Raw genomic sequence first — 56563 nt, 5'->3', positions numbered from 1 at the left:
GATCCCTTCGACCGAAGCCGTCGGCAGGTCACAGACCATGCCGCGGCACAGGAACACTTGCGGGGCACCGTCCGGGCCCGCGCCCCGGCCCCTCAGCAGCGGCACTGGCCGGGCGGCGTCGTCGTCCTGGACCGCCACCACCAGCCCGGGGCTGGCCGAGAGCAGCAGCTCCCGGTGCAGCGCTGCCCGTTCCGGCGTGTCCGGCCCGGCGACGGCGGCCTCGACCGGACCGGCGAGGGCGGCCTGGCCGGTAGCAAGCAGCCAACCGGCCGCGCGGGGTGCCCGGACCGCGAGCGGAGGCAGCAGCAGGGCGAGGATGTTCGCCGCCAGGGTCCGGTGATCGGAGGAGCCGGACAGGGCCGAGTGGGTCACCAGGGCGCCGGCCAGGGCGGCGGCGCCGCTGGGAGTGGCACTGTCGAACAGCTCCAGGCCGTCCCGGCCGCCCTGGGCGGCCGTGACCTGCACCGACTCCCCCGCCGCGTCCTTCAGGCCGCCGTCGGCTGCAAACCGGCCGCAGGCGGCGTCCAGGATGGCCTCGGCCAGCTCATACCAGCGGGTGCGACCGGTCACCGTGTAGAGCGCGAACAGCCCCTCGGCGCAGAAGGCGTAGTCCTCCAGCAAGCCGCCGATTCCGCGCGCCGCTCCGTCGTGGGAGACGCGCATGAGCCTCCCGGGGCCATCCTCCGGCCGCCAGTGCACGCGCTCAAGGTAGGCCGCGATCCGTTCCGCGGCGTCCACGAGCTCGGGACGCCCCAGCACGGCACCGGCGTCGGCGAGGGCCGCGACGGCCAGCCCGTTCCAGCCCGCCACCACCTTGTCATCCCGGCCGGGCTGGGGCCGCCTGTTGCGGGCCTGCGCCAATTGCGGGCGCACCCGCTGCCACAGCACCGCATCCCCGCCGGTTATCTCCCGGCCCGGATGCAGCGGCGAACCGTCGCCGCCCACGCTCCCGGGCGTGCGGACGTTCATGAGGTCCGCCACGGCGGCACCGTCGGCCGGGCCAAGGAGTGACTCGAGCTCCCCGGGAGTCCACAGGTAGCTGGCGCCCTCGGCGTGCACGCCTTCGACGACCGTATCGGCGTCCAGCGACGACGCCAGGGCCACGACGCCGGTGTCGGGGCCTGCCGCGGGGCCAGCATCCGGACCCGCCGCAGGTCCCGTTGCGTGATCAGGCGTCAGCCCGAGGCGTGCCAGGAGCCAGTCGGCGGTGTGTCCGGCGATCTCTGCAGCCTCCGCCGCCGGATACTCGGGCGTGCCGCCCAGCCGGACCCAGTGCGCGTAGACGCGGAGCAATTGCGCGTTGTCGTAGAGCATCTTCTCGAAATGCGGAACGGACCAGTCACGGGTCACCGAATACCGGGCGAAGCCGCCGTCGAGCTGGTCGAACAACGCCGAGCGGGACATCGCCGCGAGGGTCCGCCCGGCCATGTCACGGGCCGCGGTGGCGGTGTCCGGGGCCGCGGCCGCCTGGGGTACGGCGGCGTGCCGGATCAAGAATTCAAGCACTGCCGCAGGCGGGAACTTCGGTGCGCCGCCGAAACCGCCGTGCGCCTCGTCCTCGGACTCGGACAGGGCGGCAACGGCTTTGCCAAGGAGCGCGGCGTCCAGAGGCTGGGGCTGTCCGTCGAGGCGCAGGGCGGCGGCTGGCTGGGAGGCGGCGATGCCTCGCGCCAGGGTGGCTGCATTGGCTTCGAGGGCGCCGCGGCGTTCCGTCCACGCCTCGTTCACGGCCTCAAGGACCTGCCGGAAGGACGGACGGCCCGGCATGGGGCGGGGCGGGAAGTAGGTTCCGGCGTGGAAGGCCCGGCCGTCCGGCAGGAGGAAGACGGACATCGGCCAGCCGCCTTCGCCGCTGATCGCCTGCGTGGCGGCCATATAGACGGCGTCGACGTCGGGGCGCTCCTCGCGGTCTACCTTGATGGAGACGAAGTGGGCGTTCAGGTAGCCGGCGGTGTCCTGGTCCTCGAAGGATTCGTGGGCCATGACGTGGCACCAGTGGCAGGCCGCGTAGCCGATTGAGAGGAACACCGGTACGTCCCGGGCGGTCGCGGCGGCGAAGGCCGCGTCACCGAACGGCTGCCAGTGGACGGGGTTGCCGGCGTGCTGGCGCAGGTACGCAGAGGGTTCCGCTGCCAGGGCATTCGAGGCCCCGGACAGCGGGTTGGGCGAACCGCCGTCAGCGGTTTCCGGGTCCCGCATCGCCGTTGACTTCCGGCCGGGCCACCCCGCTGTCGGCGGGCAATGCCGTGCCGTCAGCGCGGAAGGCGGCGCCGTCGGCGGGGAATACGCCGCCCGGGGACGCTGCCTCCTCGGAGGCTTCTTCGGCGGCCAAACGCTCGGCCTCCACCTGGGCACGGTAGCGGACCCTGCGGATTCGCCGCACCATGTCCACGATCAACACCGCGGTCAACACCACGATGAAGGCTGTCAGCAGGAAGCCCAGCAGGCCCGGGCTGACCTGGTCCTCGGACAGGCCCGGCCGCAGCGATGGCGTGGGTGGCGGCGCCGGGGTTGTTGCCAGAGCGATGAGCATGGAATGCACGGTGAATACCTTCTGTGGAAACTGGTGTCTTTTCTACGGCGTCTTGTCTACTGCGTCATTTCTGCAGTGTCTTGTCTGCAGTGACTATTTCTACGCCGGATAGAAGAGCCCTTTTGTCTCTATCTTAGCCCGGCGAAGAGGTCCGTTTCGGGCAGTTCCGCCGGGATCCTGGACTCGATCAGGGAGTAGTCCTCCCACGGCCAGACCTTGCGCTGCATGGCCGCGGAGACTGCGAAGAAGAAGCCTTCCGGGTCCACCTGGGTGCGGTGGGAACGGAGCGCGTCGTCGCGGGCTTCGAAGTAATCCCCGCATTCGATCTGGGTGGTGGTGGGGTGTGTCGGCGGCGGCGGGGTGTGCCCCTCGGCGTCCGCTTCCAGCCAGGCGGCCAGTCGCTGCGCATACGGCGACTGCAGGCCGGCCTCTTCCAGCGCAGAGTGGAGCGCGCGGAAGCGGTCCGGGCTGAAGGCGCGGTCGTAGTAAAGCTTGCTGGGCTCCCAGGGTCTCCCGATGCCAAGGTACCGGGCAGGATCCCCGGCGGCCGCGAAGGCCTCGACGGCCACGCGGTGCGCCATGATGTGGTCCGGGTGAGGGTAGCCGCCGTTCTCGTCATAGCTGAGAATCACGTGGGGCTTGAAGTCCCGCACCAGCCGGACCAGCGGCGCGGCTGCCCGCTCCAGCGGCTGCAGGGCGAAGCACCCGGGCGGAAGGGGCGGCAGGGGGTCGCCCTCCGGCAGGCCGGAATCGACGAAGCCGAGCCAGCGCTGCCGGATGCCGAGGACCTTCGCGGCAGCAGCCATCTCGAGCCGGCGCGCCCCTGCCATGTCGCGTTTGGGGTGCGGCAGTCCCTCCATCGCGGGGTTCTGGATGTCGCCACGGGACCCGTCGGTGCACGTGGCCACCAGGACGTCCGCACCGGACGCGGCGTACATCGCCATCGTGGCGGCACCCTTGCTGGATTCGTCGTCGGGATGAGCATGGACCGCCAGCAGGCGAAGCGGTGCTGACGGGCTGGGGGATGCTGTCATCGTGGGACGGCTCCTCTTTCTGCTGTTCTGCTCTGTTGGGGTGCGGCTTGATCTGTCCGGCCAGCCGCCGCGGAAACATCCCGGTCCGATCCACACTAAACTGGACTGGTGAGTTCCGAGGATCAGCCCGCCGCGCCGGCACCTACCAGCCTAACCAATCGTTACGGCGGCCAAAAGCGCGCGCTGACCCGCAAGGCCAAACGCAACATCCTGATCGCCGCCCTCGCGGTGGGCATTGCCTTTCTGGCCTGGGTATCGACGTCGGCGGCCACTAACAGTGTCAGCTTCAAGGACGTCGGATACAGCACCCGCGACGCCACGCTGACGGAACTCGACTTCCAGGTCACCAAGGACCCCGCTGCGGAGGCGAAATGCGCCGTCAAGGCCATGGACTCCAAGTTCGCGATTGTGGGCTGGAAGGTTGTGGACATCGGGCCGAACGCGGCCGACGTCGGCACGGAGGGCGGCCGGACCACCGCCCACCGCACCCAATTGCGCACGGAATCCCAGGCGGTCTCCGCCGTCGTGGACAGCTGCTGGATTCCCGCGGCACGACAATAATTGGACAATAGTCACGGAACGCGGGACTCCGTGACCGATGCGGTATCGGGCCGCCTGCTGCAGGCGTCAACACGAAAGCGGGATGCGGATGAACCCCGGAAAATCGAAGGGAACCATCGGCCGGGGCGTTGCCGGCCTGTTGGTTCTGGCAGCGGCAACAGCCCTGTCAGTTTCGGGCTGCCAGCCCCGGTCCGCCACGGATAATCAGGCGCCCGCGACGGGCGCCCGCGCGGACCGCCCGGGGCATGTGTTTGTGATAAATCTCGAGAATCAAGGATTCGACGCGGCCTGGGGCGCTGACTCGGACGCGCCCTACCTCTCCGAGACGCTTCGGTCCAAGGGCGTGTTGCTTTCCAAGTACTACGCAATCGCCCACCACTCCGCTCCCAATTACATCGCGCAGATCTCGGGGCAGGCCTCCAACCCCATGACCCGGAACGATTGCGCCACATATGTCCCGTTCGTGCCAGCGGGCACCGCCCCGCTGGGGCAGGTGAAAGGCACCGGCTGCATCTATCCAGCGTCAGTACCGACCGTCGCGGGGCAACTCAGCGCGGCCGGTAAGACGTGGAAGGGCTACATGGAAGGCATGAAGACTCCATGCCGGCACCCTGAGACCGGGGCCGAGGACCTTAACCAGGACGCCGCACCGGATGATGAATACGCGACCCGGCATAATCCCTTTGTCTACTTCGCGGCGATCACGTCCTCCCCGGATTGCCAGAAGAGCGTGGTCGACTTCACTGACCTTGCCGGCGACCTTAAATCCGCAGCAACCACTCCCAACCTTTCCTACATCAGCCCCAACTTATGCAATGACGGGCATGACAGTCCGTGCGCGGACGGCAGGGAGGGAGGCCTGGTCAGCGCCGACGTCTGGTTGCAGAAACAGATACCCGCGATTCTGGACTCCCCGGCCTACAAGCAGGACGGGATGCTTGTCATTACCTTTGACGAAGCTGACGGTGCCACCAGAGGCCCCCAGGGCGTTCCCGGAGGAACAGCCGGCGGCCGCGTCGGCGCCCTGGTGCTCTCTCCCTTCGTCCTGGGCGGTACAACGTCGGACAAGACGTACAGCCACTACAGCCTTCTGGCCACGATCGAGGACATTTTCTCGCTGCCACGCCTCGCATATGCCGGCGCGCCCGGTGTCGACAGTTTTGGGCCCGACGTCTTCAACTCGCGGCCATGACCAGCCCGGCGGCCCCGGGCGACGGTGGAGGATGGTACGGATTGCCCCCTGCCCTGCACTGGTCTGCACTGGTCTTCGCCGCGGACCCGTAGCACCGACCTGTAACACGGTGTGATGCACGCCGCAGTGCTCTTTGGTTTATCCACAGCATTGACTACAATGGATCAATACCTTTCCCCCGCTGAGCTGGTTACTGCGTCATTAAAGTGGCCACCGTGGCGGGGTCTTTGCTTGTATGACCACCCAAAGGAGAAGTCCGTGTCTACCACCAACAGCGCAACTGCGGCTTGGCTTACCCAGGAAGCTTTTGACCGCCTGAAGGCAGAGCTGGACAACCTTTCCGGCCCCGGCCGGGCAGAAATCGTCCAGAAGATCGAAGCCGCCCGCCAGGAAGGCGACCTCAAGGAGAACGGCGGCTACCACGCCGCCAAGGAGGAGCAGGGCAAGATCGAGGCCCGCATCCGCCAGCTCACGGCCCTTCTGCGCGACGCCCACGTCGGCGAGGCACCGGCCGACGACGGCATCGTCGAGCCCGGCATGATCGTCGTGGCCAAGATCGCAGGCGACGAGGAAACCTTCCTCCTTGGCTCCCGCGAGATCGCCGGCGACTCGGATCTGGATGTCTTCAGCGAGAAGTCCCCCCTCGGCGCGGCCATCGTCGGCCACAAGGAGGGCGACAAGCTCAGCTACACCGCCCCGAACGGCAAGGACATCACGGTCGAAATCATGTCCGCCAAGCCGTACGCCGGCTGACGCAGCAACACGTTCCGTTCCGGAACACCTGCACGAAACAGCGACGCCGGTCTCCCCTTCGAGGGGATACCGGCGTCGCGTTTTTGGCCTGTTTGCCGGGACAGTCTTGTGCAGAGCCCGCCGCAGGTCTTTCGGGGGTTGTCAGCGCCGGGCCTTTCCGCGGTTGTCAGCGCCCGGCGGGCAGTGCCCCCGGGCGCCGGGTGCTCAGCAGAAGCGCCGCTGCGACGCCGCCGATCGCGCCGCCGAGGTGGGCCTGCCACGAGATGAAACTGGCCGCGGTGGGCAGGACGCCGAACAGGATGCCGCCGTAGGCCATGAACAGCACCACGGACAGCACGATCTGCCACCAGTTCCGGTTGATGAAGCCGCGGACCAGCAGGAACGCGAAGAGTCCGAACACCAGGCCCGAGGCGCCCACCGTGATGCTGGCGCCGCCGATCAGCCACACCACAAGCCCTGATGCCAGCCAGCTGGCGGTCAGGGCGGTGATGAACACCCGCCGCCCGGACAGGAACACGAGGAACCCGAAGATGATCAGCGGGAGCGTGTTGGACATCAGGTGGGCCAGGCTGGAGTGCAGCAGCGGAAATGTCAGGATGTCCAGGACTCCGTCCAGGCTCCGCGGCCGTAGCCCGAAAGTTCGATTCAGGGAATGGAAGAGCGCGGTGTTGACGATCTCGATCAGATAGAGCAACACCACGAAGGAGCCGACCACCAGCAGACCCCGGCGGGCCCGTGCCGCGGTATTGTCCCCGGCTCCCGGAGGCCCTCCCTGGGACACGTCCGTCACCATGGCCCCTAGTGCACCACGATCGGCTGGAAACCCTCGGCGCGCAGCGCCGCGAGGACCTGGCTGCAGTGCTCGTGGCCCTTGGTTTCCAGGTTGACGGTGATGGAGACGTCGCCCATGCTGATGGAGCCGCCCACCCTGGTGTGGTCCAGTCCCGTGACGTTGGCGTCGTTTTCGGCGATGATGCGGGCGATGGTGGCCAGCGAGCCCGGACGGTCGTCCAGCATCATCCGCACGGTCATGTACCGGCCGGCGGCGGAGAGGCCGCGCTGGATGACCTTGAGCATCAGCATGGGGTCGATGTTGCCGCCGGAGAGGACCACCGCAACGGTTCCGGGGTTTTCGATCTTGCCTTCCATGAGCGCCGCGACGCCGACGGCCCCGGCCGGTTCCACTACCATCTTGGTGCGCTCCAGCAGGAAGATCAGCGCCCTGGCCAGGGCGTCTTCGCTGACGGTGACGACGTCGTCGACCAGCTCGCGGATGATGCTGAACGGCAGCTGGCCCGGCCGGCCCACGGCGATGCCGTCCGCCATGGTGGAGACCTTCTTGAGTGGGACGAGGGCGTCAGCGGCGAGCGAGGGAGGGTATGCGGCGGCGTTCTCGGCCTGGACGCCAATGATGCGGATGTCACGGCCGAGTTCCTTGGCGCGTGCCTTCACGGCGACTGCCACGCCCGCCAGGAGGCCGCCGCCGCCGACGCCCATGAGGATGGTGTCGACGTCGGGGACCTGTTCGAGGATTTCCAGCCCCACCGTCCCCTGGCCGGCTACGACGTCGACGTCGTCGAAGGGGTGGACAAAGACGGCGCCGCTTTCGTCGGCGTAGCGCTTGGCTTCGGCCAGTGCCTCGTCCACGTTGTGGCCGTGCAGCACCACCTCGGCGCCGTGGCTGCGGGTCGCGGCCAGCTTGGGCAGTGCGACGCCGAGCGGCATGTAAATCCGGGCCTTGATGCCGAGGCTCTTGGCTGCGACAGCCACGCCCTGGGCATGGTTTCCGGCGGAGGCCGCCACGACGCCGCGCTTCTTTTCGGCGTCGGAGAGCTTGGCCATCCGCACGTAGGCGCCGCGGACCTTGAAGGAGCCTGCGCGCTGCAGGTTTTCGCATTTGAGAAAGACCTCGCCGCCCACCGTGGCCCCGAGGGCCCGCGATGATTCCACCGGCGTCCGCGTAATAATCCCGTCGAGCAGCTTTTGCGCCTCTAGGACATCGTCCAGCGTGACGGGCAGGCTCTCAAGGGTATTCACGAACTGTTCTCCTTCTTCGGGTTAGGCGTCGGTGCCCCGTCCGGCATCGCTGCCCGGAGCACCGCTGTTGGGTGCGGCGCCCTCGCGGCCGGGGGTTCGGCCCGGCAGGTGGACGTCTGTGAAGGTGGTGTCGGCGCCGGCTTCGAGGGCAGGGCTGCCCTCTGGTCCCGCGGTTGCCAGCACTTCATCATGTTCCCACGTTCTGCCCGCAATGTAGCGAATCGACGAGTTTGCTACGGCAAGGATCGGAACGGAGAACAGAGCGCCGGGGATCCCGGCGAGGTAGGAACCCGCCGCGACGGACAGGATCACGGCCACGGGGTGGAGGGACACGGCCTTGCCCATGACGAGTGGCTGCAGGATGTGGCTTTCGAGCTGCTGGACGCCGAGCACGATCGCCAGCATGATGAGGGCGTTGACAGGCCCGTTGGCGACCAGCGCGAGCAACACGGCGATGGCACCCGTGAACAGCGCACCGACCACCGGGATGAAGGAACCGAGGAAGACCAGCACGCCCAGCGGCAGCGCGAGCGGCACGCCAATGATGGCGGCGCCGACGCCGATTCCCACGGCGTCCACGAACGCGACGAACATTTGGATGCGAACGTAACTGACCATGGAAGTCCAGCCGCGGCGGCCAGCGCCGTCCGTAGCGCGGCGCGCCTTCCGGGGCATCAGGTTGACGAGGAAGGCCCAAATCCTGTCGCCCTCGAGCAGGAAGAAGATCAGGATGAACAGCGCAAGGACCAGGCCGGCGGCGAAGTGCCCAGCCGTGCTTCCGAACGTTAGGGCACCGCTGAGGATGCTGCTGCTGTTGTTCTGCAGCGCGGCGGTGGCGTCCTCGATGTACTTGTCGATCTGTGCGGCCGTCAGGTGGAGCGGGCCTTCCGACAGCCAGGTCTGGACCTGCTGCACCCCGGTGAGCGCCTCGGCCCACAGCTCGCCGAATCCCTGCATGAGCTGGCGCCCCACCAGGGTCAGGGCACCGACGATGATGCCGATGAAGCCGAGCACGGTGATGGCGACGGCGAGCCCCTTGGGCACGCTGTTTTTGGCCATCCAGCGTACTGCGGGGCTGAGGAGCCCTGAGAGGAGGGCGGCGACCATGATGGGGATGATGAGGAAGCTGACGTGGCTGAGCAGCCACACCAGCCCCGCGAGCACGAGCAGGATCAGCCCGGCGCGCCACGCCCACGCGGCCGCGATCCGCACACCATAGGGAATATCTTGGTCGATCTCGCCGTCCGTCCGTGACCTGGCCCCGGTACGCACCCCCGTCGCGGCCGCCGAAGGGGAAGGGCTTGTGGCGGGTGCGGCGTCCTCAGCTGGCGTCATAGCCCCATGATTCCGTAGCAGCCGATGAATAGGAAACCAGCAGCCAGCAACGGCGCGCGGGCCAGCCGGTGGTGCCGGACCGCCGGCGTGTTGGTGAGCCGGGCAGCGAGGTCCGCGCGGGAGGTCAGCCTGCAGTGGCCGTCAGCGAGGCCGAGATTCCCCAGGTCATGGAGAACTGCTCCCCCGCCGCGAGCCAGCGCAGGCCCTCACCGCTGTTGAACGCGTTGGCCGGCCCGGTCATCGGCTCGATCGCGACCGCCTTTGACCGGCCCGGAAACTCGGTCGTCACGAAGACATGGACGTAGCCGCCGCCCGCGTCCTGCCACAGGCTGACGGTCCGCCCGTCGGGTGAGCTCAGCGTGTGCCGGGCAACGCCGCCGTCGAACTCCAGGTCCGTATAGGCCGAATCGAGGTCCAGGCTCCCCACCAGCCGCCCGCCGCGCAGATCGAAGTCGCCGCCGACCGGCTCGGTGCTGCGCGGGATGAGCCGGTCATCGGCCACCAGCCGGGTCCTGGCGTCCACGCTCACGGTGAGGTCCTCGCTGGGCACGTCGCCCAGCCGCAGGTACGGGTGCGCGCCAAGGACGAACGGCGCGGGGCCCTGGGAGTCATTGATAAGGGTTTGGCGCACCACGAGCCCCAGGTCCTCCGCCAGTTCATAGCGGACCCGGTGCCGGAGCAGGAACGGGTAACCGTGCTGCGGGAAGACCGCCGCTTCCAGGGTCACGGAGAACTCGTCCTCATCCATGAGTTCGTAGGAGGAGTTCCGCAGCAGCCCGTGGCTGGCGTTGTTGCGGGAGACTTCGGTGATGTCGAGCTGCAGCTTCTTGCCATTGAGGTACCAGACGCCGTCCTCCACCCGGTTGGCCCACGGCGCCAGGGTGATGCCGGTGGCGCCGGGCGGGATGTCGGCGTCGCCGTAGCTCTCCGTCAGCGCAGTTCCGCCGCGGCTGTAAAGCCGCAGCCCGGCGGCGAGTTCGGTGACGATGGCCAGGGCGTCGCCGCGCCGTAGCTCGTACTGCCGGCCGGTGGCGTACCGCCGCATGGTTTCATCGGGGCCGGCTGCCGGGGGCGTCGCTGAGAGATCCATGGTGACCACCGTACAGACCTGCCCGGCAACCCGTATACCTTGGTTCCATGACTTCCAGCAGCGCGGGCGCCAGGCCATGAATCCTCCCCTGGACAGCAGCGGGCTCGCCGCCCGTTTTGAGGCGGTCTTCGGTGCCCGGCCCGACGGCGTGTGGCGGGCACCGGGACGCGTCAACCTCATCGGCGAGCACACCGATTACAACGAGGGCTTCGTCCTGCCCTTCGCCATCGACCGGTCGGCCCGGGTGGCCATGAGGGTCCGGCCGGATTCCACCGTGCGGATGCTCTCCACGTTTGGGAACCAGGGGCTGACCACCGCGGACACCGGCTCGCTGGCCCGCGCCGGCGCCAAGGGCTGGACAAAGTACCCCCTCGGGGTCATCTGGGCCCTGCTACAACAGGGCCTACCGGTTCCCGGCGTGGACCTGCTCCTGGACTCCGATGTCCCCCGCGGCGCCGGTCTGTCGTCCTCCCACGCGATCGAATGCGCCGTGATTTCGGCACTGAATGAGCTCACGGGCGCCAACCTGTCCGCGCAGGACATGGTCCTGGCTACCCAGCGGGCGGAGAACGACTTCGTCGGCGCGCCCACCGGCATCATGGACCAGTCCGCCTCGCTCCGGGCCACGGCCGGGCACGCCGTCTTCCTCGACTGCCGGGACCAGAGTGTCCGGCTGGTGCCGTTCGACGCCGCCGCCGCGGGGCTGGTGCTGCTGGTCATCGACACCCGGGTTTCCCATTCCCACGCCGACGGCGGGTACGCCGCCCGGCGGGAATCGTGCGAACTCGCCGCCGAAGTCCTCGGCGTGCCGGCGTTGCGCGACGTCGGGTTCGAGGACCTCGAGGAGGCCAGCGGGCTTCTGGACCAGGAGACGTTCCGCCGCCTCCGGCATGTGGTCACCGAGAACGACCGCGTCCTGCAGACGGTGGAGCTGCTGGACACCCTGGGGCCGGCCGCTATTGGCCCCCTGCTGGACGCGTCCCATGCCTCGATGCGCGACGACTTCGAGATCTCCTGCGCCGAGCTGGACCTTGCCGTGGACACGGCGCGGTCCGCGGGCGCGGTCGGGGCCCGCATGACCGGCGGCGGCTTCGGCGGCTCCGCGATCGCGTTGACCCCGGCGGGATCGGCACAGCAGGTGCGTGCCGCCGTCGAACGGGCCTTCGCCCGGGCCGGGTACTCCGCACCCGAGATCTTCAGCGTCAGCCCCGCCGCAGGGGCCATGCGGCTGGCCTAGGCGGGGCGTAGTCTGGGCGCATGCCAGAAGCTGTCATTGTTTCCACCGCCCGGAGCCCCATCGGGCGGGCGTTCAAGGGGTCCCTGAAGGACGAGCGGCCGGACGATCTCGCCGCCGCCATGGTCACCGCGGCCCTCGCCCGGATTCCGGGGTTCGATGCCGCCGCCGGGCCGGGCCGCGGCCTGGACGACATCTATCTGGGGTGCGCCGAACCCAGCGGCGAGGCCGGCTCCAACATGGCCCGCGTGGTCAGCATCCTGGCGGGGCTGGACAACGTTCCGGCCGCCACCATCAACCGTTTTTGTGCCTCCAGCCTGCAGACCCTCCGGATGGCCTTCCACGCCATCAAAGCCGGCGAAGGCCAGGCGTTCGTGGCCGCTGGCGTGGAGGCAGTGTCCCGCTACCGGGAATGGGCCGGCGCCGGCGAGACCGACGCGAGCACGCACAACCCGCGCTTCGAGGCGGCCCGGAAACGCACCGAGGCCCGCGCGGCCTCGAACATACCGTGGACCGACCCGCGCCTGGGCGGCAGGATGCCGGACGTATACATCGCCATGGGCCAGACGGCAGAGAACGTCGCCACAAGCTACGGCATCACCCGCGCGGAGCAGGACGCCTGGGCGGTGCTCAGCCAGAACCGCGCCGAGGCGGCCATCGCCTCCGGGTTCTATGCCCGCGAAATCACGTCATACACCCGCGCCGACGGCACGGTGGTGGACCGCGACGATTCGCCGCGCCCCGGCGTCACCGCGGAGGCCGTCGGTGCGCTGCAGCCGGTCTTCCGCAGCGGCGGCACCGTGACGGCCGGGAACGCCTGTCCGCTCAATGACGGGGCCGCCGCGGTCGTCATCATGAGTGACGGGCGGGCCCGCGAGCTCGGCCTGGAGCCGCTTGCCAGGATCGTCTGCACTGGCGTCAGCGCCCTGTCCCCGGAGCTGATGGGCATGGGCCCGGTGGAAGCGACCCGCCGGGCGCTCACGATCGCCGGGCTGAGCATCCGCGACATCGACCTCGTGGAGCTCAACGAAGCGTTCGCGGTCCAGGTGGTGGCCAGCGCCCGGGAGCTTGCCATCGATGCGGAGAAGCTCAACGTCCACGGCGGCGCCATCGCCCTCGGCCACCCCTTCGGGATGACCGGCGCCCGCATGACCACCACGCTGATCAACGGGCTCCGCGCCCGCGACGCCTCCCTCGGCCTGGCGACGCTGTGCGTTGGCGGCGGCCAGGGCATGGCGGTGGTGCTGGAACGGCTCAGCTGACGGGGGGTAACTCACCCGGTGCCAGTTGCCGCAAACGCGAGGAGCCCCGCCGTTGGGCGGGGCTCCTCGTTGAAAGCAGGCCGAACAGGTGCGACCGTGGTTACTCGTCGCCGCGGAGGATGGCCAGCAGTCGGATGATCTCGACGTAGAGCCAGACCAGCGTGACCGTGAGGCCGAAGGCCGCGGTCCAGGAGAAGCGCTGCGGGGCTCCGGCGCTGATGGCCGCCTCGATGGACGTGAAGTCCATGATCAGGGAGAAGGCAGCCAGGCCGATCGCCAGGATGCCGATGAAGACGCCGAGCGGGATGCCCGCGATCTCCACGCTGGTGCTCAGGCCAAACGGCGAGTTGACGGCACCGGTCCACATCATGACGACGTTGACCAGCGCAAACACCGCGTAGCCGATCATGGCGATCAAGAAGAACCGCATGAGCTTGGGCGTCGCCCGGACCTTGCCGCTCTTGAACAGCACGAGCGTCACGGCGAAGACGGACAGGGTCCCGACGACGGCCTGGATACCCACACCCGGGTACAGGTTGTCAAGGATGCGGGTCAGCCCGCCGAGGAAGAATCCTTCAAGCAGGGCGTAGGCCAGGATCAGTCCGGGTGACGGCTGCTTCTTGAAGGTGTTGACCATCGCCAGGGCAAAGCCGCCCAGGGCTCCGAGGATCATCAGCATCGAGCCCGTGCCCTGCGGGACGGCGAGCGCCACTGCGGCACCGACCACGAGGATGCCGAGGCACCCGGCAGTCTTGACGATGACGTCGTCGTACGTCATCCGGCCGATGTCAGCCGGGCCGGCCGCCGGGCGGTTGTACAGTTCCTGCAGCTGGTCCTGGGTCATGCCCTGCTGCGCCGAATTCCACCCGCCCTGGCCCGGGGCCTGGCCGTAGGTGTTCTGCCCATAGGGGTTCTGGCCATACGGATTCTGGCCATACGGGGCCTGCGGGGCAGGCGGTGCCTGGGTGGCTTCGCGGAAATTCTTTCCGCTGAAGATCGGGTTTCCGCCAGTTGCCATTGCGGGTGTCCTCCAAAATAAGGGGGTGGGTGATGTTCCGGTGCGACCCGGACTATACGAAAGGGATTTGTATAGTCACGCTACCAATTCCCACGGCCGACGGGGAGGGATAGTTCCCCCGGGGAGCCGCCGCAACCGAACCGTGACCTTGTTCGGCGGGATCCTCAGGCCCAGGATTCCCGCGTGGGCGCCGGCCGCCCGGGACGCCCGGTGCGCCTCGCACCGGTGCCGGCTGCCAGCACGACGGCGGGTCCGTCACCACGGAAATCGTCGAGCCGCTGCGACGGGTCCCCCTTCGGCTCCGGCAGCGGGCCGGGGATCGGCGCCGGCGTTCCCGTGCCGCTGTTGACTATGACGTCGTCGATATAGATATCGGCCATTTGCTGATCGTGTTCGGAGCCGAGCTGGACCGTGTCGAGCGTCGTCGCCGGAATCCTGACAGTGCCCGCGTAGATGGAACGCCCGTCCCACCAGATTTGGACGGCGGTCTGCGGACCATTCGGAACCACGTGCATGACCAGCCGGTGCCAGGAGTCAGTGGGAACATCGCGCCGCAACGTGGTGTACGCGAAGCCTGCCGGTGACGCGGTCCGGAGCACCAACTCATGGGAGATGTTCTGCCGGAAAACATCCAGGACGCGGACGCCGCCGGAAAAGAACCGGAAGTAAGGAACATTGTTCCCTGCCATTCCCTCAGCGGCGATATTGAACCATCCGTCCGCATACGCCTCGGTGTTCCCGGGGGTCAGGCCTACGGTCAGCCTGGCCATGGAGCCGAGCCCGGCGGTGGTGTGCAGGCGGGCGGCGCAGCTACCGGAGTGCGACGCCCCGGTGGATACAGAGGCATTTCCCGTCCCCGCCGTGGTGACGCCGAATCCGTCCAAGGTGCCCGCTTCAAAGCTGGTGGCTGCCGACTGGATCCCCGGATAAGGGTCGGTGAGTGCCTCCGTGGAGGGAACGCAGGCCTGTGCCCCGGCGGTCTCGGGCCCGAGGCTCAGCGCCGGAATACCCAGGATCGCCAGCGCAAGCGAACCCGCGAGGCACAGCTTGACCACCCGGTTCATCAGTCGGCCCTCCACGATCGGCCCCTGCCTTCCACGCCGCGCCGTGTCCCGGGCCGAAAGATCCGGCCAGCGATCTCTGGACTTCGGTTCAGGGCTTCGGTTCAGGCGCTCTTCGCACCATAACGCGGGACGACTTGGAAAAAGCTTGGATTTGCCGGTTCCGCAGACCGGACGGGGCGTCCCCGGTGGTGGGTCCCTGCCCCGGGTCGGCCGGGCGGATCGGGGCCGGGCCGGCCACTGTTTAGGCATACTCGGAATCAACAAAAGTTTTCTTTAGCAGGGCTACAGCAAGGTGTCGCCCCGACTACACGGTTGTTACCCGATCGCGACGTTCTCCCTGCTCGCAGCGGCATTCATTGCCCCTCGCTGGCTGTAGCATAGGCCACACAGGGTGACGGACATCACAACGGAATGACAGTTTGCCAGGCGTTCGTCCCCTGACCGTTCGCAACGGTTGCAAAGGCGCAACCCACAGCACCCCCATGTGGAGGTTTTCAATTTGAGAAGCACAACGAGCGGCCTGTCGCAGAGACGGCGCGGCAGACGACTGAGGGCTGTGGGGGCAGTATTTGCCGCCATGGCTGCGCTACTGCTCATCGTGGCCCCGGCGTCCAGCGCCGCGACCCCGTCGCCGACACCATCCCCGTCGGCGACCCAGTTCACCAACAGCATCAGCGGCTTCCTGCGGGGCGACGACCGCGCACCGATCCCCGGGGTAACCATCACCGCCACAAGCGGCGATTTCACGGGAACCACGAAATCGGGAGCCAACGGCGCCTGGATCATCGGCGTCCCCACCCAGGGGACCTACGAGGTCAAACTCGACGAGTCCACGCTTCCGCAGGGCATCAAACTGGCCCAGGGCCAGGAGAACCCCCGCAAGGTTACCTTCAGCCAGACCTCAAACCTCTCGGTGATCTTCACCTTTGGCAAGGGAATCGTCGTCGCAGAGGAGAACTTCGGGCAGAACCTGCTCAACCGGCTGGTGGCCGGCCTCAGCTTCGGCCTGCTGCTCGCCCTTGCGGCCGTAGGCCTCTCACTGATCTTCGGCACCACCGGCCTGACGAACTTCGCCCACGGTGAGATGGTCACGCTGGGCGCGGTGCTGGTGTTCGCCTTCAACGCCATGCAGCTTCCGTTCTGGCTGGCCATCATCCTGGCGGTCATCGGCGGCGGTGTGTTCGGCTACGTCCAGGACGCGGGACTGTGGAAGCCACTGCGGCGCCGCGGAACCGGGCTTGTTCCGATGATGATCGTCAGCATCGGCCTCGCACTGGCGGTGCGGTACATCATCCAGTTCTACTTCGGCGGCGCTACCCAGCAGCTGCCGTTTGCCCAGAGCGCGGAAATCCTGATCGGCCCGATCTCGATCTCCCCCAACAACCTCCTGTCACTCCTCGTCAGCGCCGTGGTAATCGCCGCCCTCGGCGTCGTCCTGCTCAAGACCCGCCTCGGCAAGGCCACCCGCGCGGTGGCCGATAACCCGGCCCTGGCCGCGGCCTCCGGCATCGACGTCGACTCCGTTATCCGGATCGTCTGGGTGGTGGGCGGCATGCTCGCCGCCCTCGGCGGCATCCTCTGGGCCTACTACCGGCCCGGCGTCACCTTCGACATGGGCTCGCAGATCCTGCTGCTCATCTTCGCCAGTGTCACCCTGGGCGGCCTCGGCACGGTCTGGGGCGCCCTGATCGGTTCCATCATCGTCGGCATCTTCGTTGAGCTGACCACCGTGTTCGGCCTCGCAGCCGACCTTAAATACGTGGGAGCGTTGTTCATCATGATTGTTGTCCTCTTGTTCCGGCCTCAGGGCATTCTGGGCCGCCGCGAGCGCGTGGGTTAGGAGACAGCCATGGATTTCGGATTCATTTTTTCCAGCGCCGCCGGCGAACTCTTCAGCCCGACGACAGCCGCCTACGCCCTGGCCACCCTTGGCCTGGCGGTCCACTTCGGCTACACCGGCCTGCTCAACTTCGGCCAGGCCGGCTTCATGGCGGTGGGGGCCTACGGCTTCGCCATCTCCACCTTGACGTTCCATGTGCCGTTCTTCGTCGGGCTGCTGATCGCCGTCGTCTGTTCAGCCATCTTCGCTCTGCTGCTGGGCATCCCGACGCTGCGGCTGCGGGCGGACTACCTGGCCATCGTGACCATCGCTGCCGCCGAAATCGTGCGCTATGTCGTCACGACCAACCAGCTAACCGCCATCACCGGTTCGGCCAACGGCCTGGCGGCCTTCGAGGGCGATTTCTACGCCATGAACCCCTTCCCGCCGGGCTCCTACATCGGTATGAACAACCGTGACTTCTTCATCCGGGTCGTGGCGTGGGCAGTCGTGGCTTTGTTCTGCTTCATTGTCTGGCTGCTGATGCGCAGCCCTTGGGGCCGCGTCCTCAAGGGCATCCGCGAGGACGAGAACGCCGTCCGCTCGCTGGGAAAGAACGTTTACGCCTACAAGATGCAGTCCCTCATCATCGGCGGTGCGCTCGGTGCACTGGCAGGCATGATCTTCACGCTCCCCCGCGGCGCCGTGCAGCCGGCCAACTACGGCACGGAACTAACGTTCTTCCTCTACACCTGCCTGCTGCTCGGCGGCCTTGGCACTGTGCTCGGCCCGGTGGTCGGCGCCATGATCTTCTGGGTGGTGCTCTCGCTCACCCAGGGCATCCTCTACGGCCTGATCGAGTCCGGCACCATCACGTGGCTGAACACGGTCCAGGCCGGGCAGCTGCGTTACATCCTGGTCGGCGTGGCGCTCATGCTGCTGATGATCTTCAGGCCCCAGGGCGTTCTCGGCAATAAGAAGGAGCTGGCATTCGCATGAGCATTCCAAGCGAAGAGTCGCGCGAGGAACCCCGCACGTCTGAAGAAATCGACTACATGACGGACACCCGTCCGATCGCCGCCGGGGATATCTCGCCCGGCTGCAAGAAGCGTGATCCGATCGTCGTGGCGGAAAACGTCACCCGCAGCTTCGGCGGCATCAACGCCGTCGACGTCCAGTACCTCGAGATACCGCGGCACAAGATCACCGCGCTGATCGGCCCCAACGGCGCCGGCAAGACCACCTTGTTCAACTTGCTGACGGGATTCGACACCCCGAACTCGGGTACATGGCAGTTCGAGGGCACCAACATCGCCGGCGTCTCCTCGTACAAGGTTGCCCGCATGGGAATGGTGCGCACGTTCCAGCTCACCAAGGTCATGGGCAAGCTCACCGTCATGGAGAACATGCGCCTCGGCGCCTCCAGCCAGTCCGGCGAGCGGCTGTCCAAGGCCTTGTTCAAGGGCATCTGGGGCGGCCAGGAAAAGACGATCACCCAGCAAGCCAACGTGCTGCTGGAGAAATTCAAGCTGGACGCCAAGAAGGACGACTACGCGGCGTCGCTTTCCGGCGGGCAGCGGAAGCTGCTGGAAATGGCCCGGTCCCTCATGGTCCGGCCCAAGCTGGTCATGCTCGACGAGCCCATGGCAGGCGTGAACCCGGCGCTGACGCAGTCGCTGCTGGACCACATCAAGAACCTCAAGGCCGAGGGCATGACCGTCTTGTTCGTCGAGCACGACATGAACATGGTCCGCCACATAGCCGACTGGGTAGTGGTGATGGCAGAGGGCAAGATCGTGGCCGAAGGTCCTCCCGCCGAGGTCATGAAGAACCCCGCAGTAATCGACGCCTACCTCGGCGCCCACCACGACGTCGATCTCGGCGACGCGGAAGGCATCAAGGAACTGACCGCGGAGCTGGTCGCCGACGAAGAATCGATTGTCGGCACTGAAAACGCCGGCATCATCTCCGCCGATGTCCTCGCCACCGAGGCGGAGGAAGCGGCGCAGCCGGAGCCGAACGGGACGACGCGCGGCCGCCGCAGCGCCGGAGAGCCGACCAGCGCCGAAGAGCCGAACCGTAAAGAGAAGGACACAGAATGAGCGCCACCAGCGCGGCACCGGCCGCCCAGCCAGCCTTCGATGGCGACTCGGTCGTGAAGGTCACCGATCTGATGGCCGGCTACCTCCCCGGCGTCAATATCCTCAACGGCTGCAGCATCGAAGCCCGCAAGGGTGAGCTGATCGGCATCATCGGCCCCAACGGCGCCGGCAAGTCCACGTTGCTGAAAGCCATGTTCGGCCTGGTCAAGGTCCACTCCGGCTCGGTAGTGGTCCGCGGGCAGGACATCACGGGGCTCAAGGCCAACAAGCTCGTCACCAAGGGCGTCGGCTTCGTTCCCCAGAACAACAACGTGTTCGCCGCCCTGACCATCGAGGAAAACCTGCAGATGGGCATGTTCCAGCGGCCCAAGGACTTCGCCAAACGGTTCGACTTTGTCTCCGAACTGTTTCCGGAGCTCGCCAAACGGCGCGCCCAGCGGGCCGGCTCGCTCTCCGGCGGCGAACGCCAGATGGTCGCCATGGGACGGGCCCTCATGATGGACCCGGCCGTGCTGCTGCTCGATGAGCCCTCCGCAGGCCTCTCCCCTGTCAAGCAGGATGAGACCTTCCTCCGGGTCCACGAGATCAACCGGGCCGGCGTTTCCGTCATCATGGTGGAGCAAAACGCGCGCCGCTGCCTGCAGATCTGCGACCGCGCCTACGTTCTGGACCAGGGCAAGGACGCTTACACAGGTACGGGCCGGGAACTCATGAAGGATCCCAAGGTCATCCAGCTCTACCTGGGGACGCTCGCAGACACTGTCGAGTAGCCCTACGCGCAGCGTTCCCTTCAAGGGCCGTCACCAGCCGGTGGCGGCCCTCTGCGTGCCCGGCGCATTCCCGGCGCATTAGGGCACAGTGTGGTGCCGTCCGGGCCTCCGCAGCCACTTGCTCGGCTCCTGCGCACGTGCCTCACGCAGCAACGGCGTCACGCAGCGCAGAGTCCTGGCAGGGCCGCCGCACTGTTGAGCCGGATTCCCGCCGTCGGGCACCCGGGCACGCATCGAAAGCCTGCTGTGCGTGCTTCCTCGGCCAGCCACTGACGCTTTGCCTCGCTCCCCCACACGTAGGAGACCCCCGTCCGGACTGGACGGGGGTCTCCTGTTAGTCGGTGGGAAGCGGCTTACAGCTTGCCGAATTCTTCCTTGACCGGCTTGTAGGTGTTGTCATCCTGGTACTCGTAGATGCCGATGTAGGCTTCCGTCGGGTCGCCGGCGTCGGAGAACGTCACGGGGCCGGACTGGCCGTCGTAGTCGATGTCCTTACCGTTGCGGAGCAGGGTGACGCAGGAGGGGAAGGTATTGCACTTCTCGCCACCTTCAGAGACGTCCTTCAGGTGCGCCGCGATATCGGTGCCCTTGGTGCTCTTGGCTTCCTCCGCCGCCAGTGCGATCAGGTTCACGGCGTCGTAGGACTCGCCGGAGTAGCTGTAGTCCTTCAGCGCCGGGTCGATCGCCAGGAGCTTCTTCTTGAAGTCATCCTTGGCGAAGGTGCCCGGGATGGTGCCCTGGGCGCCCTTGAGGGTTCCCGCCTGGAAGTCCTTGCTGTAGTCGGACATGTTGCCGTCAACCATGAAGATCTGGGTCGGCTTGACGCCCTTGCCCGTCATCAGCGGGACGATGCTCTTGGCCTGGTCGAAGGTGATCAGGGCAATAGCGTCCGGCTTGGCGGCCAGAACCTTGTCCACCTGGCTGCTGAACTGTGAATCGCCTTCGTTGAAGAGTTCCTGGGCAACAACCTTGCCGCCGGCCGCCTCGAAAGCGGACTGGACGTTCTTTGCGAGGCCGGTTCCGTAGGCGTCGTTCAGGACGATCATGCCGACCGTCTGGGCGCCACACGTGGCCATGTAGTTACCGAGGACCTTGCCCTGGAGCACGTCCGAGGGGGCGGTGCGCCAGTAGAGGCCCTTGTCATCCCACGAGGTGAAGTCCGGTGAGGTGTTGGCCGGGGAGAACTGGACCACGCCGGCACCGGTGATCTGGTTAATCACGGTCTTGGAGACGCCCGAGGAGGCGGCGCCGACGATTGCACTGACGCCCTGGCCGAGCAGTGCCGTGGTGGACTGGGTGGCGATGTCGGTCTTGGTGTCGCCGGAGTCGCGGTGGATGACCTCGACAGGCTTGCCAAGGACGCCGCCCGCGTCGTTGACCTCCTTGATGCCGAGGTTCACACCGGCAATTTCGGGCGGGCCGAGGAATGCCAGCGAACCTGTCGTCGGCAGGAGCGAGCCGATCTTCAGGGGTGTGGGGGTGGTGGTGGCCGAAGCGGGCACGGTGCCCGTTCCGCCGGCAGCGCTGGTACCGGCACCGGTGGCGCTGGGCGCCGGGCATGCGATGCCGGCGGCCGCGGCTGAGCTGGATCCCGACGAACTCGGGGCGGGTGAACCGCCACAAGCCGTAGCCAGAAGGGCGACGCCGAGGCTAAGCACTGTGAGCTTAGCGACGCGGGGCGCAACCCGGGGGAGTGAAGTCATGTACAAGCTCCTCGATCTAAAGGTGCGAACGGCCTTTGACGCGAAAGATCAGGTGTTCCTGATTCCACTTCAAGCTAGTGCAAATTCGACGCGAAAATAAGTGACTACGGTCACATCCTTATAACACTCGTTGCATAGAGGAAATCTGCAGGGTTCCAGCGGCCCCTGCATGGCGGCGTGTAGCTAAAGTGCCCTTGACCAACCATCGCGAATTTAACTCGTGCCGCTTCATGTTTTCCACAGGTTTCCCACAAGGTTGGGCCCGTAACGTCTGGTTTAGCGACCCGGGCTGAACGGTTCGTAGCCAGAACGTCCCCAGCACGCTGGCCTCCAGAAGGTTCGACTCCTTCGCAGCCCACAGGCGGCCCGTCCTTGCCGTGAGACCCAAGGACGGGCCGCACACAATGTACCGACCAGCGGGTGTCCCGGGCATGACAAAAGACCCCCGGTTCCCTTGGAGCTATAGGGAATCAGGAGTCTTTGTGCCCCAGGTGGGACTCGAACCCACAACACGCGGATTTTAAGTCCGCTGCCTCTGCCAATTGGGCTACTGGGGCGCCCGGTCAATGGTATCCCGTCGCCGCCCGGATCAGCCCTAAAACGGGCCGGCGTACCGGAAGGTGCCGCTAACGCCGCCGGGCCAGACGGCGAGCGGGAGCAGCTGGAAGTGCGCGCCCCAGCCGGCCTCCGGGGGTGCCACCCCGAGCGACGTGGACGGCACAAAGCCGAAGCGGGAGTAGTAGTCGGGGCTGCCCAGCAGCGCGATCCCCCGCTCCCCCGCGGCGTTGGCCCGCGCCACCGTCTCGTTCATGAGCGCGGTGCCGATGCCGTGGCGCTGCAGCCGCGGCACCACCCCGATCGGCCCGAGCCCCAGCAGCTCCAGCTCGCCCACCCAGCCGCGGGTGCTGATTACATGCCCCACGATTTCGCCGTTGAGCTCCGCAACGACGCTGAACTCGGGGAGGTATTCCTGGCTTTCGAACAGCCGGGCCAGCAGCTTCACTTCTTCGGGTTCGCCGTCGACGTGGTGACCGGTTGCGGGCGAGATGGCAAACGCGGCGGCTGTGAGGACGAGGATTTCCGGACGGTCCGCCGGTTCCTCGCTGCGCAGCACGAGTTCCGGTGCCGGCTTGTGCTCCCCATGGTCTGCGACGAGTTCGTGCAGAACCTCCAGGGCCCGGTCGGCGTCGGCCACGGGGACCAGGAGATGGTCATGGTGGAAGCCGGCCAGGACGTTGCAGCTGATCTTCGCCTCGGTCAGGGCGGCGCTGACGGCTGCCGTCAAACCGATCGCCTCGAGTGACGAGTGCACCTGGAGCGTGATCCACGCTGCGACGAAGTCGTAGGAGAGCCCCTGGCTGTCGGCTTCGTCCCGCGGCAGCACAACGGTCAGCCCCTCCGCCTCGCGGACGGCGGCCGCGATGGCCCCGGCCAGGGGCTTGCCGTGCGGCCACAGGGCGTAGACGTACTCGCCCTCGCGCAGTTCGGGGTGCATGGTGGCCAGGAGCGTGTGCAGGTCCTTTTCAGCTGTCATGGAGCCAGTCTAGGCGCGGGGCGTGCGCAGCCGTCCGCTCCGGACGCCCCGGCGGACGCCAGCAACGAAAACGGCGGCTGCTCCCCCCGAGGGGAACAGCCGCCGTCGTAGGGCAACCGCCAGAGCGCTCGAAGCCGTTGCGGCCTGGAGTTATTTGGCGTCTGCCGGGACCGATTCATTCGATGCTGCCGGGGTGCCGGCCTTGGCCTCAGGCTTGGCTTCGGCCTTGGCGGCCTCCGGGGCAGCAGGCTTCGGGGCCGGCGTCGCTGCGGCCACGAAGGCGCCGCGCGGGTTGTCCAGGTCCATCAGCTGGGTGGTGTCGCGGCCCAGGAAGAAGGCCCACAGCCAGCCGGAGATTACGCGGATCTTGCGCTCCACGGTGGGGATGGCCATGCCGTGGTAGCCACGGTGTGCCAGCCAGGCCAGCGGGCCCTTGAGGCCGATGCGGCCAACCAGGTTGATGTTCGCTACACCCTTCCATTCGCCGAAGCCGGCGACGGCGCCCAGGTTCTTGTGCTTGTAGTCCTTGAGCGGCTTGTCCCAGCGGGAGGCCCACAGGTTCTTGGCCAGGCGCTTGGACTGGCGCAGCGCGTGCTGGGCGTTCGGCACGCAGGTGCCGTCCGGCAGGCCGCTGCCCGTGAGGTCGGGGACGGCAGCGACGTCGCCGGCAGCCCAAGCGTTGTCGATGATGCCCTCGTCGCCTGCGATGCGCAGGTCGGCCAGGACGCGGACGCGGCCGCGCGGCTCGAGCGGGAAGTCCGTGGAGCGGACCATCGGGTTGGCCTGCACACCGGCAGTCCAGACCAGGGTGTCAGTCTCGAATTCCTGGGCCGGGCTCTTGTCCGGGAGGTTGATGAGTTTCAGGGAGCCCTCGGCGTTGTCGAGGGAGGTGTTCAGGAGGACCTCGATACCGCGGCTGCGGAGGTGCTCGACAACCCATTCGGCCTGCGGCGCCGTGACCTCGGGCATGATGCGGCCCATGGCCTCGACCAGGACGAAGCGGACTTCCTCCTGCTTGATGCGCGGGTTGTTCTTGACCGCGGCGCGGGCGAGGTCTTCCATTTCGGTGATGCACTCGATGCCGGCGAAGCCGCCGCCAACGACGACGAACGTCAGGGCGCGGGCACGCTCAACGGGGTCCGTCATGAGCGAGCCGTTCTCGATGCGCTCGAGAACCTTGTTGCGCAGGGCGACAGCCTCTTCGATGGTCTTCAGGCCGATGCCCTTTTCCGCGAGGCCCTTGATCGGGAACGTGCGGGTGATGGCGCCAGCGGCCAGGACGACGTCGAAGTAGGGAACCTCGAAGGTGTCGCCACCGTCGGAAGGTGCGACCACTGCCGTGCGGTTGGCGTGGTCGATGGAGGTGACGCGGCCCTGGATGAGCTCCGTCTGCTTCAGGTGCTGGCGGTGCGAGACGACTGCGTGGCGCGCCTCGATGTTGCCGCCGGCAACTTCCGGCAGGAAGGGCTGGTAGGTCATGTAGGGCAGGGGATCCACGAGGGTGACGATGCCACCTGCATTCGCGATCTTTTTCTGAAGTTTGAGGGCTACATACAGGCCGACGTACCCGCCGCCGACGACGAGTACCCGGGGACGGTCCTGGAGCTGAAGGGAGGATGCCATGCGTCAAGAATACAGTAGATTGTGAAAACCTTCACTAACTATGACGGGTTGCTGGAGTCCACCGGATTCTCGGTCCCGGTTCCGGCCCCACGCCCGGTCCCCGTTCCGGCCCCACGCCCGGTCCCGGTTTCGGCCCTGGGCTCGGCCCTGCGTTCGGACTTGACCGGCCCGTCCGGCCCGTCCTTGCGCGGCGTTCGCATGGCGGCCCGCAACTGCAGGGCAGCGGCCACCACGATGCCCACGAGCAGGCACCCGAAGCCCAGGACCACCGCGGCCGGCAGGGCGCTGTCCAACTGGGACGGCTTCTCCGCGACCGGCACGGTCGCTTCGGGCAGGGTGGGCACAGCGCTGGAAGGCGCGGGCGCCGCAGCAGGCGCCGTCGTGGCGAGGTTTCCGCGCCGGTGGACCCGGATCCAGTCCGAAATCGAGCCCAGCGGATTGGCCTTGGTTTCCGGGACATCGGCCTTGAGGGCGGCCTCGGCGTTCAGCACGCCGAAACCGTAGAGCGGATCCTTCCCGGGCGCCCCGGCGTCTTTGGCCGTGCTGACGATCCGGTTGATGACCTGGCTCGCGGACATCTCGGGCCATTTGGAGCGGATCAGGGCAGCGACGCCGGAAACGATAGGCGTGGCCCCGGAGGTGCCCGCCCATTCGGCATAGCCGCCGGCAGGCATGCCGCCTACCAGGTCCTCGGCGGGTGCGGCGACGCCGATGCTGATGCCCTGTGAGGAGGAGTCGATGCTGGCCGCGCCCTTGCGGTCCAGGCCCGCGACCGTCAGGACGCCGGGAATAGTGGCAGGCGCGCCCACCTGGACGTTGCCGCCCACGCGGTTGCCCGCGGCGGCGACAATCACGACGTCCTTCTGTTCGGCGTAGAGGAACGCCGCGTCCCAGCTCTGCGGCCATTCCGGCGATGTACTGCCGAGGGAGATGTTGATGACGCGGGCGCCGTTGTCGACGGCCCAGCGCACTGCCTCCGGGATCTGGTCCTGGTCGCTCTTGCCGCCCGGGTTGGCGGAGCCCAGCCAGGTGGAGACGGACAGCAGTTGGGCTTCCGGGGCGACGCCGACGATCCCGTCGGGGCCGACGGCGGGGCCAGAGCTGGGTTTGGCGCTGGCGCTCGGTTTGGCGCTCGGTTCGGGCGCCTGATGCCCGCGCCCGGCGAGCATGGTGGCCACGAGGGTGCCGTGTTCGGGTTTGGCACCGATGCTCGCCTGTCCGTTGGCACTGCCGGCGCCGGAAATGTCGGAGCCGCCGGCGAGCACGCCAGCCAGGTCCGGATGTTTGCCGTCCACGCCGCTGTCAATCACGGCGACTTTGACGCCGGCACCCTTGGACACGTCCCAGGCTTTGGTGATGCCGGATTCGGCGAGCCAGTATTCCTTGTCCCGCCAGGAGTCGGCGTAAGCGGGCGCGGCTAGGGCCAGCGCCGCGGTGGACGCTCCGCCGGCAAGGGCCAAGGCCATCAACGCGGAGGCGGTCCGGCGGCCTGTTGCTCTGGTCATTCAGGTCCTATCGGCGGTTGCACCAGCGGCACGGCGCGCGGAGGCGCAACTGCTGGGCGGGTCATCGGATGCTGAGGGCAATACCGTCAAGAATATCGTGTTCGCTGGCCACTGCCGTGGTGATGCGGCCACCCGTGACATCGGCCAGGCGTTGCAGGACCCGCCGCCAGACGAGGCCGCCGGCGCCGATCACGTCCACCCGGCCGGGGTGCATGTACGGCAGCACGGCCCGCTCCTCCCGGGTCATTTCGAGCAGCTCGGTGCATGCCTTCCGGACCGCGTCCAGGTCCAGTTCGGTGCCGTGGATCGCGGCCGGCGAATACTCCGGCAGACGGAGCGCGTGCGCGGTGATGGTGGTGACGGAACCTGCCACGCCGACGACGACGGTGGTGCGTTCCAGCGGAACGGTTTCTGCCGCCTCGCTGATGGCGGCGTCGACGTCGGCCTCTGCCGCTGCGATCTGCTCCTGTGTGGGCGGATCGCTGCGCAGGTGCCGTTCGGTCATCCGGACGCAGCCGACGTCGACCGAGCGGGCGGCGATGACGCCGCCGGCGTTGCCCAGGACGAACTCCGTGCTTCCGCCACCGAGGTCCACCACCAGCACGGGGTCCTCGCCGCGGGAGGGCAGGACACTGCTGGCGCCGGCGAATGACAGCGCGGCTTCCTCGTCGCCGGTGATCACCTCGGGCTCGACGCCGAGGATGGCGCGGATGCCGTCGACGAAGACCTGCCGGTTGCGGGCATCGCGGGTGGCGGAAGTCGCCACAAAGCGCACCTGCTCGACGCCGTGCTCGCGGATCAGGGCAGCGTAGTCCCGGGTCGCGGCGAAGGTGCGCTCGAGCGCTTCTGGGGCCAGTTCGCCCGTGGAGTCCACGCCCTGGCCCAGCCGGACCACGCGCATTTCCCGCACGATGTCCGTCAGCCGCGGCGTGCGCTGCCCTGTTGCGCCGCCTGCGGCTGGGTTCGCGTCCGTGTTCGTATCTGCGTTCACGTCGGCGATCAGCAGGCGGATGGAGTTGGTGCCGCAGTCAATCGCCGCGACCCTGGTCACTTGGACTCCCCCGCGCCGGCCGGGCCGGCGGTGTCGCCCGGGCCGGCCGGGCTGGCGGTGCTGGAGGGGTTTTCCGCGCCGGCGGTGGCGCGGGACTTGCGGACCGGGGCGGGCCTGCCAACGATTTCCGGCAGGCCTTGGGGTCCATGACGGCTGAGGTCCCGGGACGGTGCCTCGCCGCCGGTGTCCCAGGCGCCGTCGCAGTAGCACCGGTCCACGGTCCACCATTCGGTGATGGCCGCGATCGACTCGTCGCCGAGCGGGTTCACGCCGGGGCCAGCTGCCAGCGAGTGCCCCACGAGAACGTGCAGGCATTTGACGCGGGTCGGCATGCCGCCGGCCGAGACGCCGTCGATTTCCGGAACCCCACCGATGCCGCAGCGGGCGCCGATCTCGGCGCGGGAGGCCAGATAGGCCTCGTGGGCGGCGCGGTATCGGTCCGCGAGGCCGGCGTCGGCGGCGAGCCGGTCGTTCATTTCGTTCATCAGCCCGGCGGCCTCCAGCCGCGACACCGCCGCAGTGATCACCGGGTGCGTGAGGTAGAACGTGGTGGGGAACGGCGTGCCGTTGCTGAGCCGCGGCGAGGTGGCGGCCACGAGCGGGTTTCCGCAGACGCAGCGGGCCGGGATTTCGACGACGTCCCGCACGGGCCGGCCCAGCTGACGGCTGAGGACCTCGAGGTCCTGCGGCGACGGCAGGCGGGAGGCCTCCGGGGCGCTTGCCCTGTGCCGGGGCGCCGACGTCGGGGCCCCGTCGTTCCTGACCGCTCGGTCCTGGTCCACTCGGTTCTCGTCCACTTGAGTGGCACCTTCCTGCCCAGTTCCAGATTGTCCACGGGACAATCCCGGCGGCGGGCGCCGCTTCTAGTCTGTTGCCGATCGCCTGATGGACTCCCACAGGGAGTCCACCCACGGCAGGTTGGCCGGGTCTTGTGCTGATGTTGCACCCGCAGCGCCACTGGACTGCGCGGCAGGAAGATCGCTGCCGAATACCCAGTAGCCCGTCTCTCCGGGCATAACCATGTTAATGCGGTCGCGGGCCTGCTGCTTCACGAAGTTGGGATCCTGCCACCGCGACACCTGGCGTTTGAGGTCCTCCTGCTTGGTCTGCTTGGCCGCGATGTCGGCCTGCAGCGCCGCGATTTCGGCTCGTTTGTCGAGGAAGATCTTCACCGTGGGCGCCAGCAGGATGGTGATGGCAATCATGACGACGCCGAGGGCAAGCAGCCGGCCCGAGAACGCCTTGGCGGGCACTGGGTCGAGGGATTCGACGGCACCGCCGGCCGCGGTCCGGCCTTCGGCCTTGCCGCCAGCCTTCCCCGGCGCCGGCCGGGTTGCGGGTTTTGAGGCCGGTGCTGTTGCGGAACCGTTGGCGGACGGCTTGCCCGCTGCGGGTGCTGCCGCACGCGGGGAGGCAGGCGCTGCGCCGCGGGGCGTGGCCGGCGTCGGCGCGCCGCTGCGGGAGCCGCCAAAGTCGGCCTGGATGACTTCGCCGCCGTCCTCTGTTGCCCCCAAGCCAGTGGCAGCAGCCTTGGTGGCCGCAGCCTTGGTGGGTGCAGGCGTAGCCCGGGGAACATTGGGGCGTCGGGTAGCCATGTCACTCCTTCAAAAGCGGGCCAAAACAGAACCGGTGGCCATGGTCTTTCAACCATAGCCACCGGTTACCGGTTTTCGCGGCTAACTAGCCTTTGAAACGCGGGAAGGCGCTGCGTCCGGCGTACCGTGCGGCGTCGTCGAGTTCCTCTTCGATGCGCAGCAGCTGGTTGTACTTGGCAACGCGCTCGGAGCGGGCCGGGGCACCGGTCTTGATCTGTCCCGCGTTGGTGGCAACGGAGATGTCAGCAATGGTGGTGTCCTCGGTTTCGCCGGAGCGGTGCGAGGTGATGGTGGTGTAACCGGCACGCTGGGCCAGTGATACGGCGTCCAGCGTCTCGGTCAGGGAGCCGATCTGGTTGACCTTGACGAGCAGCGAGTTCGCGGTCTTGGTGTCGATGCCGCGCTGCAGGATCGCGGGGTTGGTGACGAAGAGGTCATCGCCCACGAGCTGGACCTTGTCGCCGATGGAGTCGGTGAGGGTCTTCCAGCCTTCCCAGTCGTTCTCGTCCAGCGGGTCCTCGATGGAAACCAGCGGGTAGTCGGCCACGAGCTCGGCGTAGTACGCGCTCATCTCGGTGGCGGAGAGTGCCTTGCCTTCGAACTGGTAGGCGCCGTCCTTGAAGAACTCGGAGGAGGCGACGTCCAGGGCCAGGGCGATGTCCTTGCCCGGGGTGTAGCCGGCGTTCTTGATGGCTTCCTGGATCAGGTCCAGGGCGGCACGGTTGGACGGCAGGTTCGGCGCGAAGCCGCCCTCGTCGCCCAGGCCGGTGGACAGGCCCTTGGCCTGCAGGACGGACTTGAGGTTGTGGTAGACCTCGACGCCCCAGCGCAGGCCCTCGGAGAAGGTCTCGGCGCCGATCGGGACAATCATGAATTCCTGGATGTCCACGTCGGAGTCGGCGTGCGAGCCGCCGTTGAGGATGTTCATCAGCGGCACGGGCAGGACGTGCGCGTTGGGGCCGCCGAGGTACTTGTACAGCGGCAGGTCAGCGGAGGCGGCGGCAGCGTTGGCCACGGCCAGGGAGACACCCAGGATGGCGTTGGCGCCGAGCTTGCCCTTGTTGGGGGTGCCGTCCAGGTCGATCATGGCCTGGTCGATGCTGCGCTGGTCGGTCGCGTCGAAACCGGTCAGGGCGGGGGCGATCTGGTCGATGACCGCGTCGACCGCCTTCTGGACACCCTTGCCGAGGTAGCGGCCCTTGTCGCCGTCGCGGAGTTCGACGGCTTCGTGCTCGCCGGTGGAGGCGCCGGAGGGAACTGCTGCGCGGCCGATCTGGCCGTCCGAGAGCAGGACTTCAACTTCTACGGTCGGGTTGCCACGGGAATCGAGGATTTCGCGGGCGTGGATGGCATCGATAAGCGCCATGGATATGCTCCTTTGGGTGAAGCGATCTGCAGGGAATCTGACTGCTTGGACTCTGGCTGTACGTGAAGCTGGAAAGCCGACGTCGTCGTCGCTACTAGCGTAGTCGAGAGTGGCGGAGGTTACGGAAACCTATCCAACCCCCGGACGTCATGATGCTGATGGCATTTTTCTAGGGAAGGTTTTCTAGGGAAGGGCACCGTTGCTGTCCTGAAAGCGGCGGAGGGCTCCGCGGAGGGCTCGCTCGGCGTCGAGGCCGCCGGCCCGGGCATCCGCCACGATCCCGAAGAGCAGGTCGCCGAGTTCCGCCTCGGTGGCCGGGATCTCGACGCCGGTGCCGCCCGCAGCCGTCGCCAGGTGCGCGCGTTCGGCCCGGTCCAGGAGCTTTTGGGCCCGGGCCAGGGCCGGCAGCGCGGCCGGAACGCCGTCGAAGACGTGGCCGCGTTCCGGTTTCTCGGCCTTCTTGACGGCATCCCATTTCAGGACGATCTCCTCCACCGTTGCCGGGAAGGAATCCTGCAGCGAGCCGTCGGGGCGGAACACGTGCGGGTTGCGCCGGATCATCTTGGCCGTCAGTGCGCGGGCGACGTCGTCGAAGTCGAAGGCGCCGCGTTCCTCGGCGAGCCGGGAGTGCAGGACCACCTGAAGCAGCACGTCGCCCAGCTCGGACTTCAGTTCGGCGTCGCCGCTGGCCGTTTCGATGGTCTCCGCGACCTCGTAGGCCTCCTCCAGGAGATACTCCACGAGGGATTCGTGGGTGAGGGCACCCATCCAGGGGCAGTGCTCGCGCAGGGCCGCAATAGTCCCCACCAGCGCCCCGACCTCGCAAGCTCGGCCGGGGACCCCTGCTGGCGTGGGCCCAACCAGCCCCTGGACGGGTGGAGTGTCCTCGTTAGCCAAGGTCGGCGTAAGCCTCGTTGATGTACTCCACGAGGGCTTCCTTCTCCTCGAGCGGGAGGAAAGCTGCCTCGGCTGCATTCAGCGTCAGCTCCAGGAGGTCATCGAGGTCGTAGTCGAACGTCTCAACCAGCAGCTCGAACTCGTCGGTCAGCGTGACGCCGCTCATGAGCCGGTTGTCGGTGTTGATGGTGACGTTGAAGCCGAGCTGGTAGAGCATGTCCAGCGGGTGGCTTTCGATGCCTTCGCCGAAGCCGGCGATGGCGCCGGTCTGCAGGTTCGAGGAGGGGCAGATTTCCAGGGCGATGCCGCGGTCGCGGACCCAGCTGGCGAGTTCGCCCAGGGTCACCATGCCGATGGTGTCGTCGACTTCGTCGCCCTCGGCGTCGTCGTCCTCTTCGAATTCGATCGTGACGTCCTCGGCGATCCGCACACCGTGGCCCAGGCGCAGGGCCCGGCCGTCGACAAGCGCCGACTGGATGCTTTCCAGACCGGCGGCTTCGCCGGCGTGGACGGTGGCCGGGAAGTTGTGCTGTGCCAGATAGGTGAAGGCGTCCTTGAAACGGGACGGCAGGAAGCCGTCCTCGGCACCGGCGATGTCGAAGCCGACGGCGCCGTTGTTGCGGTGGCGGACAGCCAGTTCGGCGATCTCCTGGCCGCGGTCGGCGTGGCGCATGGCCGTGATGAGCTGGCCAACCTGGATGTCGCGGCCGGTCTCGGCCACGGCGTCCACACCGGCTTCGAGGCCTGCCTGCACGGCCTCCACCACTTCGTCCAGGCTCAGGCCCTTCTGCAGGTGCTGTTCCGGTGCCCAGCGCACCTCGCCATACACCACGCCGTCGTCGGCCAGGTCCTCGACGAATTCCTTCGCGACGCGGAACAGGCCTTCCTTGGTCTGCATCACGGCGATGGTGTGGTCAAAGGTCTCGAGGTACCGGACTAGGGAGCCGGAGTCCGCCGATTCGCGGAACCACTCCCCCAGTGCAACGGGGTCCGTGGAGGGCAGCGTGTGGCCGGCGGCCTCCGCGAGTTCAATGATGGTGGCCGGGCGGAGTCCGCCGTCCAGGTGGTCGTGCAGGGAAACCTTGGGAAGGGCCTTCAGGTCGAAGTCGAGGTCAGGGGCAGCGTCAGGAATAGTCTCAGTCACGTTCCAACCATAGGGTCGCCGGGCGCGGGAAGCTACTTTCCGGACACTCCGGCCTCAGTGGACGGACCGGCCAGCATCGTGCCGTGCATCCCGGCCGCCCGTTCCCCGGAAGCGGGTTCCGGGACGTAATCGGCGTCGGCCGGGACCGGCTTGGCATCGTGGCGGCCAAGGCGCTTGTGCCACCAGCGCAGGAGGTGGTCAATGAGGACTCCGAGCACGATCGCAAACACCACCGCGATCCCCGCGCTGAGCAGCGGGTTATGGTGCAGCCACGGGAAGGAACTGGCCAGGACGCCGATGCCGATCGAGTAGGCCACCCACGTGAAGCAGGCGAAGGCGTCCAGGAAGAAGAATCTCCGGTGCGGGAACGCCGTCGTGCCCGCCACGTAGTTGACCGCCACACGCCCCCACGGGATGTACCGGGCGGTAAAGATCAAGACGGCGCCGCGCTTCTCGAGTTCATAGTGCGCCCACCCGAAGACCTTTTGGACCTTTGGTTTACGCATCCAGCGGAACCGCTCGAGGCCGATCTTGCGGCCGAGCATGTACGCCATGTTGTCGCCCGCCATGGCTCCAACGAGCGCCGTGAGGCCGAGGATCCACAAGTTGGGCTGGCCGCTGTGCAGGGAGTACGCCGCAAGGGCAACGATGAGTGTCTCGCTGGGGACCACCATCGCGAAGCCGTCCACGAAGAAGAAAACCAGCAAAACGGGGTAGATCCACCACTGGCCAGCGGCATGGAGCACGGCCTCGTTAATGAACTCCATGCGGGCGATGCTCCTTGATGACTGGGAACGGACAACTAAGCCGTACCGTACATGCGATGACAGAGGGTGAAAAGTTGGACGAAGTGCGGCCAACAACGTGACCCAAATCGCTCCTTAGTGTCCCACGGGCGGGGCCAATCCGCCTAGGACTCGACGGGCGGAACGGAATGCGTCGGTTCCTCCGGAGTGCGGCCGCGCACCTTGCTGATCACGCGGTCCAGGATGATGCCCAGGATAATGGCGCAGATGATCGCAATAGCAGCGGCCAGGACATGGTTTTTCTGAAACCACGGCCCAACGAACAGGCCGATTCCCACCGAGTAGCCCGCCCACAGCAGCGCCGAAAGTATTGTCAGGCTGATGAACCTGGGCCGTGGGTAGTGCGTGGCCCCGGCGGTCAGGTTGACGGCCACCCGTCCGATCGGGACGAAGCGTGCCACAAGGATCAGTGAGGCGGGCCGTTTCCGCAGTTCGCGTCCGGCCCAGCGGAAAGCCGCCTGCATGCGGGGACCGCGCTGCCATGCCCAGCGCCGTGTTCCGGTCCCGCGGCCGATCAGGTATGCCACGTTGTCGCCCAGGAATGCGCCTGCGGCGGCGGCGGCGATCAGAAGCACCGGATTGGGAACATCCGCCGTGGCGGCGACAGCAGCCAGGCCCACCACCACCGACTCGCTCGGGATTGGCGGAAAGAAGCCGTCGATCACGCAACAGGCGAAAACCAGGACCAGGACCCAGGGCTGCCCTGCTGCGGCGAGGATGAAGTCGTTGATTGCCTGCACAGCTTCCTTCCGCGCGGCGGGGCCAGATTGATCCAAGCGCAGGCTCGGCCGGGGCCGGGCCTGCGCTTGCAAGGGTACTGCTGTGGAGCCACTGCTGTGGAGTCAGTGTACCGCCGGCCCCGACCGTCGGTTGCCCTATCACTTATGGCGGCTAAGCCCGAGGTTTGGGGACCAAAAGTGATTGGCAACGGTCTTAGGCGATGCGGTCGATGATGAGCTTCTGGGCGGGCCGGGAGCCCTCGGGTGCGATCACGGCGGCGTGTTCGAGCGCTTCCTTGGCCCGCTCGAACTTCTCCGGAGTGTCCGTCAGCAGGGTCATGAGCGGTTCGCCTGCCCTGACCATGGCACCGGGCTTGGCATGCATCCGCACCCCGGCCCCGGCCTGGACCTGGTCCTCCTTGCGGGCGCGTCCGGCGCCGAGCCGCCAGGCCGCGACGCCGACGGCCATCGCGTCGAGCTCCACCAGGACGCCGTCGGCCGGGGCGTAGATGACCTCGGATTCCTTGGCGACCGGGAGCTTGGCCCGCGGGTCCCCGCCCTGGGCCTGGATCATCCGGTTCCAGACGTCCATGGCCCGGCCGTCCCGCAGTGCGGCCCGGGGATCGGCGTCGCGGACGCCGGCGCAGGCCAGCATTTCCTCCGCGAGCCGGACGGTGAGTTCGACGACGTCGTCCGGGCCTCCCCCGGCGAGGACCTCCACGGATTCCTCGACCTCGATCGCGTTGCCCGCGGTGAGGCCCAGGGGCGTGTTCATGTTGGTGAGCAGGGCCACCGTGTTGACACCGGCGTCCTTGCCTAGGGCCACCATGGTCTCGGCCAGTTCGCGGGCGCGGGCCTCGTCCTTCATGAACGCGCCGCTGCCCACCTTGACGTCGAGCACCAGCGAGCCGGTGCCTTCGGCGATCTTCTTGCTCATGATCGAGGAGGCGATCAGTGGGATGGCCTCCACGGTCCCGGTGACGTCGCGGAGCGCGTAGAGCTTCTTGTCCGCCGGGGCCAGTCCCGCGCCGGCCGCGCAAATGACCGCGCCGACGTCCTGGAGCTGGGCCATCATTTCCTCATTGCTCAGGGCCGCACGCCAGCCCGGGATGGACTCGAGCTTGTCCAGGGTGCCGCCGGTGTGGCCGAGGCCGCGGCCGGAGAGCTGGGGCACGGCCACGCCGAAGACCGCCACCAGGGGCGCCAGCGGCAGGGTGATCTTGTCCCCGACGCCGCCGGTGGAGTGCTTGTCCGACGTCGCCTTCACACCGCCGTCGGGCCTGCGCAGGCTGGAGAAGTCCATCCGCTCGCCGGAGGCGATCATGGCCGCTGTCCAGCGGGAGATTTCGGTCCGGTCCATGCCGTTGAGCAGGATGGCCATGTTCAGGGCGGCCATCTGTTCGTCGGCGATGGCGCCGCGGGTGTACGCGTCGATCGTCCAGTCGATCTGGGCCGGGCTGAGCACGCCCTTGTCCCGCTTGATGCGGATGATGTCGACGGCGTCGAACGCTTCGGTGTTGCTGGTGTTCTGTGTCGCTTGAGTCACCGGGGTTCCTCCAGGTGTTGGGGGCCAAAGGCATCGGGAAGGACCTGGTCCATGGTCTTGATTCCCTGTGTGGTCATGAGCTCCATGTCCGGAGCCCGGAATTCGTAGAGCAGCTGGCGGCAGCGACCACACGGCATGAGGACGTTCCCGCCGGCGTCGACGCAGTAGAAGGCGCGGAGCTGTCCCCCGCCGGTCATCTGCAGGTTGCCCACCAGGGCGCACTCGGCGCACAGGGTCAGCCCGTAGCTGGCGTTTTCGACGTTGCAGCCGCTGACGATCCGCCCGTCTCCGGTGAGGGCCGCGGCCCCCACCGGAAACTTCGAATACGGCGCGTAGGCGTTCTTCATGGCGGAGACTGCTGCGGCTTCGAGCGCTGCCCAGTCGACGTCGATCCTGTCCATTCTCAGCCCTTGATGTACGGTATGCCGTCGGCGGCCGGCGGCCGGGAGCGGCCGACGAGCCCGGCCACGGCGAACACTGTCACGACGTACGGCAACATGGCCATGAACTGGCTCGGCACGGGGGTGCCGATGATCGTCACGATGCTCTGCAGGTTGTCGGCGAAGCCGAACAACAGCGCGGCAAAGAACGCCCCGATTGGATTCCAGCGGCCCAGGATCATGGCGGCGAGGGCAATGAAGCCGCGGCCGCCGGAGATTTCCTTGGTGAAACTGTCGATCGCCACGAGGGTGAAGAACGACCCGCCGATTCCGGCGACGGCGCCGCCGATCGTGACGTTCCAGAAACGGGTCGCGTTGACGTTGATGCCCAGGGTGTCAGCCGCCTGCGGGTGCTCGCCCACGGCACGGACGCGCAGCCCCCACTTCGTCTTGAACAACGCGACCCAGATCACGATCACGGCCACATACATCAAGTAGCCCACCACGGACTGCTTGAACAGGATGGGCCCGATGATCGGGATGCCGGACAGGACCGGGATATCGATGATGGGCAGCTCGGCGGGCGAGTTGTATTTCTCGGGGTCCGACTGCATCACGGTGGTGAACAGGAAGCCGGTGAGCCCGGAGACCAGCACGTTGAGCACGACGCCGACGATGATCTGGTTGACCACATACTTGATGCTGAACAGCGCCAGCACCATGGAGACCAGGGCGCCCGCCACGGCCGCCGCAAGCAGGCCCAGGTACGGGTTGTGCGTCAGGCTGGCGACGAGTGCGGCCGTGAAGGCACCGCCCAGAAGCTGGCCTTCGATAGCGATGTTGACGACGCCTGCGCGTTCGCACAGCACACCCGAGAGGGAGCCGAAGACAATCGGCACGGCGAGTGTCACGGATCCGGCGATGAGGCCGGCCAACGAAATGCTGGGGGTCCGGGCGCCGCCCACCACCCAGATCAGGAAGGCGACCACGAACACGACGGTGAACACGGCCGGAAGCCAATTCGGCGGCCGGACGTTCCTTTTCGCCTTCAGGACCAAGGCGTAGCCCGCGAGGCCCAGCAGGATCAAGGAGAGCACAATGCCGGACAGGAATGCGGGGACGTCGATAGCGGGGAGCTGGAAGAAGTCTCCGCCGGAGGAAACGCCGAACTTGGCGTTCGTCTGGGGGCCCAGCAGCCCGAAGAAGATGAAGGCGATGGTGGCCAGCACCGCCAGCGTGACCGGCAGCTTCCAGGTCACCGGTTTGGCGGTCTCCGCCGGCCTGCGCCCCTTGTCCGGCTGTGATTCTCCCTGTACGGGCGAGGTTGCTGTTGTGCTCATGCGGCACCTCCGGTGGTTGCGGCCTGCTTGGTTTTGCCGGCGGTCGCGGCTTTCTTCTTGCGCGGGTTCAGGCCGAAGATCGCCCGGACCAGCGGCGGCGCGGCGATGAACAGCACAATGAGCGACTGGACCACGAGGACGATGTCGATCGGGGTTCCCGTCTGGATCTGCATCTGGACGGCGCCTGCGCGGAAGGCTCCGAAGAGCACTCCGGCGGCAAAGGTGCCCCACGGCGACGAGCGTCCCAGCAGCGCCACGGTGATCGCGTCAAAGCCGTAGGTTGCCGCGACACCATCGGTCAGGACCTTCTCGGTGCCTGCCACCTGTGCGACGCCGGCCAAACCGGCCAGGCCACCGGCAATGGTCATCACCAGGATGGTGGCCCGGGACACGTTAATGCCGGCAGTCAGGGCGGCCTTGGGGTTGGCCCCGATGGCGCGGAACTCGAAACCGAGCGTGGAGCGGTTCAGCAGCCACGAAACAAAAAAGGTGGCCGCAATGGCCAGCAAGAAGCCCAGGTGCAGCCGGTACTGGCTACCGAAGAGAAGCGGGTAAGCGGCGCTGGGGTCCAGGATCGGCGATATCGGTGTGTCCGCCCCCGGACGCTGGAACAAGTCCGTGTCGAGCAGGTAGCGCAGGAAATACAGGGCGATGTAGTTGAACATGATGGTCACAATGACCTCGTGGGCGCCCGTCCTGGCTTTGAGCACGCCGACGATGCCGCCCCAAACAGCGCCGCCGACGACGCCGGCCACGAGGACCAGCAGCAGGTGCAGCCCAAGCGGCAGGTGCAGCGCGAAGCCGACCCACGAGGCGAGGATGCCGGCCATGATGATCTGGCCCTGCGCACCGATGTTGAACAGACCCGCGCGGAAGGCCAGGGCGACGCCGAGGCCTGCGGTGATCAGCGGGGTGGCGATGGTCAGCGTCTCCATGAGGGGGGCGAACTGTCCAGCCACGCCGGCCCCACTGGGATTGAAGACCGCGCCCTGGAAGAGGGCGACGTACGAGCCGGTTGCGGCGGACCAGACGGCGGTGAGGAAGTCAGTGGGCCGGGCAAAGAGATAGCCGGCCGTGGTGCCGACCACCTTGTCCGTCATGGCGATGAGCAGGCCGCCCAGGATCAGTGCGAGCAGCACCGCCAGGATGGTCACGATGCCATTGCCGGTGAAGATCTTGCGCAGCAGCGATTCTTCTTCCGGGGCGCCTGGAAGGGATCCGCTCTGGGTGGAGACGGGAACGGCCGATGGCTGGTGGGCACCGCCCGCGGTGTCCAGGGAGGTGACGAAGGCTTCATCGTCCTCGAGCGGCTCAGGCGCCACCGCGGTGGCTTGGGCTGCCGGAAGCCGGTCCGGGTCCGGTGCGGCCGCGGGCCGCGGCTCGGTGTTCTCACTCATGGGGGTCTCCTACGGCGCCGGAGCCGGGCTCCTGCACGGACGGGGTGGCGGGCGCCTGGCTCGTGGCCGGCGTCATTGCGGGGTTGTCTGCTGTGTTCCCGGCGGGGTTTTCTGCTGTGTTCGGCGCGGCGTTGTCAGAGAGAGATTGCGCCGAGTGCTTGCCGGCGGCGCCGGCCCGGGCTTCGTCCAGGGAAACGCCGGCCATCATCAGGCCCAGGACGTCGCGCCCGGTGCCGGCCGGGACGATCCCCACCAGCCTGCCTTTGTACAGCACGGCAATCCGGTCGGCGAGTTCAATCACCTCGTCCAGTTCGGTGGAAACGATCATGACCGGCGTGCCATGGTCCCGCTCCGCGACGATCCGCTTGTGCAGGAACTCGATGGAGCCCACGTCCACGCCGCGGGTGGGCTGGGAAGCGATGAAGAGCCGCAGCGGCCGGGAGAGCTCCCGGGCCATGACGACCTTCTGCTGGTTGCCGCCGGAGAGCGTGCCGGCTGCGAGCATGCCGGACGGGGTGCGGACGTCAAACTCTGCGATCCGGGTCTTGGCGTTCTCCAGGACGCGGGCCGGGCTCATGCTGATGCCCTTGGCGAACGGCGGCTGGTCATAACGGTCCAGGATCAGGTTCTCGGCGATGGAGAACGTGCCAATCAGCCCGTCGAGTGAGCGGTCTTCCGGCACGAACCCGACGCCGGCATTGAGGACGTCCTTGACACTGCGGCCCAGGAGTTCTTCGCCGTCAAGGGTGATCGAGCCGTGGGCCCTCTCGTGCAGGCCGAGGATGGCCTCGGTCAGTTCGGTCTGGCCGTTGCCCTGGACGCCGGCGACGGCGAGGATCTCGCCGCGGGCAATCCCGAAGCTGATGCCGTCCACCACATGCTGGCCGCTGGGAGCGATGACGGTGAGGTCTTTGACCTCGAAGGTGGTCTCCTGCGGATTGGCAGGAGCCTTGTCCAGGGTCAGGCTCACGGCCCGGCCCACCATCATGGACGCCAGTTCGGTGGTCGAGGCTCCGGGATCAGCCGAGCCCACCACCTTGCCGCGCCGGATGACGGTGATGGTGTCCGAGACGGCCTTCACTTCACGCAGCTTGTGGGAAATGAAGACGATGGAGGTGCCGTGGCTCTTGAGCTGGCGCATGATGTCCAGCAGCTCATCGGTGTCCTGCGGGGTCAGCACGGCAGTGGGCTCATCGAGGATGAGCACCTTGGCGTCGCGGACCAGTGCCTTAATGATCTCGACGCGCTGCTGCACGCCCACGGGGAGGTCTTCGATCAGCGCGTCGGGGTCGACGTCGAAGCCGTACCGGTCGGAGATCTCGCGGATCTTCCGGCGGGTGTCCTCAAGGTCCAGGAATCCGCCGGTCTTGGTGGTCTCCGCTCCCAGTGCGACGTTCTCCGCGACCGTAAAGACGGGTACCAGCATGAAGTGCTGGTGCACCATGCCGATGCCGGCCGCCATGGCGTCGCCGGGGCCGCGGAAGGTGACCGGTTTGTCGTCAATCAGGATTTCGCCCTCTGTGGGCTCGTACAGTCCGTAGAGGACGTTCATCAGCGTGGACTTGCCAGCGCCGTTCTCGCCGAGCAGACAGTGAATCTGCCCGGGTTCAACAACCACATCGATGTGATCGTTGGCTACCAGGGAGCCGAAGCGTTTAGTAATGCCCTTGAGTTCAAGTTTCAAAACTCTGACCAATCTCGAGGTGTCCGGAAGGCTTGGTCCGGACGCGTATGGGGGCTGCAGCACCAGCTTAGTGCCTGCGCTCGGAGGCGCGGCGGGCCGCAACGAAAAGCGCCACAGCCCGTGCGGTGGTGACCGGACGGGCCGTGGCGCTTAGCGGAAGAAGTTAGGCCTTCGGGCTGGCTGCAGACTCAACCTTCAGCTTGCCGTCGGCGATGTCCTTCTTGATCTGGTCCAGCTCGGACTTCAGTTCGGCCGGAACCTGGGAATCCATGTCGTGGAACGGAGCCAGCTGGACGCCGTCGTTCGCGAGGGTGCCGACGTACGGCTTGTTGGTGAACTGGCCGTCCTTGTCCTGCTTGACCACCGTCTCGACGGCCTCGCCCATCTGCTTCATGACGGAGGAGAGCATGATGTCCTTGTAATCCGGTGCCGTGAGGAAGCCGTCGGAGTCAACCCAGATGAGTTTGACGTCCTTGCCTGCCGCCTTGGCTTCCTGCAGGGCTGCGCCTGCACCCTTGCCGACCGGACCGGCGACGGGCATGACGATGTCGGCGCCCTGGTCCAGGAAGTTCTGGGTGAACTGCTTGCCCTTGTCCTGCTTTTCGAAGTCGCCGGTGAAGGAGCCGTCCTGCTTGGCCTTGTCCCAGCCAAGAACCTTGACGTTCTTGCCCTTCTTTTCGTTGTAGTACTTCACGCCGTCGGCGTAGCCGTCCATGAAGATGGTGACCGTGGGGATCTTGATGCCGCCGAAGGTGGCGACCGTTCCGGTCTTGGTGGTGCCTGCTGCGAGGTAGCCGGCCAGGAACGCAGCCTGTGCCGTGTCGTAGATGATCGGCTTGACGTTGGCCACCGGGGTTTCGTAACCGAAGTCGATGATGGCGAAGTGCTTGTCCGGGTTCGCGGTGGCCTGGGCCTTCGTGGCGTCGCCGAGCAGGAAGCCGACCGTGATGGTCAGGTTGCAGCCGGCGGCGACCATGGCGCGGAGGTTGGGCTCGAAGTCGTTGTTGGTCTTGGACTCGGCCTGGTTCATCTTAAGGCCCTGCTCCGACGTGACCTTCTTCAGTCCCTCGTAGGAAGACTGGTTGAACGACTGGTCATCGAACCCACCCGAGTCGGACACGATGCAGCCCTTGTAATTGCTGGCGGTGTTGGTGGCGGTGCTGGCCTCCGGGGCAGCCCCGCAGCCGGTCAACAGGAGTGCAGCCGCGCCCGCGGTGGCGACGCCGGCCATTGATCCGCGCTTAACGGTGGCACGCAGAGAGTTCTTCAATTTTCCTCCAGGAAGAAAGAGTAGGCGCTACGACGGAAGTTCAATGAGTGTCTGTCTGCGGTGTTCCGCTGAACTCTGTTTTCACTGATGGATTCGCAGCACTGCGCCGAGGCGCACTGATGCAAGCTACTTTAGTGGCCTGCGCCACGTCGGAATAACACACTTCCCGGCGAATCCCCAGATTGTTGAGAACTTGTTACCTAGTGGTAGCCGGGCCCTCCTACACGAGGGCGCACTGACGCCTCCGGCGCCGGTCCCCACGGGAACTGGCGCCGGAGGCGTCGTGGCGGGAAAACAGCGCCGGAGGCGTCGTGGCGGGAAAACAGCACCGGAGGCGTCTGCGTGTCTGGTGTGCTCTGCCGCCGGGCTAGAGCCGGACCAGCATCTTGCCGGTGTTGGCGCCGTCGAGCAGATCCATGAAGGCCTGCGGGGCGTTGTCCAGGCCGTCCACCACGGTCTCGTCGTAACGGACGGTTCCGTCGGCGAGCCAGCCGGACATGGTCTCGACAAATTCGGCCATGTGCTGCCAGTAGCCGCCCACCAGGAAGCCCTTGAGGGTCAGCTGTTTGCCGATTACCAGCATGAGGTTCCGCGGCGCCGGCGTGGGCTCGGTCGAGTTGTACTGCGAAATGGCCCCGCACATGGCCACCCGGCCACCGACGTTGAGCACGGACAACGCCGCTTCCAGGTGCTCGCCGCCGACGTTGTCGAAGTAGACGTCAATCCCGCGCTCTCCTGCGGCCGCAGCAAGCTGCTCCGCAACCGGGCCGTCGTGGTAGTTGAACGCGGCATCGAAGCCGAGTTCGAGCAGCCGGGCCACCTTCTCCGGCGAACCGGCGCTGCCGATCACCCGGGACGCGCCCATGGCCTTGGCGATCTGCCCCACGAGCGAGCCGACCGCACCGGCGGCACCCGAGACGAATACGGCGTCGCCCGGCTTGAAGTTTGCCACCTTCAGCAGTCCCGCATAGGCGGTCAGGCCGGTCATGCCGAGGGCACCGAGGAACGCCGAGGCGGGAGCCAGATCGGTGCGTGCCGGGCTGGTGGCCGCGGCATCGACCACGGCGTATTCGCGCCAGCCGAGGCTGTGCACGACCGTATCGCCGACGGCGCGCCCTTCGGCCCGGGACGCGATGACTTCGCCGACGGCGCCGCCCTCCATCGCCACATCCAGCGCAAACGGCGCGGAGTAGGACTTGACGTCATTCATGCGCCCGCGCATGTACGGGTCCACCGACATATAGAGGTTGCGGACCAGGACTTGCCCGTCCCGCAGTTCGGGCAGCGGCGACTCGGCGAGGCGGAAGTTTTCCGGAACCGGCCGGCCGTGGGGACGGGACGCCAGCTGGATCTCGCGGGTGGCGGCGGGAAGGGTGTGGGTTTCGATGTTGGCGCTCATGCGGCTACCTCCAGGATGGTGATGTCGACAGTGATGTTGCCGCGGGTGGCGTTGGAGTACGGGCAGATCTGGTGGGCTTTGGCCACGAGGGACTCGGCGGTTTCCCGGTCCACGGCCGGCAAGGCGATCTCCAGTTCTGCCGCCAGGCCGTATCCGGCACTGTCCTCGAGGGCGCCGAAGTGGATCTTGGCGGCGACAGCGGAGTCCGTCAGGTCGGCTTTTTGCTGGCGGCCCACCAGGCGCAGGGCCGAGTGGAAGCATGCGGCGTAGCCGGCGGCAAAGAGTTGCTCCGGGTTGGTTCCGGCGCCGTCGCCGCCGAGTTCCACCGGGCTGGCGAGGGTGACGCTGAGCTTGCCGTCCTTGCTGATGGCGGTGCCGTCGCGGCCTTCGCCGGAGGCCAGGGCCTCGGCTGTGTAGAGAGTCTTCATGGGGTTTCCGTTCTGTTGGCGGGAAATCTTGGCGGGCATTGGCCCGGGAAGTCGGAGGAGTGTAAGGGGAAAGGCTTAGTGGGAGGCGTGGAGCGCGTTAGCCAGCCGGCCCAGGGTGTCGCGGAGCTGGTCCAGTTCCACGGCAGCGAGCCCGGCGGCGTCCGCCAGGCGCTGCGGGATGCCGCTGGCCCTGGCGCTCAGGGCGGCGCCGGCGTCGGTGAGGAAGATCTCCACGCGGCGCTCATCCTCGGCGGACCGGCGGCGCTGAACGAGGCCCAGCGCTTCGAGCCGCTTGAGCAGCGGCGACAGCGTGCCGGAGTCGAGCCCGAGCTCCTCCCCCAGTTCCCGAACGCTGCGCGGCTCCGCTTCCCAAAGCACCAGCATGGCGAGGTACTGCGGGTAGGTCAGTCCGAGCTCCTCCAGCATGGGGCGGTAGGCGGCCGTGGCGGCGCGCGAGGCCGAATACATCGCGAAACACACCTGCCGGTTCAGGCGGAGCGCTTCCGGGCTGGCAGGGCGGGCCTGTTCTGGCGTGGTCATGGTTCCACCGTACGGGACAACTAGATCTCACACAACTTGGTTGTGCGCAATCTAGTTGTGCACAACCAAATAAGCGGTGCTATGAGGCGTCTGCCGAATTTCCCCATGTTCGCTGGGGCCCGACGGCGTGTCGGCCCGCACCGCCGGTGCGTCCCGGCGTCGTGCCGGCAAAGGTGGGGAAACTCTGCAACACGGCCCTGCCCCAGCAAAGGGAACACACGGCCCAGACGGAACGGCGGGCCGCGAAGGTCAGAGTCGCGGGTGACTGCGAACCGGGAGGGATCTAGAGGTCGCGGATGGTGCGCAGGGCCGCCGCCGTGAGCACCTGGATGCCGAGGCCAAGCGCACGCTCGTCAACGATGTAGTCGCCGCGGTGGAGGTCGTACTCTTCCCCGCCGGGGGTCTTGGTGCCGAGGCGCATCATGGCACCGGGGGTGTCGGCCAGGAACCAGGCGAAGTCTTCCCCGCCCATGGACTGCGGGGTCAGGACCACGGCGCTCTCGCCGATTTCGGCGCGGGCCGCGGCCTCTATCAGCGCGGTTTCGTGCTCGGAGTTGACCACCGGCGGCACGCCGCGGGTGTGTTCGATGTGGACGTCGACGCCGTAGGGCTCGGCGACCTGCCGGATGATGTCGTCGAGCAGTTCGCCGGCGTCGTGCCAGGCGCCGCGGTCCAGGCACCGCATGGTGCCGGCCATGTAGCCGCTGCCGGGGATGGCGTTCGGGGCCGAGCCTGCGGAGATCTGGCCCCAGACCACGGACACGCCGCTGCGGACATCGACGCGGCGAGAGAGCACGGCGGGAACATTGACCGCGATCTGCGCCAGGGCGAAGACCAGTTCCTCGGTCAGGTGGGGGCGGGAGGTGTGGCCGCCGCGGCCGGAGAGTTCAATCTTGATGGTGTCCGAGGCGGAGGTGATGGCCCCGATCCGGGTGCCGATCTTTCCGATCTCGATCCGGGGATCGCAGTGAAGCGCCAGGATGCGCGGCACGCCTTCCAGGACGCCCTGCTCGATGCACGACGTGGCGCCGCCGGGCATCGTTTCCTCAGCCGGCTGGAAGATAATTCGGACCGTTCCCCGCAGCGGGGACTGCTCATGCATCCGCTGCAGGACCAGGGCGATGCCGAGCATGGTGGTGGCGTGGATATCGTGGCCGCAGGCGTGGGTCACGCCGTGATTCTTCGAGGCGAACTCGAGGCCTGTTTCCTCGATGATCGGCAGGGCGTCGATGTCGCCGCGCAGGGCGGTGGCGATGGGACCCTGCCCGACGTCAACCGTCAGGCCCGTGCCCTCGAGACGGCGGGGTTTGAGCCCGGCTTCTTCGAGCCGCTTTGCCAGCTTGTCGGTGGTGCGGAACTCCTTGAACGAAAGTTCCGGGTGCGCATGGAGGTCGCGGCGGAACGCGATCAGCTCCGGCAGGAGGGGCTCCAGCCACGGCCCTACGAGAGTGGTGGGCTCAGCTTCAGTCGAGTAGTTGCGCACAGAATCACTCTATCCAGCGGACAAAGAATAGCGGCATCGGGTACGGCGCGTTACGGATTGCTGAACATTCCACACCCCTGATCCGCCCCATTCCGCCTACAGTACGTCCGTGTCGCCCTTGGCCTTGATGGCGTCCACGGCTTGCTTGACCCGCTGCGAGTGTTCCTTGGTGGTGACCAGCAGGGCGTCCGGGGTGTCCACGATCACGACATCCTTGATGCCGATCAACGCGATCACCCGCTTGGTATCGGACACCACCACGCCGCTGGCGTTCTCGGTGAAAACACGGGCGCCCTCGCCCAAGACTGTGACCTCGTCGACTTCCTTGGCGCTGTTGAGCCGGCCCACGGAGGCGAAGTCCCCGACGTCGTCCCAGAGGAACGTTCCAGGCACCACTGCGACGTCGCCTGCAGCGGCGGCGGGCTCGGCGACGGCGTAGTCAATGGCGATCTTGGGCAGCGTGGGCCACACCCGGGCGGTGACGGCGTCGCGCTCCGGCGTGTCCCAGGCCCTGGCGATTTCCTGGAGTCCGGCGAAGAGCTCGGGCTGGTTGGCCTCGAGGTGCTTGAGCATCAGCGAGACCGGCGCCACGAACATGCCCGCGTTCCAGACATATTCCCCGCTGTCGACGTACTGCTGGGCCACTTCCTCGCTGGGCTTCTCCACGAACTCCACCACGGCCTGGGAGCTGGGCGCGTCGGGGATGTTGAGGTTCGCGCCGGAGCGGATGTAGCCGAATCCGGTGGAGGGATGGGTCGGCTTGATGCCGATGGTGACGATCTTCCCGGCGGCGGCGGTGTAGACGGCCTCACGGACTGCGTCCTGGAAGAGGTCATCCGGGCTGATGACCTGGTCCGCGGCGAACGAGCCCATGATGGTATCCGGGTCCCGCTCATGGAGGATGGCCGCGGCGAGGCCGATCGCCGCACCGGAGTCCTTGGGTTCACTTTCCAACACAAGGTTGGAGTCCAGGACCTCAGGCAGTTGGCGGCAGACGGCTGCCTTGTGCGCGGAGCCGGTCACCACCAGCACGTGCTTGCCGGCGACGGGCTGGAGGCGGTCATAGGTTGCGCGCAGCAGAGTGCTGCCCGACCCGGTGAGGTCGTGAAGGAATTTCGGGGCTGCTGCCCGTGACAGGGGCCAGAGACGGGTCCCCACCCCGCCCGCCGGAATAACCGCAATAAAACGGTCCAACGGTGAATCCTGGCTTGTCACTTTGTCTGTAGTCATCACGGCTACTTTAGCCGACGGCGGCCGAATCGGCCCCGATTGGGCCGGGTTCGGGGCCTTCCGGGCCCCGTCAAGGCGGCGAAATGTGGCGTTCGTCTCAAAACCGATCAAAAACCGCGCCGGGGCTTGTCAACAAGGAGTTCCTAAATTGAATAAGCTGTGAGCGAAGCCTAGATTTAGGCTTGAGCTTACGAGTGCTCTCGCAGCAGGCGTTCCCCCCGCGTGGATCCCATGCCAGCGCCGCTGTGTTGCAGGGAGGTTTATTCAGTGCCGACAAAACCAGCTGGCACCTTGTACCGCGGCCGTGAAGGCATGTGGTCCTGGGTTGGACACCGCATTACCGGTGTAGTGATTTTCTTCTTCTTGTTGGTCCACGTGCTGGACACCTCATTGGTGCGTGTGTCCCCCGAGGCCTACACCGCAGTGATTGGTACCTACAAGAACCCCCTGATGGCCCTGGGTGAAACGGGCCTTGTCGCGGCGATTGTGTTCCACGCCTTCAACGGCCTGCGGATCATCGCCGTCGACTTCTGGAAGAAGGGTGCCAAGTACCAGCGTCAGATGCTCTGGACGGTCCTGGCCCTCTGGGTCGTCGTCATGGTCGGCTTCTCCATCCGCCACCTGTCCCTCGCCCTTGGAGGTCACTAAGCCATGACTGCAACGATTCAGAGCCCACGTAGTGGAAAACCCGGTAACGGAAAACCCAGCAGCGGCAAGATCGCGCCCAAGTACCGCCGCAACGGCGCTTCCAAGGGCAACTTTGAGATGCTCGCCTGGCTCTTCATGCGCCTCTCCGGCGTTGTGCTGGTGGTGCTGATCTTCGGCCACCTGACCGTTAACCTGCTGGTCGGCGAGGGCATCCACGCGATCGACTTCGGCTTTGTGGCCGGCAAGTGGGCCGACCCGTTCTGGCAGTTCTGGGACCTGGCCATGCTGTGGCTCGCCATGCTGCACGGCACCAACGGCGTCCGCACGATCATCAATGACTACGCCGAAAAGGACGCCACGCGCCTGTGGCTGAAGATTGTGCTCTACGCGGCCACCACGGTCATCATCGTCCTGGGCACCCTGGTCATCTTCACGTTCAATCCGTGCCCCGTGGCCAACGGCGTCCAGCTTCCCGGCGGCTTCTGCCCCGCGCCATAGGGGCAAAGTCCGTAAGGGCAAAGGCCGTAACGGCCGAACCGCCGCGGACCGCGGCCCCTTCGGGCTAGTAGGTGCGGTCCCCACGGCAACTGATCTTGCCTGCCGAGTGCAGGCGCAGATTGCATGAGAATTCACCGGGCAGGCGTGGCCTGCCCGGTGGGTTATAGCGAATTTTGAGAGAAAGAGCGTCTGGTATGCAGGTCCATAAGTACGACGTCGTGATCGTCGGTGCCGGTGGCGCCGGGATGCGCGCGGCGATCGAATCAGGTCAGCGCGCCCGAACAGCAGTACTGACCAAGCTCTACCCCACCCGGTCCCACACCGGCGCGGCGCAGGGCGGCATGTGTGCGGCCCTGGCCAACGTCGAGGAAGACAACTGGGAGTGGCACACCTTCGACACCATCAAGGGTGGCGACTACCTGGTGGACCAGGACGCCGCCGAGGTCATGGCGAAGGAAGCAATCGACGCCGTCCTGGACCTGGAGAAGATGGGCCTGCCGTTCAACCGCACGCCCGAGGGCCGCATTGACCAGCGCCGTTTCGGTGGCCACACCCGCGACCACGGCAAGGCACCGGTCCGCCGCGCCTGCTACGCCGCCGACCGCACCGGCCACATGATCCTGCAGACCCTGTACCAGAACTGCGTCAAGCACAACGTCGAGTTCTACAACGAGTACTACGTTCTGGACCTGCTGACCGTCGAAGAGGACGCTGTCCGCGAGGACGGCACGCCGTACAAGCAGAAGCGCGTTGCCGGCGTCGTGTCCTACGACCTCGCCTCCGGCGAACTGCACGTCTTCCAGGCCAAGTCCGTGGTGTTCGCGTCCGGCGGCGCCGGCAAGGTCTTCAAGACCACCTCCAACGCCCACACCCTCACCGGTGACGGCATGGGCATCGCGTTCCGCCGGGGCATCCCGCTGGAGGACATGGAGTTCTTCCAGTTCCACCCGACAGGCCTGGCAGGCCTGGGCATCCTGCTCTCCGAGGCCGCCCGCGGCGAAGGCGCAATCCTGCGCAACTCCGAGGGCGAACGCTTCATGGAGCGCTACGCGCCCACCATCAAGGACCTCGCCCCGCGCGACATCGTGGCCCGCTCCATGGCCAACGAAGTCCGAGAAGGACGCGGTTGCGGCCCGAACAAGGACTACGTCCTCCTGGACCTGACGCACCTCGAGCCCGCGCACATCGATGCCAAGCTGCCGGACATCACCGAGTTCGCCCGCACCTACCTGGGTGTGGAACCGTACACGGAGCCGGTCCCGGTATTCCCGACGGCGCACTACGCCATGGGCGGCATCCCCACCAACATCACCGCCGAGGTCCTGCAGGACAACGACACGGTGGTTCCGGGCCTGTACGCCGCCGGCGAGGTGGCCTGCGTCTCCGTCCACGGCTCCAACCGCCTGGGCACCAACTCGCTGCTGGACATCAACGTGTTCGGCAAGCGCGCAGGCATCGCGGCCGCCGAATACGCCAAGACCGCAGATTTCGTGGAGCTCCCCGCTGACCCGGAGGCCTACACGCTGAACCTGCTGGACCACGTCCGCACCTCCGATGGCACCGAGAAGGTCGCTGCGATCCGCAAGGAACTGCAGGACACCATGGATGCCAACATGCAGGTGTTCCGCACGGCCGACACGCTGAACACTGTCCTGAAGGACATCGCGTCCTTCGAGGAGCGGTACCAGCGCATCAGCGTCCAGGACAAGGGCAAGCGCTTCAACCTGGACCTGCTCGAGGCCGTGGAACTGGGCTTCCTGCTGGAGCTCGCCAAGGTCATGACCGTGGCGGCCCTGCACCGCGAGGAATCCCGCGGCGGCCACTTCCGCGAGGACTTCCCCGAGCGCGACGACGAAAAATTCATGAAGCACTCCATGGCGTACAAGGATGAGCACGCCCCGGCGGATGGTTCCGCCGAGGCGATTGCCGGCATCCGGCTTGCCACCAAACCGGTGGTCTTTACGCGCTACGAGCCGATGGTGAGGAAGTACTAAGATGAGCGCTGAACTCGCTGAGCCAGCATCCAAGATCGAACTGCCCGCCGGCGTCGGCGGCGGCGGGGAAATCCCGTCCTTCGACGTCACGCTGCGCGTGCGCCGCTACAACCCTGAGGTCTCCGAGGACGCCACATGGGATGACTTCACGGTCACCATGTACGGCACCGACCGCGTCTTGGACGCCCTGCACAAGATCAAGTGGGAGATGGACGGCAGCGTCTCCTTCCGCCGCTCCTGCGCCCACGGCGTCTGCGGCTCCGATGCCATGCGCATTAACGGCCGCAATCGCCTCGCCTGCAAGACCCTGCTGAAGGACCTGGACACGTCCAAGCCCATCACGGTCGAGCCGATCAAGGGCCTTCCGGTGGAGAAGGACCTGATCGTGGACATGGAGCCGTTCTTCCAGTCCTTCCGCGAAGTCATGCCCTTCCTGATCAACCGCGGCCACGAGCCCACCAAGGAACGCCTGCAGTCCGCCGAGGACCGCGAACGGTTCGACGACACCACCAAGTGCATCCTCTGCGCCGCGTGCACCTCGTCCTGCCCGGTGTTCTGGACCGACGGCCAGTACTTCGGTCCGGCTGCGATCGTCAACGCGCACCGCTTCATCTTTGATTCCCGCGATGATGCCGGCGACATGCGCCTGGAGATCCTCAACGACAAGGAAGGCGTGTGGCGCTGCCGCACCACCTTCAACTGCACCGAGGCATGCCCCCGCGGCATCCAGGTCACGCAGGCAATCGCCGAGGTCAAGCAGGCCATCCTCTCCCGCAAGATCTAACGACCGGTTCCACCGGCTGCACTAGCTCCCCTATAACTTTCGGGAGCTGCCGACGACGGCGCCTCTCACCTTACGGGTGGGGGCGCCGTCGTTCGTTTTCCCCCTCACACGAAAGAGGACACCGTGTCCCGCTCAGAAAAAGTCACTTTCCAAGGTTCCACCGGCGAACTGCTCTCCGGCGTTGTGGATCTTCCGGACGGCCCGGTCAAGGGCTGGGGCGTGTTCTCGCACGGCTTCACCCTGGGCAAGGACAGCCCCTCGGCCTCCCGAATGTGCAAGGCCCTGGCGGACAACGGCGTTGGCATGCTCCGGTTCGACAACCTGGGGCTGGGCGAGTCCGCGGGAATGTGGTCGGAAGGGTCCTTCAGCCACAAGGTGGCAGACACCGTCAAGGCCGCCGAATTCATGCGCGACTCCGGCCGGACGATCTCGCTGCTCGTGGGCCATTCCTTTGGCGGAGCCGCTGTTTTGGCGGCCGCGAAGGAGATCCCGGAGCTCGACGCCGTGGCCACGGTAGGGGCGCCCTTCTCCCCCAAGCACGTGGCCCACGTCTTTGATGCGGCGCTGGACCGGATCCTGAGCGAGGGAAGCGCCGAGGTGGACCTTGGCGGCAAGCGGGTGGAGATCCGCCGGCACTTCGTCGAGGACCTCGAAAACGCGGACCTGACGGACTGCATCCGGCAGCTGCACAAGCCGCTCATGGTGCTGCACTCCCCCACTGACAACACGGTGGGGATCGAAAACGCCAGCACCATCTTCCAGACGGCCCGCCACCCGCGCAGTTTCGTCTCGCTGGAGGGCAGCGACCACCTTCTGACCGGCAAGGGCCAGGCGGCCCGTGCGGCGAAGATTATTTCGGCGTGGGCCGACCAGTACCTCGACGCCTGAACGCGGCGGACAGCGACCTCCGGCGGGCCCGGTGCTCCACCGGCGTCTTGCCCGGCTGGACGCGCCGGGCACCCCAGCCGGTGGTCGCGGTGGCCGGCTCGGTCTTGAGGTCTTCCTCCCGGATCGCCACCCACGCGGCGCAGATCACGTAGACCTGGCTGACCAGGTTGAACCAGATCAGCAGGCCGATGATGATGGCGAAAGGCGCCAGAATGGGGTTCTTGCCTGCACTGGCAAGCAGCTGGGTGCTGAAGATCTGCAGCACTGTTGCGCCTACTGCCGCGAGCGTGGTCCCTTCCAGCAGGGAGCGGCGGGCCGGTTTCAGCCCTGCGGCCACCCGGTACATGATCAGTGCCGTCCCCCAGCCGAGCAGCAGCGGCACGAGGATCGTGATGGACGTCGTCAAGGGCCCGGCCACCACCGGGTCGAGGCCCAGCTGCTGGGCCACCCAACCCGCGGCCGTGCCAAATATCAGTGAGGCTGCAGAGCTAACCACCAGGGCCGCTCCCATCAGGATCAGCGTGCCGACGTCTTTAAGTATCTGCAGGATCGGATTCATCACCAGGGGGCCGAGCCGCATCATGCCCCGCACTCCGTCGCGGATGCCGCTGATCCAGCCCAGGGAGGTGAATACCGTGACTATGGCGGCAATCCCGGCGGCCCAGCCGAGGCTGGCGGGGTTCAGGAGCTGGTAGGGATCAACCAGTCCCTGGCTGCCGTCGACCTGCAACAGCCCAGGCGCGGCGGCGTCCACGCTCTTGATAATCGTGTCCAGCAGGGCCGGATGTCCGCTGAGGACAAGGCCGGCAATGGAGAGTCCGGTGGCCAGGAGACCCGTGACGGAGAAGAACATCCTGAACCCGATGCCGGCACTTAACAGCGGGCCACGCTGGCGGAGGTAGTGCAGGTACGCCCGCATCGGCAGCAGGGCGTTGACCCGGGCCAGCAGCCACGCCACCATGGCCATCAGCGCCGCGACCCATCCGCCCCCGGAGCGCCGGACCCTGCCCCATTCGACCCTCTTGCGGATCACTTCCAGTTTCAGCCCGGCCAGATCGGTGGGAAGCGGCGGCTCAGCGGGCGTCTGCGGTGCCGTCCGGGCCCCTGTCGTGGTCAGGTTTGGTCCCAAAGTCAAGCTCTTCCCGTAGCTGCCAGATGCCGTTGTCGTCGTGCTCGTAAAGTCCCATGCTAACCACAGGGAACGTGGCCCTGTAATCCTTGAGGACCGCTTCGGCCTCGTCGAGGCTTTCCGGGGCAACGTCGTGGGCCACGGTAACGTGCGGATGGTAGCCGAACGGCAGTTCCCGCTCCAGCGGGCCGGACTGCAACTGGCGGTGCAGGTTCACGCAGTCCCCGAAGCCGTCCTCAACGTTCAGGAAGACCACCGGGGACACCGGCCGGAAAGACCCGGTCCCGGCGATGGTCACCGTGAAAGGCTCCTGCCCGCGCGCCACGTCCCGGACATGGCGCTGGGTCGCGGCCCAGTCCTGCGTCATGGTGGTGGTGACCAGCGTGATGTGGGCCGGGACGACGGCGGCCATCGGATCCCCGAACGAGGCCCGCCAGCGCTGGAGCTCCTCAGCGATGTCTGCCGGGAACCGCAGGATCACGCCGATGCTCATGCCTTCGCTGCGCTGTCCGTTCGACGGGGCGGCTTTCGCGGTGACTTTGCTGACGGAGGACATTGACCTAGCGGACTCCCTGGGCGCCGGCGTACGGCAGGAAACCCACCTTGGCGTAGACGTCGCGCAGAGTGACCGAGGCAATCTCCCGGGCCTTGTCCGCGCCGAGGGCCAGCAGCCGGTCCAGCTCCGCGGGATCGTCCAGGAGCTCCTTGGCACGGTTCCGGATCGGGGTCAGGTGCTCCGTGACCACCTCGGCGAGGTCCGCCTTGAGGTGCCCGTACATCTTGCCCTCATACGCGGTGACGAGCTCGTCGACACTTTGCCCGCTGATGGCCGAGTAGATGGTCAGCAGGTTGGACACGCCCGGCTTCGCCTCACGGTCGAAGCGGATTTCCGTCTCCGCATCCGTCACGGCCGATTTGATCCGCTTGGCGGTGACCTTGGGATCGTCCAGCAGGTTGATCAGGCCGGCCGGCGACTCGGCCGACTTGGACATCTTGCCGGTGGGGTGCTGCAGGTCGTAGATCTTGGCGGATTCCTTCTGGATGAAGGGCTGGGGCACCGTGAACGTGTGCCCGAAGCGGGAGTTGAACCGCTGGGCCAGGTCACGGCTCAGTTCCACGTGCTGACGCTGGTCCTCGCCCACCGGGACACCCTGCGGCTGGTACAGGAGGATGTCCGCGGCCTGCAGGATGGGGTAGGTGAACAGTCCGACGCTGGCATGGTCCGAGCCCTGTTTGTGGGCCTTGTCCTTGAACTGGGTCATCCGGGACGCCTCGCCGAAACCAGTGATGCAGTTCAGGACCCACGCGAGCTGGGCGTGCTCGGGCACCTGGGACTGAACGAACAGCGTGCACTTGTCCACGTCCACGCCGCCAGCAATGTACTGCGCGGCCGTCACCCTCGTGCGGTGGGCCAGCTCGGCGGGATCCTGCGGAACGGTGATCGCGTGCAGGTCCGGGATGAAGAAGACGGCGTCGTACTCGTCCTGCATCCGGACCCAGTTCACGAGGGCGCCGAGGTAGTTGCCCAGGTGCAGGGAGTCCGCGGAGGGCTGCATGCCGGAAAGGATGCGGTGCCGGGCCGCGGTGGCCGGCGGAGCGGCCTTGCCGGCGGCAGACTGAGCGTCGGTCACGGTAGAAGTGGTGGTCATTCGTGGAAGCCTTAAGACTAGAGCCGGTAGTCCACTACCAGCGGGGCGTGGTCGGAGAAGCGTGTGTCCCAGGACGCTGCCCGGTCAACAACGGCTGACACTGCGGCAGCAGCGAGAGCGGGCGTGGCCATGTGGTAATCGATGCGCCAGCCGGTGTCGTTGTCGAAGGCCTGGCCCCGTTGCGACCACCAAGTGTAGGGGCCGTCGACGTTACCCGCCAGGCCCCTGTGAACATCCTTCCACCCGATTTCTTCGCCGAAGAAGCGGTCAAAATAGGCCCGCTCCTCCGGCAGGAAGCCGGCGCGTTTGACGTTGCCCTTCCAGTTCCTGATGTCCAGCTCCGTGTGGCCGACGTTGAGGTCGCCCACCACCAGCGCATGGTCACTGTGCTTGGCGAGTTCGGGCAGGCGGTTGATCATGACGTCGAGGAAGCGGAACTTGTCATCCTGTTTGGGAGTGCCGACCTCGCCCGAGTGCACGTAGGCACTCACGACCGTCAGCTGTGAGGCCTGCCCGTCCTCATCCCGCACGATGTAGTCCGCCTCGACCCAGCGTCCGGTGGTGGCGAAGAAGTCATCGCCGATCCCGACCCGGGTGGCGATGGGCTCTTCGCGCGAGGCGATGGCAACGCCGGCCCGGCCCTTCGCCTCGGCTTCGGCGTGAAGGATGTACCAACCCTCGCCGAGCAGCTGCTGGACGATCGCATCGGGCGCGCGGACCTCCTGGAGGCACAGGATGTCGACCTCGCGCGGCTCAAGCCACTCCGCCATGCCGTTCTTGTAGGCGGCACGTAGGCCGTTGACGTTGACTGATGCGATGCGAAGGTGGTCCTTCTTCAATGCCGAGCTCACCCGATCCACTCTAGTCGATGATGGTTCCGCTAACGGGTGCGTCGCCGTCGCCCGAGGCTTTGATCATGTCCCGCGCGTTGGTGGCGGTGATTTCGATAGTCTCCAGGGCGCGGCTGATCGTGTCGCGGTCCGCTGCTTCGCCCTTCGCGCGCTCCTGTTCGACCACCCGGACCTGGACCTGGACGATCTTGAAGGAGTGGTCGAGTTTCATGTCGCGGACGCCGTCCGATTCGCGGCGTTCGCTGACCACGCGGGTGCCGCCGTGATCAGCGCTGCCTGCTGCCGGCGGCCGCCCGGCCGCGGCGTTGAAGGCGTTCTGGGCCTCGTTCAGCCTGGCCCCGGCCTTCTTGGCGGCCTTCTGGATGCTGAACACCACGAAGGAGGCCAGCGCCAGCCAGAAGCCGGCGATGATCGCCACGATCCAGCCCACGACGTCGTTCTGGTTCGCCGCGAAAATCACGGCCACCACGAACGCGATGATGAAGACCAGCAGCCCAGGCCCGCTGATGCGGAGCATGGAGAACCGGCCCCGGGCCGTGGTGTCGTTGGACGTGGATGAGGAGCTACCCAGAGATTGCATGAGCCCATTATCGCAAACCGGGCCAGCCGGCCGCTGCGCTTCCACCCCGGGCGAACGCCGCGCCCAGACTTGGCCTAGGTCAACACCAGGCAGGACGGGTGGCCGCTGGGATCCGTGTAGACGCGGAAGGTGTCAGTGCCGGCGTCGAGGCTCTTGGCGCTGAGCCGGAGAACCTCGGTTTCGGCGACGTCGAGGTCCGCAACGAGCACGTCCACGTGCGAAGGATGCCTACTTGAGGAACAGCTTGCGCAGGCGGCTGGTGGTGAGCAGGACGCCGAGGGCAATCATGACGAGGTAGTAGCCGACGTGCACAGCGGTGGCCGGGGTGAAGACTCCCACGCTGATTTGGCGCAGCAGTTCCACGCCGTGCCAGAGAGGCATGGCCTGGATGAGCCACTGGATGGTCTGCGGGTAGACGCTGAGCGGGTAGAACGTGGCGCTGAAGAGGAACATCGGCAGCATCACGAAGTTGATCCAGTCCATCTGCTGGAACGTCTTCATGAAGCTCGTGATCCCCATGCCGAAGCTCGCGAACCCGAAGGCGATCAGCACCGAGGCCGGAATCATCAGGATGGCCCAGGGCGTGGTGATGAGGCCCATCACGCCCATCACGGCGGTGAAGCCGGTGGCGTACATGGCCCCGCGCAGCAGGGCCAGGAAGATTTCGCCCATGGCGACATCCAGCGGCCCCAGCGAGGTGTAGAGCATGCCCTGGTAGAGCTTGGCGAAGTTCATCTTGAAGAAGACATTCCAGGTGGAGTCATAGACGGCGCCGTTCATGGCGGACACGGCCAGCAGCGCCGGCGCGATGTACGCGGCGTAGCTGATCTCCTGCCCGCCCGGGCCCTGCACTGATCCGACAATCGCGCCCAGTCCCACGCCCATGGAGATCAGGTACAGCACGGGTTCGAAGAACCCGGAGGCCATGACCATCCAGTTGCTGCTTTTAGTGGCCATGAGCCCGCGGGCGACGACGGCGCGGACGTTGCGGGAGTAGATGGGCCCGAAGCGCCGATTGCGTGCGGCCTCCGTGACGCTGTGGTCCCCTGCGTTGAAACTTCCAGTCAGCACGCTCATGAGGCCATCCTTTTGGCGAAC

The 56563-nt window shown here is 66.9% G+C and carries 54 protein-coding genes and 1 tRNA gene (2 of these 55 only partly in view); 14 read left to right on the top strand and 41 right to left on the bottom strand.

The annotated features are described in order from the left end of the window. The 3 genes from AC1DKQ_RS14855 to mca form a co-directional block, all read right to left on the bottom strand. A protein-coding gene (locus AC1DKQ_RS14855; RefSeq protein ID WP_476919418.1) for a thioredoxin domain-containing protein crosses the window boundary here: on the bottom strand, positions 1–2199 show its 5' portion. The gene continues 30 nt to the left of window position 1, outside the view; 2199 of the gene's 2229 nt are visible here — the first part of the coding sequence; the start codon lies at positions 2197–2199; the stop codon falls past the left edge of the window. After that, positions 2177–2542 (bottom strand): hypothetical protein, encoded by a 366-nt coding sequence (locus AC1DKQ_RS14850; RefSeq protein WP_476919417.1) that lies wholly within the window; start codon positions 2540–2542, stop codon positions 2177–2179. The genes AC1DKQ_RS14855 and AC1DKQ_RS14850 overlap by 23 nt, the downstream gene beginning before the upstream one ends. Positions 2543–2661: 119 nt before the next feature. Continuing rightward, positions 2662–3567: a mycothiol conjugate amidase Mca gene (mca, locus tag AC1DKQ_RS14845; protein ID WP_476883745.1), complete on the bottom strand. Its 906-nt coding sequence runs from the start codon at positions 3565–3567 to the stop codon at positions 2662–2664. Between the two features lie 108 nt (positions 3568–3675). Here mca and AC1DKQ_RS14840 point away from each other — a divergent pair, with 108 nt between their 5' ends. From AC1DKQ_RS14840 to greA, 3 genes are all read left to right on the top strand, one after another. Continuing rightward, on the top strand, positions 3676–4128 hold the full coding sequence (locus AC1DKQ_RS14840; protein ID WP_476883746.1) for a DUF4307 domain-containing protein: 453 nt from the start codon (positions 3676–3678) through the stop codon (positions 4126–4128). Between the two features lie 88 nt (positions 4129–4216). Continuing rightward, positions 4217–5320 carry an alkaline phosphatase family protein gene (locus AC1DKQ_RS14835; protein WP_476919416.1) on the top strand — a complete coding sequence of 368 codons (1104 nt, stop codon included), beginning with the start codon at positions 4217–4219 and terminating at the stop codon, positions 5318–5320. 258 nt (positions 5321–5578) lie between these two features. After that, positions 5579–6073 carry a transcription elongation factor GreA gene (greA, locus tag AC1DKQ_RS14830; RefSeq protein ID WP_229992877.1) on the top strand — a complete coding sequence of 165 codons (495 nt, stop codon included), beginning with the start codon at positions 5579–5581 and terminating at the stop codon, positions 6071–6073. Between the two features lie 166 nt (positions 6074–6239). Here greA and AC1DKQ_RS14825 read toward each other — a convergent pair whose 3' ends face one another. From AC1DKQ_RS14825 to AC1DKQ_RS14810, 4 genes are all read right to left on the bottom strand, one after another. Next, positions 6240–6866 (bottom strand): rhomboid family intramembrane serine protease, encoded by a 627-nt coding sequence (locus AC1DKQ_RS14825; protein WP_476919415.1) that lies wholly within the window; start codon positions 6864–6866, stop codon positions 6240–6242. 5 nt (positions 6867–6871) lie between these two features. After that, a complete protein-coding gene (ilvA, locus tag AC1DKQ_RS14820) occupies positions 6872–8110 on the bottom strand; it encodes a threonine ammonia-lyase (protein WP_476883749.1) in 1239 nt (412 codons plus the stop codon). 21 nt (positions 8111–8131) lie between these two features. Then, positions 8132–9445, bottom strand: coding sequence for an AI-2E family transporter (locus tag AC1DKQ_RS14815; protein ID WP_476919414.1), 1314 nt, complete (start codon positions 9443–9445; stop codon positions 8132–8134). Positions 9446–9569: 124 nt separating this feature from the next. Then, complete coding sequence (locus AC1DKQ_RS14810; RefSeq protein ID WP_476883751.1) at positions 9570–10535, bottom strand: aldose 1-epimerase family protein; 966 nt, start codon at positions 10533–10535, stop codon at positions 9570–9572. Between the two features lie 76 nt (positions 10536–10611). Here AC1DKQ_RS14810 and galK point away from each other — a divergent pair, with 76 nt between their 5' ends. Continuing rightward, entirely contained in the window at positions 10612–11772 is a 1161-nt protein-coding gene (galK, locus tag AC1DKQ_RS14805) for a galactokinase (RefSeq protein WP_476883849.1), read from the top strand. Between the two features lie 20 nt (positions 11773–11792). Then, positions 11793–13031 carry an acetyl-CoA C-acetyltransferase gene (locus AC1DKQ_RS14800; RefSeq protein ID WP_476919413.1) on the top strand — a complete coding sequence of 413 codons (1239 nt, stop codon included), beginning with the start codon at positions 11793–11795 and terminating at the stop codon, positions 13029–13031. Positions 13032–13131: 100 nt separating this feature from the next. Here the strand turns inward: AC1DKQ_RS14800 and AC1DKQ_RS14795 are convergent, their stop codons facing one another. Continuing rightward, entirely contained in the window at positions 13132–14049 is a 918-nt protein-coding gene (locus tag AC1DKQ_RS14795; RefSeq protein WP_476919412.1) for a Bax inhibitor-1/YccA family protein, read from the bottom strand. Between the two features lie 164 nt (positions 14050–14213). Continuing rightward, positions 14214–15128 (bottom strand): hypothetical protein, encoded by a 915-nt coding sequence (locus AC1DKQ_RS14790; RefSeq protein ID WP_476919411.1) that lies wholly within the window; start codon positions 15126–15128, stop codon positions 14214–14216. A 562-nt stretch (positions 15129–15690) separates the two neighbouring features. Here AC1DKQ_RS14790 and AC1DKQ_RS14785 point away from each other — a divergent pair. The 4 genes from AC1DKQ_RS14785 to AC1DKQ_RS14770 are packed head-to-tail and all read left to right on the top strand — an operon-like array spanning position 15691 to position 19804. After that, positions 15691–16953 carry a branched-chain amino acid ABC transporter permease gene (locus tag AC1DKQ_RS14785; RefSeq protein ID WP_476919410.1) on the top strand — a complete coding sequence of 421 codons (1263 nt, stop codon included), beginning with the start codon at positions 15691–15693 and terminating at the stop codon, positions 16951–16953. Positions 16954–16962: 9 nt separating this feature from the next. Continuing rightward, complete coding sequence (locus AC1DKQ_RS14780) at positions 16963–17931, top strand: branched-chain amino acid ABC transporter permease (protein ID WP_476883756.1); 969 nt, start codon at positions 16963–16965, stop codon at positions 17929–17931. Then, a complete protein-coding gene (locus AC1DKQ_RS14775) occupies positions 17928–19034 on the top strand; it encodes an ABC transporter ATP-binding protein (protein WP_476919409.1) in 1107 nt (368 codons plus the stop codon). The genes AC1DKQ_RS14780 and AC1DKQ_RS14775 overlap by 4 nt, the downstream gene beginning before the upstream one ends. Continuing rightward, positions 19031–19804 (top strand): ABC transporter ATP-binding protein, encoded by a 774-nt coding sequence (locus AC1DKQ_RS14770; protein WP_476919408.1) that lies wholly within the window; start codon positions 19031–19033, stop codon positions 19802–19804. Before AC1DKQ_RS14775 ends, AC1DKQ_RS14770 begins: the two co-directional genes overlap by 4 nt. 353 nt (positions 19805–20157) lie before the next feature. Here AC1DKQ_RS14770 and AC1DKQ_RS14765 read toward each other — a convergent pair whose 3' ends face one another. The 24 genes from AC1DKQ_RS14765 to AC1DKQ_RS14650 all read right to left on the bottom strand — a co-directional run bounded on the left by AC1DKQ_RS14765 (position 20158) and on the right by AC1DKQ_RS14650 (position 46444). Beyond that, positions 20158–21507 carry an ABC transporter substrate-binding protein gene (locus AC1DKQ_RS14765; RefSeq protein WP_476919407.1) on the bottom strand — a complete coding sequence of 450 codons (1350 nt, stop codon included), beginning with the start codon at positions 21505–21507 and terminating at the stop codon, positions 20158–20160. Positions 21508–21990: 483 nt separating this feature from the next. Next, a tRNA-Leu gene (locus tag AC1DKQ_RS14760) sits at positions 21991–22064 on the bottom strand. A 38-nt stretch (positions 22065–22102) separates the two neighbouring features. Next, positions 22103–23041 (bottom strand): N-acetyltransferase, encoded by a 939-nt coding sequence (locus AC1DKQ_RS14755; protein ID WP_476919406.1) that lies wholly within the window; start codon positions 23039–23041, stop codon positions 22103–22105. A 150-nt stretch (positions 23042–23191) separates the two neighbouring features. Continuing rightward, complete coding sequence (locus AC1DKQ_RS14750) at positions 23192–24664, bottom strand: NAD(P)/FAD-dependent oxidoreductase (protein ID WP_476919405.1); 1473 nt, start codon at positions 24662–24664, stop codon at positions 23192–23194. Between the two features lie 38 nt (positions 24665–24702). Continuing rightward, positions 24703–26169: a S8 family serine peptidase gene (locus AC1DKQ_RS14745; protein WP_476919404.1), complete on the bottom strand. Its 1467-nt coding sequence runs from the start codon at positions 26167–26169 to the stop codon at positions 24703–24705. Positions 26170–26230: 61 nt separating this feature from the next. Then, complete coding sequence (locus AC1DKQ_RS14740) at positions 26231–27220, bottom strand: Ppx/GppA phosphatase family protein (RefSeq protein ID WP_476919403.1); 990 nt, start codon at positions 27218–27220, stop codon at positions 26231–26233. Further along, entirely contained in the window at positions 27217–27918 is a 702-nt protein-coding gene (locus tag AC1DKQ_RS14735) for a DUF501 domain-containing protein (RefSeq protein ID WP_476883850.1), read from the bottom strand. The genes AC1DKQ_RS14740 and AC1DKQ_RS14735 overlap by 4 nt, the downstream gene beginning before the upstream one ends. Positions 27919–28083: 165 nt before the next feature. Next, positions 28084–28815, bottom strand: coding sequence for an FtsB family cell division protein (locus AC1DKQ_RS14730; protein ID WP_476883763.1), 732 nt, complete (start codon positions 28813–28815; stop codon positions 28084–28086). 85 nt (positions 28816–28900) lie between these two features. Further along, positions 28901–30181, bottom strand: coding sequence for a phosphopyruvate hydratase (gene eno, locus AC1DKQ_RS14725; protein WP_476883764.1), 1281 nt, complete (start codon positions 30179–30181; stop codon positions 28901–28903). Between the two features lie 183 nt (positions 30182–30364). After that, positions 30365–30949, bottom strand: a complete 585-nt coding sequence (locus tag AC1DKQ_RS14720; protein WP_476919443.1) for a MazG nucleotide pyrophosphohydrolase domain-containing protein — start codon at positions 30947–30949, stop codon at positions 30365–30367. Positions 30950–31070: 121 nt separating this feature from the next. Beyond that, positions 31071–32222, bottom strand: coding sequence for an adenosine deaminase (locus AC1DKQ_RS14715; protein ID WP_476919402.1), 1152 nt, complete (start codon positions 32220–32222; stop codon positions 31071–31073). A gap of 32 nt (positions 32223–32254) precedes the next feature. Further along, positions 32255–32989, bottom strand: a complete 735-nt coding sequence (locus AC1DKQ_RS14710; RefSeq protein WP_476883766.1) for a DedA family protein — start codon at positions 32987–32989, stop codon at positions 32255–32257. A gap of 143 nt (positions 32990–33132) precedes the next feature. Beyond that, the gene (locus AC1DKQ_RS14705) at positions 33133–33768 is read right to left on the bottom strand and encodes a DedA family protein (RefSeq protein WP_476919401.1); all 636 of its coding nucleotides are present in this window, start codon (positions 33766–33768) and stop codon (positions 33133–33135) included. Between the two features lie 193 nt (positions 33769–33961). Further along, positions 33962–35293: a thymidine phosphorylase gene (locus AC1DKQ_RS14700; protein WP_476919400.1), complete on the bottom strand. Its 1332-nt coding sequence runs from the start codon at positions 35291–35293 to the stop codon at positions 33962–33964. Further along, on the bottom strand, positions 35290–35694 hold the full coding sequence (locus AC1DKQ_RS14695; protein WP_476919399.1) for a cytidine deaminase: 405 nt from the start codon (positions 35692–35694) through the stop codon (positions 35290–35292). Before AC1DKQ_RS14695 ends, AC1DKQ_RS14700 begins: the two co-directional genes overlap by 4 nt. Before the next feature lie 2 nt (positions 35695–35696). After that, positions 35697–37013: an ABC transporter permease gene (locus AC1DKQ_RS14690; protein ID WP_476919398.1), complete on the bottom strand. Its 1317-nt coding sequence runs from the start codon at positions 37011–37013 to the stop codon at positions 35697–35699. Continuing rightward, positions 37010–38410 (bottom strand): ABC transporter permease, encoded by a 1401-nt coding sequence (locus AC1DKQ_RS14685; protein ID WP_476919397.1) that lies wholly within the window; start codon positions 38408–38410, stop codon positions 37010–37012. Before AC1DKQ_RS14685 ends, AC1DKQ_RS14690 begins: the two co-directional genes overlap by 4 nt. After that, positions 38403–40094: an ABC transporter ATP-binding protein gene (locus AC1DKQ_RS14680; RefSeq protein WP_476919396.1), complete on the bottom strand. Its 1692-nt coding sequence runs from the start codon at positions 40092–40094 to the stop codon at positions 38403–38405. Before AC1DKQ_RS14680 ends, AC1DKQ_RS14685 begins: the two co-directional genes overlap by 8 nt. A gap of 163 nt (positions 40095–40257) precedes the next feature. Next, positions 40258–41364 (bottom strand): BMP family lipoprotein, encoded by a 1107-nt coding sequence (locus AC1DKQ_RS14675; protein ID WP_476919395.1) that lies wholly within the window; start codon positions 41362–41364, stop codon positions 40258–40260. 367 nt (positions 41365–41731) lie between these two features. Next, entirely contained in the window at positions 41732–42763 is a 1032-nt protein-coding gene (locus AC1DKQ_RS14670; protein ID WP_476919394.1) for an NADP-dependent oxidoreductase, read from the bottom strand. Beyond that, positions 42760–43191 carry an organic hydroperoxide resistance protein gene (locus tag AC1DKQ_RS14665; protein ID WP_476883775.1) on the bottom strand — a complete coding sequence of 144 codons (432 nt, stop codon included), beginning with the start codon at positions 43189–43191 and terminating at the stop codon, positions 42760–42762. Before AC1DKQ_RS14665 ends, AC1DKQ_RS14670 begins: the two co-directional genes overlap by 4 nt. Positions 43192–43266: 75 nt before the next feature. Next, positions 43267–43731 carry a MarR family winged helix-turn-helix transcriptional regulator gene (locus AC1DKQ_RS14660; protein ID WP_476883776.1) on the bottom strand — a complete coding sequence of 155 codons (465 nt, stop codon included), beginning with the start codon at positions 43729–43731 and terminating at the stop codon, positions 43267–43269. 283 nt (positions 43732–44014) lie between these two features. After that, positions 44015–45214: an amidohydrolase gene (locus AC1DKQ_RS14655; protein ID WP_476919393.1), complete on the bottom strand. Its 1200-nt coding sequence runs from the start codon at positions 45212–45214 to the stop codon at positions 44015–44017. A gap of 96 nt (positions 45215–45310) precedes the next feature. After that, positions 45311–46444 (bottom strand): mannose-1-phosphate guanylyltransferase, encoded by a 1134-nt coding sequence (locus tag AC1DKQ_RS14650; RefSeq protein WP_476919392.1) that lies wholly within the window; start codon positions 46442–46444, stop codon positions 45311–45313. A 267-nt stretch (positions 46445–46711) separates the two neighbouring features. Here AC1DKQ_RS14650 and sdhC point away from each other — a divergent pair, with 267 nt between their 5' ends. From sdhC to AC1DKQ_RS14625, 5 genes are all read left to right on the top strand, one after another. Next, positions 46712–47092, top strand: a complete 381-nt coding sequence (gene sdhC / locus AC1DKQ_RS14645; protein WP_476883779.1) for a succinate dehydrogenase, cytochrome b556 subunit — start codon at positions 46712–46714, stop codon at positions 47090–47092. Positions 47093–47095: 3 nt separating this feature from the next. Next, positions 47096–47590 carry a succinate dehydrogenase hydrophobic membrane anchor subunit gene (locus AC1DKQ_RS14640; protein ID WP_476919391.1) on the top strand — a complete coding sequence of 165 codons (495 nt, stop codon included), beginning with the start codon at positions 47096–47098 and terminating at the stop codon, positions 47588–47590. Positions 47591–47784: 194 nt separating this feature from the next. After that, complete coding sequence (gene sdhA / locus AC1DKQ_RS14635; protein ID WP_476883781.1) at positions 47785–49584, top strand: succinate dehydrogenase flavoprotein subunit; 1800 nt, start codon at positions 47785–47787, stop codon at positions 49582–49584. Between the two features lies 1 nt (position 49585). Beyond that, the gene (locus tag AC1DKQ_RS14630; RefSeq protein ID WP_476883782.1) at positions 49586–50368 is read left to right on the top strand and encodes a succinate dehydrogenase iron-sulfur subunit; all 783 of its coding nucleotides are present in this window, start codon (positions 49586–49588) and stop codon (positions 50366–50368) included. A 123-nt stretch (positions 50369–50491) separates the two neighbouring features. Beyond that, positions 50492–51256, top strand: coding sequence for an alpha/beta hydrolase family protein (locus AC1DKQ_RS14625; protein WP_476919390.1), 765 nt, complete (start codon positions 50492–50494; stop codon positions 51254–51256). On the opposite strand, the gene AC1DKQ_RS14620 is transcribed toward AC1DKQ_RS14625, so the two are convergent. The 8 genes from AC1DKQ_RS14620 to AC1DKQ_RS14585 form a co-directional block, all read right to left on the bottom strand. Next, on the bottom strand, positions 51219–52385 hold the full coding sequence (locus tag AC1DKQ_RS14620; RefSeq protein WP_476919442.1) for a YihY/virulence factor BrkB family protein: 1167 nt from the start codon (positions 52383–52385) through the stop codon (positions 51219–51221). The genes AC1DKQ_RS14625 and AC1DKQ_RS14620 overlap by 38 nt on opposite strands. Next, positions 52330–52941, bottom strand: a complete 612-nt coding sequence (locus AC1DKQ_RS14615; RefSeq protein ID WP_476919389.1) for a 2'-5' RNA ligase family protein — start codon at positions 52939–52941, stop codon at positions 52330–52332. The genes AC1DKQ_RS14620 and AC1DKQ_RS14615 overlap by 56 nt, the downstream gene beginning before the upstream one ends. Before the next feature lie 4 nt (positions 52942–52945). After that, positions 52946–54034: a tryptophan--tRNA ligase gene (trpS, locus tag AC1DKQ_RS14610; RefSeq protein ID WP_476919388.1), complete on the bottom strand. Its 1089-nt coding sequence runs from the start codon at positions 54032–54034 to the stop codon at positions 52946–52948. 17 nt (positions 54035–54051) lie between these two features. After that, positions 54052–54885, bottom strand: a complete 834-nt coding sequence (locus tag AC1DKQ_RS14605; protein ID WP_476919387.1) for an exodeoxyribonuclease III — start codon at positions 54883–54885, stop codon at positions 54052–54054. A 10-nt stretch (positions 54886–54895) separates the two neighbouring features. Then, positions 54896–55465 carry a hypothetical protein gene (locus tag AC1DKQ_RS14600; protein ID WP_476883787.1) on the bottom strand — a complete coding sequence of 190 codons (570 nt, stop codon included), beginning with the start codon at positions 55463–55465 and terminating at the stop codon, positions 54896–54898. A 74-nt stretch (positions 55466–55539) separates the two neighbouring features. Continuing rightward, positions 55540–55749: a VOC family protein gene (locus AC1DKQ_RS14595; protein ID WP_476919386.1), complete on the bottom strand. Its 210-nt coding sequence runs from the start codon at positions 55747–55749 to the stop codon at positions 55540–55542. Then, on the bottom strand, positions 55694–56542 hold the full coding sequence (locus AC1DKQ_RS14590; RefSeq protein WP_476883789.1) for an ABC transporter permease: 849 nt from the start codon (positions 56540–56542) through the stop codon (positions 55694–55696). The genes AC1DKQ_RS14595 and AC1DKQ_RS14590 overlap by 56 nt, the downstream gene beginning before the upstream one ends. Then, positions 56539–56563: the final stretch of an ABC transporter permease gene (locus AC1DKQ_RS14585; protein WP_476919385.1), read on the bottom strand. 848 nt of this gene lie beyond the right edge of the window; 25 of the gene's 873 nt are visible here — the last part of the coding sequence; the start codon falls outside the window, past its right edge; the stop codon is at positions 56539–56541. The genes AC1DKQ_RS14590 and AC1DKQ_RS14585 overlap by 4 nt, the downstream gene beginning before the upstream one ends.

It is taken from the genome of Arthrobacter sp. 05L421 (assembly GCF_056397785.1).
This window is presented reverse-complemented; position numbering and strand designations above follow the sequence as displayed.

Bases quoted from the DNA above. Each gene is read 5' to 3' on its own strand.
- mca (WP_476883745.1), bottom strand. From the start codon at position 3,567: ATGACAGCATCCCCCAGCCCGTCAGCACCGCTTCGCCTGCTGGCGGTC.
- AC1DKQ_RS14835 (WP_476919416.1), top strand. From the start codon at position 4,217: ATGAACCCCGGAAAATCGAAGGGAACCATCGGCCGGGGCGTTGCCGGC.
- AC1DKQ_RS14825 (WP_476919415.1), bottom strand. From the start codon at position 6,866: ATGGTGACGGACGTGTCCCAGGGAGGGCCTCCGGGAGCCGGGGACAAT.
- AC1DKQ_RS14815 (WP_476919414.1), bottom strand. From the start codon at position 9,445: ATGACGCCAGCTGAGGACGCCGCACCCGCCACAAGCCCTTCCCCTTCG.
- AC1DKQ_RS14810 (WP_476883751.1), bottom strand. From the start codon at position 10,535: ATGGATCTCTCAGCGACGCCCCCGGCAGCCGGCCCCGATGAAACCATG.
- galK (WP_476883849.1), top strand. From the start codon at position 10,612: ATGAATCCTCCCCTGGACAGCAGCGGGCTCGCCGCCCGTTTTGAGGCG.
- AC1DKQ_RS14800 (WP_476919413.1), top strand. From the start codon at position 11,793: ATGCCAGAAGCTGTCATTGTTTCCACCGCCCGGAGCCCCATCGGGCGG.
- AC1DKQ_RS14795 (WP_476919412.1), bottom strand. From the start codon at position 14,049: ATGGCAACTGGCGGAAACCCGATCTTCAGCGGAAAGAATTTCCGCGAA.
- AC1DKQ_RS14785 (WP_476919410.1), top strand. From the start codon at position 15,691: ATGGCTGCGCTACTGCTCATCGTGGCCCCGGCGTCCAGCGCCGCGACC.
- AC1DKQ_RS14780 (WP_476883756.1), top strand. From the start codon at position 16,963: ATGGATTTCGGATTCATTTTTTCCAGCGCCGCCGGCGAACTCTTCAGC.
- AC1DKQ_RS14775 (WP_476919409.1), top strand. From the start codon at position 17,928: ATGAGCATTCCAAGCGAAGAGTCGCGCGAGGAACCCCGCACGTCTGAA.
- AC1DKQ_RS14770 (WP_476919408.1), top strand. From the start codon at position 19,031: ATGAGCGCCACCAGCGCGGCACCGGCCGCCCAGCCAGCCTTCGATGGC.
- AC1DKQ_RS14765 (WP_476919407.1), bottom strand. From the start codon at position 21,507: ATGACTTCACTCCCCCGGGTTGCGCCCCGCGTCGCTAAGCTCACAGTG.
- AC1DKQ_RS14755 (WP_476919406.1), bottom strand. From the start codon at position 23,041: ATGACAGCTGAAAAGGACCTGCACACGCTCCTGGCCACCATGCACCCC.
- AC1DKQ_RS14750 (WP_476919405.1), bottom strand. From the start codon at position 24,664: ATGGCATCCTCCCTTCAGCTCCAGGACCGTCCCCGGGTACTCGTCGTC.
- AC1DKQ_RS14745 (WP_476919404.1), bottom strand. From the start codon at position 26,169: ATGACCAGAGCAACAGGCCGCCGGACCGCCTCCGCGTTGATGGCCTTG.
- AC1DKQ_RS14730 (WP_476883763.1), bottom strand. From the start codon at position 28,815: ATGGCTACCCGACGCCCCAATGTTCCCCGGGCTACGCCTGCACCCACC.
- eno (WP_476883764.1), bottom strand. From the start codon at position 30,181: ATGGCGCTTATCGATGCCATCCACGCCCGCGAAATCCTCGATTCCCGT.
- AC1DKQ_RS14720 (WP_476919443.1), bottom strand. From the start codon at position 30,949: ATGGGTGCCCTCACCCACGAATCCCTCGTGGAGTATCTCCTGGAGGAG.
- AC1DKQ_RS14710 (WP_476883766.1), bottom strand. From the start codon at position 32,989: ATGGAGTTCATTAACGAGGCCGTGCTCCATGCCGCTGGCCAGTGGTGG.
- AC1DKQ_RS14695 (WP_476919399.1), bottom strand. From the start codon at position 35,694: ATGGACAGGATCGACGTCGACTGGGCAGCGCTCGAAGCCGCAGCAGTC.
- AC1DKQ_RS14690 (WP_476919398.1), bottom strand. From the start codon at position 37,013: ATGAGCACAACAGCAACCTCGCCCGTACAGGGAGAATCACAGCCGGAC.
- AC1DKQ_RS14685 (WP_476919397.1), bottom strand. From the start codon at position 38,410: ATGAGTGAGAACACCGAGCCGCGGCCCGCGGCCGCACCGGACCCGGAC.
- AC1DKQ_RS14670 (WP_476919394.1), bottom strand. From the start codon at position 42,763: ATGAGCGCCAACATCGAAACCCACACCCTTCCCGCCGCCACCCGCGAG.
- AC1DKQ_RS14665 (WP_476883775.1), bottom strand. From the start codon at position 43,191: ATGAAGACTCTCTACACAGCCGAGGCCCTGGCCTCCGGCGAAGGCCGC.
- AC1DKQ_RS14660 (WP_476883776.1), bottom strand. From the start codon at position 43,731: ATGACCACGCCAGAACAGGCCCGCCCTGCCAGCCCGGAAGCGCTCCGC.
- AC1DKQ_RS14650 (WP_476919392.1), bottom strand. From the start codon at position 46,444: ATGACTACAGACAAAGTGACAAGCCAGGATTCACCGTTGGACCGTTTT.
- AC1DKQ_RS14640 (WP_476919391.1), top strand. From the start codon at position 47,096: ATGACTGCAACGATTCAGAGCCCACGTAGTGGAAAACCCGGTAACGGA.
- sdhA (WP_476883781.1), top strand. From the start codon at position 47,785: ATGCAGGTCCATAAGTACGACGTCGTGATCGTCGGTGCCGGTGGCGCC.
- AC1DKQ_RS14630 (WP_476883782.1), top strand. From the start codon at position 49,586: ATGAGCGCTGAACTCGCTGAGCCAGCATCCAAGATCGAACTGCCCGCC.
- AC1DKQ_RS14615 (WP_476919389.1), bottom strand. From the start codon at position 52,941: ATGTCCTCCGTCAGCAAAGTCACCGCGAAAGCCGCCCCGTCGAACGGA.
- trpS (WP_476919388.1), bottom strand. From the start codon at position 54,034: ATGACCACCACTTCTACCGTGACCGACGCTCAGTCTGCCGCCGGCAAG.
- AC1DKQ_RS14600 (WP_476883787.1), bottom strand. From the start codon at position 55,465: ATGCAATCTCTGGGTAGCTCCTCATCCACGTCCAACGACACCACGGCC.
- AC1DKQ_RS14590 (WP_476883789.1), bottom strand. From the start codon at position 56,542: ATGAGCGTGCTGACTGGAAGTTTCAACGCAGGGGACCACAGCGTCACG.